At 60.6% G+C, this 57440-nt stretch carries 53 protein-coding genes and 4 tRNA genes (1 of these 57 running past the window's edge); 34 read left to right on the top strand and 23 right to left on the bottom strand.

Going from position 1 to position 57440, the window contains the following annotated elements; genetic code table 11:
* Window positions 1-76: 76 nt before the first annotated feature.
* Genes FH08_RS54370 through FH08_RS0115560 form a run of 3 tightly spaced genes read right to left on the bottom strand, consistent with a single transcriptional unit; the run spans window position 77 to window position 682 of the window.
* Window positions 77-223, bottom strand: a complete 147-nt coding sequence (locus FH08_RS54370) for a hypothetical protein (RefSeq protein ID WP_419178006.1) — start codon at window positions 221-223, stop codon at window positions 77-79.
* A gap of 50 nt (window positions 224-273) precedes the next feature.
* Window positions 274-450, bottom strand: coding sequence for a hypothetical protein (locus FH08_RS54365; protein ID WP_419178005.1), 177 nt, complete (start codon window positions 448-450; stop codon window positions 274-276).
* 4 nt (window positions 451-454) lie between these two features.
* Window positions 455-682, bottom strand: a complete 228-nt coding sequence (locus tag FH08_RS0115560; RefSeq protein WP_031359201.1) for a transcriptional regulator — start codon at window positions 680-682, stop codon at window positions 455-457.
* Window positions 683-731: 49 nt separating this feature from the next.
* Here FH08_RS0115560 and FH08_RS0115555 point away from each other — a divergent pair, with 49 nt between their 5' ends.
* The 5 genes from FH08_RS0115555 to FH08_RS0115535 all read left to right on the top strand — a co-directional run bounded on the left by FH08_RS0115555 (window position 732) and on the right by FH08_RS0115535 (window position 4512).
* Entirely contained in the window at window positions 732-929 is a 198-nt protein-coding gene (locus tag FH08_RS0115555; RefSeq protein WP_031359200.1) for a hypothetical protein, read from the top strand.
* A 188-nt stretch (window positions 930-1117) separates the two neighbouring features.
* Window positions 1118-2290: a bifunctional 3,4-dihydroxy-2-butanone-4-phosphate synthase/GTP cyclohydrolase II gene (gene ribBA / locus FH08_RS0115550; RefSeq protein ID WP_031359199.1), complete on the top strand. Its 1173-nt coding sequence runs from the start codon at window positions 1118-1120 to the stop codon at window positions 2288-2290.
* Between the two features lie 61 nt (window positions 2291-2351).
* Window positions 2352-2855, top strand: a complete 504-nt coding sequence (gene ribH / locus FH08_RS0115545) for a 6,7-dimethyl-8-ribityllumazine synthase (protein WP_031359198.1) — start codon at window positions 2352-2354, stop codon at window positions 2853-2855.
* Window positions 2852-3289, top strand: a complete 438-nt coding sequence (gene nusB / locus FH08_RS0115540) for a transcription antitermination factor NusB (protein WP_031359197.1) — start codon at window positions 2852-2854, stop codon at window positions 3287-3289. The genes ribH and nusB overlap by 4 nt, the downstream gene beginning before the upstream one ends.
* A 20-nt stretch (window positions 3290-3309) precedes the next feature.
* Window positions 3310-4512, top strand: coding sequence for a pyridoxal phosphate-dependent aminotransferase (locus FH08_RS0115535; protein ID WP_031359196.1), 1203 nt, complete (start codon window positions 3310-3312; stop codon window positions 4510-4512).
* 154 nt (window positions 4513-4666) lie between these two features.
* Here FH08_RS0115535 and FH08_RS0115530 read toward each other — a convergent pair whose 3' ends face one another.
* Window positions 4667-5824 (bottom strand): transglycosylase SLT domain-containing protein, encoded by a 1158-nt coding sequence (locus tag FH08_RS0115530; RefSeq protein WP_031359195.1) that lies wholly within the window; start codon window positions 5822-5824, stop codon window positions 4667-4669.
* A 650-nt stretch (window positions 5825-6474) separates the two neighbouring features.
* On the opposite strand from FH08_RS0115530, the gene FH08_RS0115525 reads away from it, so the two are divergent.
* The 3 genes from FH08_RS0115525 to FH08_RS0115515 all read left to right on the top strand — a co-directional run bounded on the left by FH08_RS0115525 (window position 6475) and on the right by FH08_RS0115515 (window position 9864).
* Window positions 6475-8082 carry a UbiD family decarboxylase gene (locus FH08_RS0115525; RefSeq protein ID WP_031359194.1) on the top strand — a complete coding sequence of 536 codons (1608 nt, stop codon included), beginning with the start codon at window positions 6475-6477 and terminating at the stop codon, window positions 8080-8082.
* Complete coding sequence (locus FH08_RS0115520; protein ID WP_031359193.1) at window positions 8079-9101, top strand: asparaginase; 1023 nt, start codon at window positions 8079-8081, stop codon at window positions 9099-9101. Before FH08_RS0115525 ends, FH08_RS0115520 begins: the two co-directional genes overlap by 4 nt.
* Window positions 9102-9186: 85 nt before the next feature.
* On the top strand, window positions 9187-9864 hold the full coding sequence (locus FH08_RS0115515; protein WP_031359192.1) for a LysE family translocator: 678 nt from the start codon (window positions 9187-9189) through the stop codon (window positions 9862-9864).
* Window positions 9865-9874: 10 nt separating this feature from the next.
* On the opposite strand, the gene FH08_RS0115510 is transcribed toward FH08_RS0115515, so the two are convergent.
* The 3 genes from FH08_RS0115510 to FH08_RS52955 all read right to left on the bottom strand — a co-directional run bounded on the left by FH08_RS0115510 (window position 9875) and on the right by FH08_RS52955 (window position 11947).
* Window positions 9875-10840 (bottom strand): threo-3-hydroxy-L-aspartate ammonia-lyase, encoded by a 966-nt coding sequence (locus tag FH08_RS0115510; RefSeq protein ID WP_031359191.1) that lies wholly within the window; start codon window positions 10838-10840, stop codon window positions 9875-9877.
* A 227-nt stretch (window positions 10841-11067) separates the two neighbouring features.
* Window positions 11068-11388, bottom strand: coding sequence for a hypothetical protein (locus FH08_RS0115505; RefSeq protein WP_031359190.1), 321 nt, complete (start codon window positions 11386-11388; stop codon window positions 11068-11070).
* Between the two features lie 397 nt (window positions 11389-11785).
* Entirely contained in the window at window positions 11786-11947 is a 162-nt protein-coding gene (locus FH08_RS52955) for a hypothetical protein (RefSeq protein WP_165087753.1), read from the bottom strand.
* A 218-nt stretch (window positions 11948-12165) separates the two neighbouring features.
* Here FH08_RS52955 and FH08_RS0115500 point away from each other — a divergent pair, with 218 nt between their 5' ends.
* The 5 genes from FH08_RS0115500 to trmB all read left to right on the top strand — a co-directional run bounded on the left by FH08_RS0115500 (window position 12166) and on the right by trmB (window position 15417).
* Window positions 12166-13083, top strand: coding sequence for a Rossmann-like and DUF2520 domain-containing protein (locus FH08_RS0115500; protein WP_031359189.1), 918 nt, complete (start codon window positions 12166-12168; stop codon window positions 13081-13083).
* A 294-nt stretch (window positions 13084-13377) separates the two neighbouring features.
* Complete coding sequence (locus FH08_RS0115495) at window positions 13378-13701, top strand: EthD family reductase (protein WP_031359188.1); 324 nt, start codon at window positions 13378-13380, stop codon at window positions 13699-13701.
* Window positions 13702-13813: 112 nt separating this feature from the next.
* Entirely contained in the window at window positions 13814-14386 is a 573-nt protein-coding gene (locus tag FH08_RS0115490) for a YggT family protein (RefSeq protein WP_031359187.1), read from the top strand.
* An 87-nt stretch (window positions 14387-14473) separates the two neighbouring features.
* A tRNA-Gly gene (locus tag FH08_RS0115485) sits at window positions 14474-14547 on the top strand.
* Between the two features lie 117 nt (window positions 14548-14664).
* The gene (trmB, locus tag FH08_RS0115480; RefSeq protein ID WP_031359186.1) at window positions 14665-15417 is read left to right on the top strand and encodes a tRNA (guanosine(46)-N7)-methyltransferase TrmB; all 753 of its coding nucleotides are present in this window, start codon (window positions 14665-14667) and stop codon (window positions 15415-15417) included.
* 157 nt (window positions 15418-15574) lie between these two features.
* On the opposite strand, the gene FH08_RS0115475 is transcribed toward trmB, so the two are convergent.
* From FH08_RS0115475 to FH08_RS0115465, 3 genes are all read right to left on the bottom strand, one after another.
* Window positions 15575-16408 carry an undecaprenyl-diphosphate phosphatase gene (locus FH08_RS0115475; protein WP_031359185.1) on the bottom strand — a complete coding sequence of 278 codons (834 nt, stop codon included), beginning with the start codon at window positions 16406-16408 and terminating at the stop codon, window positions 15575-15577.
* A 77-nt stretch (window positions 16409-16485) separates the two neighbouring features.
* Window positions 16486-17076 (bottom strand): DUF1439 domain-containing protein, encoded by a 591-nt coding sequence (locus FH08_RS0115470; RefSeq protein ID WP_031359184.1) that lies wholly within the window; start codon window positions 17074-17076, stop codon window positions 16486-16488.
* A gap of 37 nt (window positions 17077-17113) precedes the next feature.
* Complete coding sequence (locus tag FH08_RS0115465; protein WP_031359183.1) at window positions 17114-17407, bottom strand: YkgJ family cysteine cluster protein; 294 nt, start codon at window positions 17405-17407, stop codon at window positions 17114-17116.
* Between the two features lie 148 nt (window positions 17408-17555).
* Here FH08_RS0115465 and hemN point away from each other — a divergent pair, with 148 nt between their 5' ends.
* The 3 genes from hemN (at window position 17556) to FH08_RS0115450 (ending at window position 23446) form a co-directional block, all read left to right on the top strand.
* Window positions 17556-18929 (top strand): oxygen-independent coproporphyrinogen III oxidase, encoded by a 1374-nt coding sequence (hemN, locus tag FH08_RS0115460; protein WP_031359182.1) that lies wholly within the window; start codon window positions 17556-17558, stop codon window positions 18927-18929.
* A gap of 111 nt (window positions 18930-19040) precedes the next feature.
* Window positions 19041-20216: an efflux RND transporter periplasmic adaptor subunit gene (locus FH08_RS0115455; RefSeq protein ID WP_031359181.1), complete on the top strand. Its 1176-nt coding sequence runs from the start codon at window positions 19041-19043 to the stop codon at window positions 20214-20216.
* Between the two features lie 14 nt (window positions 20217-20230).
* A complete protein-coding gene (locus FH08_RS0115450) occupies window positions 20231-23446 on the top strand; it encodes an efflux RND transporter permease subunit (protein WP_051888294.1) in 3216 nt (1071 codons plus the stop codon).
* A gap of 73 nt (window positions 23447-23519) precedes the next feature.
* Here FH08_RS0115450 and FH08_RS0115445 read toward each other — a convergent pair whose 3' ends face one another.
* Window positions 23520-23987, bottom strand: coding sequence for a DUF2442 domain-containing protein (locus tag FH08_RS0115445; RefSeq protein WP_051888293.1), 468 nt, complete (start codon window positions 23985-23987; stop codon window positions 23520-23522).
* Entirely contained in the window at window positions 23971-24222 is a 252-nt protein-coding gene (locus FH08_RS50450) for a DUF4160 domain-containing protein (protein ID WP_075583342.1), read from the bottom strand. The genes FH08_RS0115445 and FH08_RS50450 overlap by 17 nt, the downstream gene beginning before the upstream one ends.
* Window positions 24223-24606: 384 nt before the next feature.
* Between FH08_RS50450 and FH08_RS0115430 the strand changes: the two genes are divergently transcribed.
* The 9 genes from FH08_RS0115430 (at window position 24607) to FH08_RS0115380 (ending at window position 36744) form a co-directional block, all read left to right on the top strand.
* Window positions 24607-25983 carry an amidase gene (locus FH08_RS0115430; RefSeq protein ID WP_031359177.1) on the top strand — a complete coding sequence of 459 codons (1377 nt, stop codon included), beginning with the start codon at window positions 24607-24609 and terminating at the stop codon, window positions 25981-25983.
* Window positions 25984-26114: 131 nt separating this feature from the next.
* The gene (locus tag FH08_RS0115420; protein WP_031359176.1) at window positions 26115-26627 is read left to right on the top strand and encodes a disulfide bond formation protein B; all 513 of its coding nucleotides are present in this window, start codon (window positions 26115-26117) and stop codon (window positions 26625-26627) included.
* 434 nt (window positions 26628-27061) lie between these two features.
* Entirely contained in the window at window positions 27062-28573 is a 1512-nt protein-coding gene (gene xdhA, locus FH08_RS0115415; protein WP_031359175.1) for a xanthine dehydrogenase small subunit, read from the top strand.
* Window positions 28574-28601: 28 nt separating this feature from the next.
* A complete protein-coding gene (xdhB, locus tag FH08_RS0115410; protein ID WP_031359174.1) occupies window positions 28602-31034 on the top strand; it encodes a xanthine dehydrogenase molybdopterin binding subunit in 2433 nt (810 codons plus the stop codon).
* A gap of 19 nt (window positions 31035-31053) precedes the next feature.
* Window positions 31054-32079: a xanthine dehydrogenase accessory protein XdhC gene (gene xdhC / locus FH08_RS0115405; protein ID WP_031359173.1), complete on the top strand. Its 1026-nt coding sequence runs from the start codon at window positions 31054-31056 to the stop codon at window positions 32077-32079.
* A gap of 28 nt (window positions 32080-32107) precedes the next feature.
* The gene (locus FH08_RS0115400; RefSeq protein WP_031359172.1) at window positions 32108-33136 is read left to right on the top strand and encodes an adenosine deaminase; all 1029 of its coding nucleotides are present in this window, start codon (window positions 32108-32110) and stop codon (window positions 33134-33136) included.
* A gap of 11 nt (window positions 33137-33147) precedes the next feature.
* Entirely contained in the window at window positions 33148-34509 is a 1362-nt protein-coding gene (locus FH08_RS0115395; protein ID WP_031359171.1) for an NCS2 family permease, read from the top strand.
* A 35-nt stretch (window positions 34510-34544) separates the two neighbouring features.
* Entirely contained in the window at window positions 34545-35876 is a 1332-nt protein-coding gene (gene guaD, locus FH08_RS0115390; protein WP_031359170.1) for a guanine deaminase, read from the top strand.
* A gap of 397 nt (window positions 35877-36273) precedes the next feature.
* On the top strand, window positions 36274-36744 hold the full coding sequence (locus FH08_RS0115380; RefSeq protein WP_031359169.1) for a hypothetical protein: 471 nt from the start codon (window positions 36274-36276) through the stop codon (window positions 36742-36744).
* A 69-nt stretch (window positions 36745-36813) separates the two neighbouring features.
* Here the strand turns inward: FH08_RS0115380 and aepY are convergent, their stop codons facing one another.
* From aepY to FH08_RS0115345, 7 genes are all read right to left on the bottom strand, one after another.
* A complete protein-coding gene (gene aepY, locus FH08_RS0115375; RefSeq protein WP_031359168.1) occupies window positions 36814-37989 on the bottom strand; it encodes a phosphonopyruvate decarboxylase in 1176 nt (391 codons plus the stop codon).
* Window positions 37986-39686 (bottom strand): phosphoenolpyruvate mutase, encoded by a 1701-nt coding sequence (gene aepX, locus FH08_RS0115370; RefSeq protein ID WP_031359167.1) that lies wholly within the window; start codon window positions 39684-39686, stop codon window positions 37986-37988. Before aepX ends, aepY begins: the two co-directional genes overlap by 4 nt.
* Window positions 39683-40450 (bottom strand): NTP transferase domain-containing protein, encoded by a 768-nt coding sequence (locus FH08_RS0115365; RefSeq protein ID WP_031359166.1) that lies wholly within the window; start codon window positions 40448-40450, stop codon window positions 39683-39685. Before FH08_RS0115365 ends, aepX begins: the two co-directional genes overlap by 4 nt.
* A 21-nt stretch (window positions 40451-40471) precedes the next feature.
* A complete protein-coding gene (locus tag FH08_RS0115360; RefSeq protein WP_031359165.1) occupies window positions 40472-41479 on the bottom strand; it encodes a flippase-like domain-containing protein in 1008 nt (335 codons plus the stop codon).
* On the bottom strand, window positions 41476-42294 hold the full coding sequence (locus FH08_RS0115355; protein ID WP_081889485.1) for a 2OG-Fe(II) oxygenase: 819 nt from the start codon (window positions 42292-42294) through the stop codon (window positions 41476-41478). The genes FH08_RS0115360 and FH08_RS0115355 overlap by 4 nt, the downstream gene beginning before the upstream one ends.
* Window positions 42291-42995: a CDP-alcohol phosphatidyltransferase family protein gene (locus tag FH08_RS0115350; protein WP_031359163.1), complete on the bottom strand. Its 705-nt coding sequence runs from the start codon at window positions 42993-42995 to the stop codon at window positions 42291-42293. The genes FH08_RS0115355 and FH08_RS0115350 overlap by 4 nt, the downstream gene beginning before the upstream one ends.
* Window positions 42996-43190: 195 nt before the next feature.
* On the bottom strand, window positions 43191-43937 hold the full coding sequence (locus FH08_RS0115345) for a DUF4136 domain-containing protein (RefSeq protein WP_152602839.1): 747 nt from the start codon (window positions 43935-43937) through the stop codon (window positions 43191-43193).
* Window positions 43938-44191: 254 nt separating this feature from the next.
* Between FH08_RS0115345 and pepN the strand changes: the two genes are divergently transcribed.
* From pepN to FH08_RS0115320, 5 genes are all read left to right on the top strand, one after another.
* Window positions 44192-46900: an aminopeptidase N gene (gene pepN, locus FH08_RS0115340; RefSeq protein WP_031359161.1), complete on the top strand. Its 2709-nt coding sequence runs from the start codon at window positions 44192-44194 to the stop codon at window positions 46898-46900.
* Window positions 46901-47111: 211 nt separating this feature from the next.
* On the top strand, window positions 47112-48137 hold the full coding sequence (locus FH08_RS0115335) for a class 1 fructose-bisphosphatase (protein ID WP_031359160.1): 1026 nt from the start codon (window positions 47112-47114) through the stop codon (window positions 48135-48137).
* Window positions 48138-48191: 54 nt separating this feature from the next.
* Window positions 48192-48267 (top strand) — tRNA-Thr (locus FH08_RS0115330).
* 666 nt (window positions 48268-48933) lie between these two features.
* Window positions 48934-49083 (top strand): hypothetical protein, encoded by a 150-nt coding sequence (locus tag FH08_RS52565; RefSeq protein ID WP_160172473.1) that lies wholly within the window; start codon window positions 48934-48936, stop codon window positions 49081-49083.
* Between the two features lie 306 nt (window positions 49084-49389).
* Window positions 49390-49962, top strand: coding sequence for a chorismate mutase (locus FH08_RS0115320; protein WP_152602838.1), 573 nt, complete (start codon window positions 49390-49392; stop codon window positions 49960-49962).
* A 10-nt stretch (window positions 49963-49972) separates the two neighbouring features.
* On the opposite strand, the gene FH08_RS0115315 is transcribed toward FH08_RS0115320, so the two are convergent.
* On the bottom strand, window positions 49973-51133 hold the full coding sequence (locus FH08_RS0115315) for an exonuclease domain-containing protein (protein ID WP_051888291.1): 1161 nt from the start codon (window positions 51131-51133) through the stop codon (window positions 49973-49975).
* Window positions 51134-51516: 383 nt separating this feature from the next.
* Here FH08_RS0115315 and FH08_RS53400 point away from each other — a divergent pair, with 383 nt between their 5' ends.
* Entirely contained in the window at window positions 51517-51771 is a 255-nt protein-coding gene (locus FH08_RS53400; protein WP_051888297.1) for a hypothetical protein, read from the top strand.
* Window positions 51772-52318: 547 nt separating this feature from the next.
* Window positions 52319-53461, top strand: coding sequence for a porin (locus tag FH08_RS0115305; RefSeq protein ID WP_031359155.1), 1143 nt, complete (start codon window positions 52319-52321; stop codon window positions 53459-53461).
* 109 nt (window positions 53462-53570) lie between these two features.
* Here FH08_RS0115305 and greB read toward each other — a convergent pair whose 3' ends face one another.
* Window positions 53571-54131: a transcription elongation factor GreB gene (greB, locus tag FH08_RS0115300; protein WP_031359154.1), complete on the bottom strand. Its 561-nt coding sequence runs from the start codon at window positions 54129-54131 to the stop codon at window positions 53571-53573.
* A gap of 139 nt (window positions 54132-54270) precedes the next feature.
* On the opposite strand from greB, the gene FH08_RS0115295 reads away from it, so the two are divergent.
* Together FH08_RS0115295 and FH08_RS0115290 are read left to right on the top strand one after the other, a co-directional pair.
* Window positions 54271-54347, top strand: a tRNA-Arg gene (locus FH08_RS0115295).
* 87 nt (window positions 54348-54434) lie between these two features.
* Window positions 54435-54511: transfer RNA gene (locus FH08_RS0115290), tRNA-Arg, on the top strand.
* A gap of 125 nt (window positions 54512-54636) precedes the next feature.
* On the opposite strand, the gene FH08_RS0115285 is transcribed toward FH08_RS0115290, so the two are convergent.
* Together FH08_RS0115285 and FH08_RS0115280 are read right to left on the bottom strand one after the other, a co-directional pair.
* The gene (locus tag FH08_RS0115285) at window positions 54637-55128 is read right to left on the bottom strand and encodes a phage protein NinX family protein (protein WP_031359153.1); all 492 of its coding nucleotides are present in this window, start codon (window positions 55126-55128) and stop codon (window positions 54637-54639) included.
* Between the two features lie 110 nt (window positions 55129-55238).
* On the bottom strand, window positions 55239-57440 hold the 3' portion of the coding sequence (locus FH08_RS0115280; RefSeq protein ID WP_200878744.1) for a RelA/SpoT family protein. Its footprint extends 228 nt past the window's final position; 2202 of the gene's 2430 nt are visible here — the last part of the coding sequence; its start codon lies off the right edge, out of view — the gene reads right to left on this strand; it ends in the stop codon at window positions 55239-55241.

Here is a 57440-nt window from a genome sequence, read left to right as displayed (position 1 = left end):
TTCTATGGACGGGGTCGCCTGTAGGACGCTCGTAACTCGTTGGGCCGTGGCGAGTTTGGGTTGAATCGTCGCCGATTTACTCGGCGATCCGCTGCCGGAACCACTCCGCCAGCGCAGCTTCTTCCAGCACGCCAGTAGCAACCATTTCCATGGTCCTGACCGCGTCAGCGGGCTCAAACTTCAACCGATAGCCGTTGTCTTCGAGAAAGAGACGCGCAAGCACCCGGCGGTGCGCTTATCGCCGTGCGCGAAACCATGATTTCGAGCTTGTTCCTAGGCATACGCGGCAGCAAGCGCCGCCGCGTCCGCACTTGCATACACCTCGAGGTTTTGGGGCCGTGCCAGCGCTGATTCCACCGCACCCTTGTCGCGAAGGCCATCGAGCCCGCCATGCTCGGCAAGCTGGCGGTCATGCACGGCATAGGCCAGATCCGGGGAACCCACCGCCATGCCGTCATTTGGCCAACGCGCGCAGGATATTGCGATCATCGTGCATGATCTCTTCTGCAAGTTTCATTTGGCGTTCAAAATCCGGGTTGTACGGCGTAATCCGAAAGCCACCTTCAGGTGACTCGGTCAGATACACCGTATCTCCCTTCAGTACCTTGAGCCGGGTCATCGCTTCCTTGGTAAGAATGAACCCGGCCGAAGCCCCGACTGTTGCGACCCTGAATGTGAGCATGACACCATCCGTTTCTATAGAAACCAATTGCGAAAAGGACACAGAGTAAATGGCTCACCCCAATTTCAGCACCCTGCTCGATTTTTCGCTCGGCAACATTGACGGCAACCATGCGATGCAAGCGCTGGGCATCGATCACGACGAAGATCTGTTCCTCCTTATGGCCCAGGCTCACCTGCCCATGCCGCGGTTGCCCGCGTCAAACTTGAGCCGTATGGTTGACGACTTGACCGCGCTGCGCAAGTAACGGATCGGTTAGAGCGCAACGCATTTCTCCCAGGTTCGCTTCTTCCCGACTAGGGCGCGACTGGCGGCCTTCAAGTCCCGCCAATACCCGGCCATACGGCCAACGCCAGCCCAAAACCGGCAAATCCACCGCGTTGACATCGTCCGTGGCGTAAAATACGCCCTTTCTCGCACCGGACGACCACCGCAATGACGCTCGCCTCCACCCCAGAGATCATCGCCGAGCTGAAGGCTGGCCGGATGGTGATCCTCGTCGACGAAGAAGACCGCGAAAACGAGGGCGATCTCGTCATCGCCGCCGATTTCGTGACGCCGGAAGCGATCAATTTCATGGCGCGCTACGGCCGTGGACTGATCTGCCTGACACTCACGCAGGACCGCTGCCGCCAGTTGAACCTGCCGCTGATGACGCAGCGAAACGGCACCCAGTACGGAACGGCGTTCACGGTGAGTATCGAGGCGGCTGAAGGCGTGACCACCGGCATCTCCGCTGCGGACCGCGCACGCACCATTCAGGCAGCGGTCGCGCACGACGCGAAGGCCGAGCACATCGTCCAGCCAGGTCACGTGTTTCCGATCATGGCGCAGCCGGGCGGCGTGCTGGTCCGCGCCGGACATACGGAAGCGGGCTGCGACCTGACTGCATTGGCCGGCCTGACGCCGGCATCGGTGATCTGCGAAGTGATTCGCGACGACGGCGAAATGGCCCGGTTGCCTGACCTGATCGAATTCGCCGAACTGCACGGCATTCAGATTGGTACGATCGCCGACCTGATTCACTACCGTTCGCGCACGGAATCAATTGTCGAGCGGGTCGCCGAACGCACCATGCAGACGGCGCATGGCGCCTTTCGCGCGGTGTTGTATCGCGATCAGCCGAGCGGTTCGCCGCATATCGCGCTGGTGCGCGGCCAGCTGTCGCCGGATCGGGAAACGCCGGTGCGCGTGCATGAACCGCTGTCGGTGCTGGATCTGCTCGAAGTGGACTCGTCCACGCACTCCTGGACCCTCGACGCCGCGATGAAGGAAATTGCCGCCCGCGACCTGGGCGCCATCGTGCTGCTCAATTGCGGCGACACGAAAGAACATCTTGTCGATGTATTCCAGGCGTTCGAGCGCGAGGACAAGGCGGCCGAACTCAAACGCCGCCCGATCGATTTCAAGACCTACGGCATTGGCGCGCAGATCTTGCGCGAACTGGGCGTGGGCAAGATGCAGGTGCTGTCGAATCCTCGCAAGCTCGGCAGCATGTCGGGTTACGGTCTCGAAGTGACCGGGTTCATCCCGATGCCGGGGTGCCCCGCCACGACCGCGGCAGATCCGGCCGACCCTGCTTCCATCGCCCATTTACGCTCGGTTTAAGACGGTCGGTCAGACACGCGCCAAACCAACCACACTGCATCACACTGAAAACGGATAAATAATGGAAATCGGACAATACCAACCGAACCTCGACGGCGACGGACTGCGCATCGGCATCGTGCAATCGCGTTTCAACGAACCGGTCTGCAACGGCCTCGTGGACGCCTGCACGGAAGAACTCGAACGGCTCGGCGTGATTGGCGAAGACGTGCTGCTCGTCACCGTGCCGGGCGCACTGGAAATTCCGCTGGCGCTGCAAAAGCTGGCTGAATCGGGTCAGTTCGATGCCTTGATCGCGCTCGGCGCGGTAATCCGTGGCGAAACGTACCACTTCGAGCTGGTATCGAATGAAAGCGGCGCGGGCATTTCCCGTATCGCGCTCGATTTCGGCACGCCGGTAGCGAATGCGATCTTGACGACAGAAAACGACGAACAGGCCGTTGCCCGCATGACGGAAAAAGGTCGCGACGCAGCACGCGTGGCGGTGGAAATGGCGAATCTGTCGGTCGCGCTGGAACAACTCGGCGGCGACGATGAAGACGAAGACGACGAGGACCGTGCATGAAAAGCGCTCGACGACGCTCGCGCGAACTCGCGACACAAGGGCTTTACCAATGGTTGCTGTCGGGCGCGCCCGGCGGCGAGATCGACGCGCAGTTGCGCGGCGCGCAAGGCTTCGATAAAGCCGACCAGGAACATCTGGACGCCATCCTGCACGGCGTGATCAAGGAAGCGGACACCATTTCCGCCGAATTGCAGCCGTGCCTCGACCGTCCGCTCGAACAGCTTTCGCCGGTCGAACGGGCGGTGCTGATGGTCGCGGCGTTCGAGTTCAAGCATCACCTGGACATTCCGTATCGCGTGGTGATCAACGAAGCGGTCGAGCTGACAAAGACGTTCGGCGGCTCCGATGGTTATAAATATGTGAACGGCGTGCTGGATAAACTCGCCGTTCAATTGCGGCCAACGGAAGCGCAAGGCCGTGGGCAACGCAACTGAGCGAACGGTCTTCCCCATTCATGAACTTCGCAAAAGAACCGTTGAACGCAGCTATTCGATACGCCGCCCGAGTTGACGCCATCGAGCCGTTCTATGTCATGGAACTGGCGAAAGAAGCGCAGGCGCTCGAACGCGCGGGCCGCAACATCATTCACATGGGTATCGGCGAACCGGATTTCACGGCGCCGGAACCGGTAATCGCGGCCGCCACGGAAGCCCTGCGTCGCGGCGTCACGCAATACACGAATGCGCTCGGACTGGCGTCGTTGCGCGAGGCTATTGCCGGCCACTATCGCGACACGTTCGGGCTCAGTATCGACCCGGCGCGCATTGTGGTGACAGCGGGTGCGTCGGCCGCGTTGCTGCTGGCATGCACCGCGCTGGTCGATCGCGACGACGAAGTGCTGATGCCCGACCCGTGCTACCCGTGTAATCGCCATTTCGTGGCCGCCACCGAAGGCCGTCCGGTCCTGATCCCGAGCGGTCCGGCCGAGCGATTCCAGTTGACAGCCGCTCAGGTCGAAGCGCATTGGACACCCGCTACGCGTGGCGTCCTGCTCGCGTCACCGTCCAATCCGACCGGCACGTCCATTGAACCGGACGAGCTGGCGAAAATTGTCGACGTGGTGCGCGCGCACGGCGGTTTTACGATCGTCGATGAAATTTATCAGGGCTTGAGCTACGACGCGAAGCCCATGTCAGCGCTTTCGCTAGGCGATGACGTGGTCACGGTGAACAGTTTTTCGAAGTACTTCAACATGACCGGCTGGCGACTCGGCTGGCTCGTGGTGCCGCCAGCAATGGTCGGCACCATGGAGAAGCTCTCGCAGAACCTGTTCATTTGCGCGTCGGCGCTCGCGCAACATGCGGCGCTGGCGTGTTTCGAGCCGGCCACGCTCGCGATTTACGAGTCGCGACGCCTTGAATTCGGGCGCAGACGGGATTTCATCGTGCCGGCGTTGCGTTCGCTTGGTTTCGAAGTGCCTGTTGTGCCGGACGGCGCGTTCTACGTTTATGCCGATACGCGCCACGTCGCGCATCCGGCTGCCGGCGACAGCAACGCGTTGACGCGTTCCATGCTGCATGACGCCGGCGTCGTCTTGGTACCCGGTACCGATTTTGGCTTCCATGCGCCGCAGGACTATATTCGCGTGTCTTATGCGACTGCGTACTCACAGCTTGAAGAGGCTGTGCAACGCCTGGGATCGTTGTTTCGGGTTTAAACCGCGGATTCGAGGCGGTCCTGATCTATCAGCGGATCTCGCAGCAAAGCAGAAGCAAAAAAGCCGTTCCAACTTACGTTGGAACGGCTTTTTTGTCTGACCCAGCCTGCGATTGACAGCCCGGGCGCCCTGCTTCTGTTACTAACACATGCCTTTAAGCGCCGAACTCCGTCGAAGCTACGTGCTTCGCTTGCGCGTCCGTGTCGTCGGTATCGTTGCGGTCGCTGGCTTGCGGCGCAGACGACTTGGCCGGAGCCGTGATCACCGGAGCACCGGCAAGTGTCACGTGCACCCGTTTTTCACTCGTTCCAGTGTTTGAGGGCGAAGCCGATGCCACCACTTGCTTGGGCGCAGACGGCGCCGGCGCTTGCGGCGTAATGATCGGCACATTGCGGCCGCGCGCTACATCACGCAAGCGTCCACGTTCAGCAAGCACCTTTGCACCGTAACCGCCGTCGTCCTGTGCCGTCGAACCCACGTAAAAACGCAATCCACCCGCCACCGAACCGCCACGCGCGATGCAATCCTTCAACACCAGCGCACCGACCTTGATATTCGCGAGGGGCTCGAGCGCCGCGTGCGAGCCGCCGAAGTACTGGAATTTGTCCGAGTGAACCTTCGACATCACCTGCATCAACCCTTGAGCACCCACACCGCTTTCAGCATACGGATTGAAACCCGATTCGATCGCCATGACGGACAGCAGCAGCAGAGGATCGAGGCCGACCTCACGGCCGGTATCGAAAGCCGCTTTTACAAGCTCACTGACCGGGTCCTGCGCCACGTGATAACGCCGCGCAATGAAGTTCGCCACCAGGTTCTGCTCACGATCTGACACGAGTACACGGTCGTCGCGGGCATCGGCTACCACCCGCTGCGAGGAAATCGCGCTGGCGAGCGTCGAAACGGTCGGCAACGTGCGGGGATCGAGCCCGTTCGGCGACACGGCGAGACTCAGGCCGCCGGTGAGCTTGCGCGCGCTGTCGTCGTCGCTGGCTGATGCGCCGAGCGAGACCGGCTCGCCGTTGCGCAACTCCTCTTCACGCTGATGACCGATCGCGAAAGGGGGGAAAGGTTGTCCGGAGAGCAACCGGGCCGGACCGGCTTGTACCGCGGCCGAGACGAGGGGCATGAGTTTGGCGGCGATGGAGCCGCGCCAGGCTGGCAGCAGCCAGAGTGCCAGCGCGGTCACCACAGCGGCGCAACCGACCAGGCTGAAAACCGTCAGGCTCATATGTTTGGCGCGACGCAGCACAGCGCGTAGAAAAAGCGCGAGGCCTGCGTCGGGACGCCACGACAACCAAGCATTCATTGGATGGATCTCCCAAATTGCATGATTTCCGCAGATGAAAACCCTAAAAACTGGTCCACCACGCAGAAATCGACACCGCCAGCTCTGAGTTACTCACGAGCGGTATCGGGAAAACGGCACAAACCGTTGGGGAGACCTGACCGGAACATTACGTTTTCCGGGTGCGCGCGGCACGAAGGACATGCCAGGGCGCGCACACAGGTCACCACGCGAAAAACCGGCGAAGAAGGGCGCCGGCGAGAAAACCAAAGCCTTGATTCACCGGACTATCCGGCGCAGGTGACGAGTCGCGTCGTTTCAAAAGACCTGAGGCAGTGGTAAAAAGTTTCAATTGGTGTTGTCAATGCCAAAGGATTCTAGCAGGCTCAAATGATCCGTCAATGCTGGTAAATGTAAAAGCTATTACTTTCAGTAATTATAAACACTGTTCAGGACGGCAAGAACGGCCTGCCAAGCCACTTTCCAGCGGAAACGCCGGAATTGTGCCGTTATGTGCTCTGACGTACCGACGTCGACACAGGTAAAATCGACAATCGCCCGCGCGCGGAAATTCCTCGCAAGGGGCTTGAGCTGCCATATCAGCCTCTGTCCAGCCGCTGTCGTCTGCTGGCGCAGTCCGCGCTTTCCGCAGGCCCCCTTCTCTTTAGCCGATGAAATACAAAGACCTGCGCGACTTCACCGCCCGCCTCGAAACGCTCGGCGAATTGCGCCGTATCAGACAGCCGGTATCGCCCGTCCTTGAAATGACTGAACTCTCGGATCGCGTGCTGCGTTCGGGAGGACCCGCCCTGCTGTTTCAGGCGCCGACGGGACATACCATGCCCGTGCTGGCCAACCTGTTCGGTACGCCACGGCGCGTGGCGCTCGGCATGGGTATCGAGACGGAAGCTCAAGCGGCAGCCGACCCCAGTCTTCTCAGCGATAAAGCCGCGCTTGAGTCGTTGCGCGACGTTGGCCGATTGTTATCGGCGCTCAAGGAACCCGAGCCGCCCAAGGGATTGAAGGACGCGGGCAAGTTGCTGTCGCTCGCGAAAGCCGTATGGGACATGGCGCCGAAAACCGTCAGCTCGCCGCCCTGCCAGGAAATCGTGTGGGAAGGACAAGATGTCGATCTGGCGCGCCTGCCCATTCAGACATGCTGGCCCGGCGACGCCGGTCCGCTGATCACATGGGGACTCACGGTCACGCGCGGCCCGAACAAGACGCGGCAGAACCTGGGTATCTATCGGCAGCAACTGATTGGGCGCAACAAATTGATCATGCGCTGGCTCGCGCACCGGGGCGGCGCGCTGGATTTCCGCGAGTTCGCGCTCGCCAATCCGGGCAAACCGTATCCGGTAGCGGTGGTGCTCGGCGCCGATCCGGCCACCATTCTCGGCGCCGTGACGCCCGTGCCGGACTCGCTTTCCGAGTATCAATTTGCCGGGTTGTTGCGCGGCGCGAGAACCGAGTTGGCGAAATGTCTTACGCCGGGCGTCGATACATTGCAGGTTCCGGCGCGTGCGGAGATCGTCCTCGAAGGCTTCATCTATCCACAGGACGGTCCTGTTGCGCCGCTGCCCGCCGGCGCGCCGCCGCGGCCAATAAATTCTCCGTCGTCGAAGTACGAACACGCGCTCGAAGGCCCGTACGGCGACCACACCGGCTATTACAACGAACAAGAGTGGTTCCCGGTCTTCACAGTCGAGAAGATCACCATGCGCCGCGACGCGCTCTATCACTCTACCTATACAGGCAAACCGCCCGACGAACCGGCCGTGCTCGGCGTCGCGCTCAACGAAGTATTCGTGCCGCTGCTGCAAAAACAGTTCACCGAGATCACCGACTTCTATCTGCCGCCCGAAGGCTGCAGTTATCGAATGGCGATCGTGCAGATCAAGAAGAGTTATCCGGGCCACGCGAAGCGCGTGATGTTCGGCGTCTGGAGCTTCTTGCGGCAGTTCATGTATACAAAGTTCATCGTGGTGGTGGACGACGACGTGAACATCCGCGACTGGAAGGAGGTGATCTGGGCGATCACCACGCGTATCGATCCGTCGCGCGATACGGTGCTGGTCGATAACACCCCGATCGACTATCTCGATTTCGCGTCGCCGAAGGCGGGGCTGGGATCGAAGATGGGGCTCGATGCCACCAACAAATGGCCCGGCGAAACGGACCGCGAATGGGGCCGGCCGATCACGATGGACGACGCGGTGAAACGGCGCGTCGACGCGCTGTGGGACGAAATCGGCTTTTCTGGAGGAAAGCGCTCATGAACGTTGCGGCGACGGTTTATCGAGGGAATCTGGTTGAAAACACGCACGCCGCGCACGTGGCGGTCGTCGATGCCGAAGGCCGGGTGATCTACGCGTTCGGGGACCCGTCACGCATGACGCTTGCACGCTCGGCGGCGAAACCGGCGCAAGCGCTCGCAGTGCTGGAAACCGGGGCGCTGGACCGCTTCGGTTTCGATGACGCCGATCTCGCGCTGATGTGCGCATCGCACAACAGCGAGCCGCGTCACATCGAGCGCACGCGCGCCATGCTGGCGAAGGCGCACGTCACCGAGGCCGATCTTCGATGCGGCGGCCACGCGCCTTTGTCGGATGCAGTCTGGAAAGAGTGGATCAGGCGTGACTTCAAGCCAACCGGCGTATGCAGCAATTGCTCCGGCAAACATGCGGGCATGCTGGCGGGGGTGCAGGCGCTGGGCGAGGCGGTGATTGACTATCACCTGCCTGAGCATCCATTGCAGGTTCGGGTGAAACGAACCGTTGCCGAACTCTGCGATCTGCCGGAAGACGGCGTGCAATGGGCTATCGATGGTTGCAATTTGCCTACGCCGGCATTCCCACTGGATCGGCTCGCCCGGCTGTTCATGAAGATGGCAGACGCTGATGCTGATACCGAAAGCACCTCGCGCTCGAAAGCCCTGGCCCGCATCTATCGCGCTATGACGACGTACCCGGAACTCGTCGCGGGCGAAGGCCGATTCTGTACCGCGCTGATGCAAGCCTTCGACGGCGATCTGGTAGGTAAAGTAGGCGCCGATGCGAGCTATGCGATCGGCGTGCGCGCTACCGGCACGCGCGGATCCCTAGGCATCGCGGTCAAGGTGGAGGACGGCAACACGACAGTGCTTTACGCAATCGTTACGCATCTGCTCGGGCAACTCGACATCGGTCAAGAAACGCAGCGCGCGAAACTCGCCGCCTATGGGAACCCGACAATGCGCAACACGATGGGTATCGAGACGGGACGGCTGGTGGTGTCGGTGCCGCTCGAACGCGTTTAGCACCCCGCACGCCGCAGCAGGATGAAAACGCGAAGCCGGACAACCGGCTTCGCTCAATATAAAAAGATCAGAAAGGAAAGTCGGGATGCACGTGTTGCCATTGCTGTCTGATGGATTTTTTCTGTCGTTGTCGCTGTGTCTGGATATTGGTATCGCAAACGTCGCGATTATCTCGCTGACGCTTTCCCACGGCTTCAAGCCGGGCATGATGATCGGCCTCGGCACCTGTTTCGGCGATCTCGTCTACGCAGCGCTCGCGCTCGCGGGCATGGCTGCGCTACTCCAGTTCGATACCGTGCGCTGGGTCGTATGGATAGGCGGCGCGATCGTACTGCTGTTCCTGACCTTCAAAATGGCGCGTGAGGCTCTGTTTCCAGCGTACGCACCTCCGGTAGAAGGGGAACCGGATCTTGTGCCCACCCCACGGCCCTCTCACCTGCGCAGCTTCATGCGCGGCACCCTGCTCGCCGTGTCTTCACCAAGCGCCATCCTCTGGTTCGCGGCCGTGGGCGGCGCGCTGATCGCGAAAGCCGGAGCAACGGGCCCGGTAAGCGCATCGGTGTTTCTCATCGGCTTCTTTTGCGGCGGCCTCGCCTGGACGCTTTTCATCTGCACGCTCGCCAGCCACGGCCGCAAACGCGCAGGGGCCGCGTTGCTGCGCGCTTGCCACGTTTTATCGGCAGTGTTGTTCGCGTACTTCGCCTACAGCGTGATCGTCAACGGCTATCACGACCTGATCCTGAAGGGTGCGCAGACGTTATGACGTCACCGGATCATGCGAGGAATTGAGCGTACCGCGCGAGGTCGACATTGCCGCCGCTGACCAGCACGCCCACCCGCTTGCCCTTCACCGGCACGATGTTCTGCAGCACGGCGGCCGCAGCCAGACAACCCGTTGGCTCGACCACCATCTTCATGCGCTGCGCGAAGAACTTCATGGTCTGCACGAGCTGATCGTCGCTCACGGTGACGACCCGATCCACGAGGCGCTTCAGGATCGGAAAGTTGTATTCACCCACATGCGTGGAAGCGGCGCCGTCGGCAATCGTGCGCGGCACCTCTATATGAACGATCTCGCCGCGTTCGAGCGACTGCTGCGCGTCGTTGCCCGCCTCCGGCTCCACGCCGATCACCGTGCATGACGGACTCAGCTCGGCCGCCGCCAGCGCGCACCCGGCGATCAAACCTCCGCCGCCCAGACACACGAACAGATAATCCAGCGGCCCGGTTTCTTCGATAAGCTCTTTCGCCGACGTCCCCTGCCCCGCGATCACATGCGGATGGTCGTAGGGTGGAATCAGCGTCATGCCGCGCTCTTGCGCGAGCCTCGCGCCTATCTCCTCGCGATTCTCCGTGTACCGGTCGTACGTAATCACTTCGCCGCCGTAACCCCGCGTGGCTTCCATCTTCGCGGCCGGCGCGTCCTCCGGCATGATGATGGTTGCCTTGATGCCGGCAATGCGCGCCGACAGCGCGATTGCCTGCGCGTGATTGCCCGATGAATACGTCAGGACGCCGGCCTGGCGCTGGGACTCGGAGAAATGCGAGATCGCGTTGAACGCACCCCGGAACTTGAAAGCGCCCATGCGCTGGAAGTTCTCGCACTTGAAGAACAGGTTCGCGCCAGTGAGCGAGTCGGCGGTGCGGGAAGTCATCACGGGCGTGCGATGCGCAGCGCCGGCAATACGTTCTGCTGCGTCGGCGACGTCAGCGTAGGTGGGTGCGGGAAGGATTGACATCGGGACTCAAAGGCGGCGGTTGAGGAGCCTCTATTGTCCCAGCATCGTGGAGCGTTTGGAAAGCTGACCACATGGCCAACGTGGCCGCCTTGATCCGAGTGGCTGTTGAAGAATCCCGCCGCAAAAAGAAAACAGCGCAACCTGACTAGACGCCAGCGTTGCGCTGTTTTGCAGCCAATCCGATAGTCAAATACTCGGCTAAACCGACCCAGTAATGCCTGGAAATCTCAATGGCGCCAGCCGCCATAACCACCGTGGTAGCCGCGATATCCGCCATGGTATCCGTACCCGTAGCCACGGTAATGACCACGGTAGTACGGACCTCCACCGTAATAGCCGCCAACTATAACGGGCGGCGGTGCGTAGACCACGGGCGGCGGCGCATAGACGACCGGGCCCGGCGCGTAATACACCGGTGGCGGCGGGGCCGCGTAGACGGGATAAGCCGGCACCCCAATGCCAATACCCACCGAAACGTGCGCCTGCGCGGCGCTCACAAGGCCTACGCCGAGTGCGGCAGCAGCCAGAACCTGCACTATCTTTTTCACTTTTCTTCTCCTCGCCGCGGTCCTGTACACACGACCGGTTACCGCAACGACATGCATTCAATGTAGCTAAAAACCCTGAATCCCACCTTAAGCATTTGTTGCAAATTGCAATATCTACAGTCCTAAAAGTGGGTTTTGTCTGTCGAATTTCAAGCAGGCGGATAGCCGCGCCAGCCTTGGCGCACAGGCTTAACGAGATGGATTAAGGGTTTGCTGAGAAAGCCGCCGTTTGGCTGCCAGTGTCCGGACGCGATGCCGAATGTCACCAAAGTAATGATTCATTACAATTTGCTTTTAGCGCCCAAAAAAATGGAAAGCCCCGCCGACCGGAAAGCGTCGAACGGGGCATCTTCAAAGCGTGCTGCTTTTTCAGGCAAACGGGATTCGAATCACCCGCTCAGCCCACCTTCACGTACGCGAACTCGCGAGTGACGCTGGGTGGCACGTATGCCCCGCTGATCCTGACCCGGGGCGTCAGCCGCTTGCGCTGATCCCACCACTGGCGCCGATGTGTCTGGCTGAGAAAACGCAGGTGTTTCCGATACGCAAAAATACTCATGGCGACCCCCAAACGTTGCAAAACAAGCACTGGCACACATCGGCCAAAAGACCAACCCTGACTGTTCAGGCCCGGAACGCAAGTTTGCTCGAGCCTCGCAAAACTAATTAGCGGCGGAGTTCCACGCCGTTTTTTATGGCGCAACACGGTTGCGCGATACTTCATTCTGCGCCGCGATCGCGAAACGTGCATCGCAGCATTTCTACGGAGCAACAACCATGCCTTTTTCAACGATGCCCCGTTTGGGCTTCGTCGGCGCGGGGCGTCTCGCACGCTGTCTCGCGGCCGTCTGGTCGCGCGCGGGCTATCCGGTTACCGCAATATCGAGCCGCTCGGCGACATCGGCACACGAATTCGCCGGTGATTTGCCGGAATGTCTGGTCGCCGATAACGCCAGCGCAGTCACACAACATGCCGATATCGTATTTTTAACCGTTCCGGACGACGCCATCGGTGCGACGGCGAACGCTTTGCGGCTGGATCATGCCCACGTGGGTGCAAAGGCGGTCGTGCATTGCAGCGGCGCCACCCCTGTCGATGTCCTTGCTTCGGTCGCGGCGCAGGGTGCGGACATCGGCGGATTCCATCCGTTGTTCCTGTTTGGCGGTTTGCCGAGCGACCAGACGCGCATTGCAGGTTGTTCGGTCACGATCGAAGCGAGCGGGCCCTTGCACGACACGCTGACCGCGTTGGTCCAGGCTCTGGGCTGCCATCCGCTATCCATCCCGCCAGGCGGCCGTCTGCTCTACCACGCCGCCGCGCACTACGCGGCCAGCTTTGCGCTGTGCTCGCTGTCGGAGACAGTGACGCTCTGGAAAGAGTTGGGGTTCACCGAGGACGACGCATTGCGCGCAGTCCTGCCGATGCTCGCCGGCACCATTGAAACCGCGCGCGAAAAGGGGTTGCCGGGTGCGCTTTCCGGTCCGGTGTCGCGCGGCGACGCGAGTATTGTGATCAAGCAGTTGGCGCTGCTGCAAGACCTCGGCGGCGATCACGCCGCGCTTTATGCACTGCTCTCGCGGCGCGCGGTCGCGCTGGCGAAACGGCGCGCGTCGCCTCCACCCGCACAAGCGCTGGACGCGATGTCGCATGCCATCGAACTCGTGTTGAACGGGACCGGGCCGAGCGACGATTGATTTGTCCTGATCCGACACGCAAAGCCGGCCGTTTGGGGGTACCCGTGCGCCGGCGTACGCCAAGCGGCACAAGGCGTCATCAAGCCATGCTATCGTGATGCCCGGCACGTCAATGTGGCAAAGCCGCCGAGGGGTTTGGCCACCGCCGGGCGCCGGCAGGGAGTGACGAACAAGCGCTCCAACGCGCAGTTTGGAGTCAGGTTCAAAACCCGGTCCGGAGCGTTGACCTCACGCGAAGTTCCGGCTCCGGCCGCCGCCCTCGACGCCAACCCATTCCAGCTACGAGAACGAACAATGATCAAGGTGAGCTTTTTATATCCGTACCGCGAGAATGCGCCCTTCGATATCGACTACTACTGCACGAGCCATATGCCCTGGGTGACCGGCTTGCTTGGCGGTGCATTGAAGGGCTGGTCGGCGGATGCAGGACTCGCGGGCGGCGCGCCAGGTTCCTCGCCCACGTATATCGCAGCGGGCCACCTGCTGTTCGATTCCGTCGATGCCTTCACCGCCGCGGTCTCGCCACATGCGAAAGCCTTTTCCGCGGACATCGTTAACTACTACCCCGACGGTGTTCCGCCGGTCGTGCAGATCAGCGACGTTCGCGCCGGCAGCTGACTGAAAGTAATTGAATGATGAAGCCGGGCGGTTTTCCGTCGCGGCTTTGCTTGCCCTCGTATCACTCCGCGCGGCCTTGAGCGCCGCGCTTTTGCCTTGAAAAGGATTTGAGATGTTCGGCGAGATCGCCCGTTTTCTACTCAACACAATCTTCACGCTGTTCGGCGCTGCGCTGCTGCTGCGCGCCTGGATGCAGGTCGTCCGCATGCCGCCGTACAACCCCGTGTCCAACGCCGTGATGCAAGCTACCAACTGGCTCGTCTTGCCGTTGCGCAAGATCCTGCCGACGGCAAAGACCATCGACTGGGCGAGCATTGTCGCGGCGATTCTTGCGGCGGTGGTATTCGTGATCCTGTTGGTCCTGGTCGCGGGCGTCGATCCCGCCGGACTCGTGCCCATGCTTCCTACGTTGCTGTTGGTCGCGGTGATCACCGTCATCAAATGGGCGCTGAATCTCATCATCTGGATGACGATCCTGATGGCTTTGCTGTCGTGGCTGAACCCACAATCCCCGGCCATGCCGCTGCTGTACCAGCTTACGGCGCCGTTTCTCGAGCCGCTGCGGCGCGTGTTGCCGCGCATGGGCGGTATCGATTTATCGCCTATCCTGCTGTTCGTGATCGTTCAGGTACTGCTGATGGTCGTGACGCGGCTGGCCGTGACCATGACCATGTTCGGGGTGTGACCCAAGGGTGTGATTCGAGGGTTCAATCTCCGTCGATCCGGGTAAAGTTGCGGTCGACGGCGTATTCCGCGTAAAATTGCGCTCTCTGCGGGCGTCGTATAATGGCAATACCCTAGCTTCCCAAGCTAGAGCCGTGGGTTCGATTCCCATCGCCCGCTCCAGTTTTCTTGCGCAAAAAGCCGCCTTCGAAAGGCGGCTTTTTGATTTACGGCAGCGCCCGGTTTGCCTCGTGTTTGCCGCAAGCTCAGCTTAACCCCACAAATCCGCGTCCTTTTTCGATGATCCACGATCCCACCCCCGACCAAGACGAGACCAACGAAAGCGACGATCGCGACGAAGCCACGGAACCGGCCGGCACGCTTCGTCATCGGCGGATTCGCAGCTTCGTCACGCGCGCGGGACGGGTATCGACGGGACAGCGCCGCGCGCTCGATGAATTCGGACCGCGCTTTGTCGTGCCGTACGCGCCGCAGCCGCTCGACTGGAACGCCGCGTTCGGCCGCCAAGCGCCGCGCGTGCTGGAGATCGGCTTCGGCATGGGTGCGACAACGGCGGAAATTGCATCAGCACGCCCCGCCGACGACTTTCTCGGCGTCGAGGTCCATGAACCGGGCGTGGGCGCGTTGCTGAAACTGATCGGCGAACAGGAGCTGACGAACATTCGCGTCGTCCAGCACGACGCGGTGGAAGTGCTCGAACAAATGATCGCGGCGGACAGCCTTGACGGCGTCCATATCTATTTCCCCGATCCGTGGCACAAGGCGCGTCACCATAAACGCAGGCTGATCCAGCCGAAGTTCGTTGCGCTGCTTGTTTCGCGGCTCAAGCCGGGCGGCTATATCCATCTCGCCACTGACTGGCAGAACTATGCCGAGCAGATGCTCGAAGTGCTGTCGGCGGAATCCACGCTGGAAAACACAGCCGGCTCGGACTACGCTCCGCGTCCCGATTACCGGCCTGTGACCAAGTTTGAACGCCGCGGATTAAAGCTCGGCCACGGCGTGTGGGATCTCGTGTTCAGGCGCCGCTGAACGACAGCCCAAATCCATCAGCCCAGACAAAAACAGGCCGTTCCAACTCACGTTGGAACGGCCTGTTTCGTATGCGCTTGCGGACTTCAAGCCTTAACTCGAGCCTCGGTAAACGACTCTAAAAACCGCGAATCATCACTCCGCCCAACTCGAATCATCAATCCGCCCAACTCAACCCGCCGCTATACCCAACAATCAAAATCAGCAGCCCGAACCCTATCCGATACCACGCGAACGCCGTGAAATCATGCGTGGCCACATAGCGCAACAGCCATCGAATACAGATAAATGCGCTGACAAACGCAGCCACGAGCCCAACGATAAACAAGCCGATCGAACCGACGGACAGCGTGCGCCACTCCTTCGCCAGCTCGTAAAGCGTGGCGCCGAAAATAATCGGAATGGCGAGGAAGAAGGAAAACTCGGTCGCAATCTTGCGTTCCAGCCCGAACAACATCCCGCCGATAATCGTCGAGCCCGAGCGCGACGTGCCGGGAATCAGCGCGAAGCATTGGGCGAGCCCGACTTTGAAGGCATCGGCGTAAGAGAGATCGTCCACTGACGTCACCCTCGGCGCGACATTGCGCTCGCGATGCCGCGCTTCCGCCCACAGGATGACGACGCCGCCCACGATCAGCGCCACGGACACCGGCACCGGCGCGAACAAAACGGCTTTAATGTGCTTTTCGAACAGCAAGCCGAGCACAACTGCCGGAATGGTCGCGATGATCACGTTCAGCGCGAACCGGCGCGCCTTGGGCTGGGTCGGCAACCCCGCCACGACCGAGCCGATCTTGCGCCGGTATTCCCAGACAATCGCGAGGATCGCGCCGAACTGGATCACGACGTCGAAGGTCTTGGCCTGTGCGTTAGTGAAATTCAGCAGGCTGCCGGCAACAATCAGATGCCCCGTGCTCGATACCGGCAAAAACTCGGTCAAGCCCTCCACTACGCCCAAAATCAGCGCTTTGCAAAACAGAATCCAGTCCATCGCTCCGCCCTTTTGGCATAGTTTGGCCGTCGCCAGCCAATCGTTCGGGCACGCGCGTACTGGATTGCGCCGGAAAACTACTTCTCGACGATCTGAACGCGTATGCCGTTTGTAAGGACGGTGATTGTACCGGGTTCGTAATTAACACCGGCAAACTGTAATTGTTCTGGCTTGAATGTGTAAATGGGGTAACGGTCCAGGAACTGCGTCGCCATGACCGCGCCGACCGCGTTGATTTGCTGGCTGTATTGCGCAGCGTCGCCTGCGACCTGCGAGCCGTCGACAGTCGGCGACATCAGGATGACCGAATGGCTGGCGGCGTCGTAAGCAAGCTGACTGGAAAGCGTAAACACGCCGGTGACCGGATTCGGCATGAACGGCGTGGCAAGCCGCGCGTCTAGCCGAACGGTTATCCGGTTCCGATCGGGCGCGAGGCCTACCAACGGATTGCTCAACGTGACATCGAAGATCTGCGAGGCCGTGCGTTGCAGCGGAAACTTGCGCTGCACCGCGTCCTGGACCTGCGCCTGGCTGAACGTGTAGTGATCGGGGATGAACGGAAATATCGCGGCGGCGCATCCCTGGGTTCCCAGCGCCACCGCCGCGCCCGCGCCGCCAAGGGCTGCGAGCAGGAACCGGCGCCGCTTCGGCGCAACGGCTTGAGTCATGCGAAATTCTCCAGTGACTTGATGAGCATTCGACCGGCTAGGCGCGCTCAGGTTGCGTATCGGCTTCGAGTTGCGTGAGCCAGGCCAGCGCGTAAGCACGCGTATCGCCACACATGGACTCTGATGGCTGCAAGCCCGAGCAACAAGCCGGCCTGCGCGGATCGCCGAAAATCGCACAGCGCAGATCAGCGCCGAGTTGAATGCAGCGCACACCCGCCGGCTTGCCGTTGGGCATGCCGGGAATCGCGCTGGAAATCGACGGCGCGATACAGCAAGCACCGCAGCTTTCGCGGCACGCGTGAACGGAGCTAAGACGTTGGGCAGTGGACATCGGTTCGGGCAGTTTGATGACTTCGGGTGGCTTCAGTACGGGCGGCAACCCGGCATTGTGCCACTGCGAGCGGCTGCGGCGTTATCACGCAAGAAACAGGGAAACGGGTCCGCTAGACTCGGCGCACCTTGGTCCAAGTCTGTCCGCAATGTCCCTCTTCCGCCCCGATCTGCTCACCAAATACGACGCGGCCGGTCCGCGCTACACGTCGTATCCCACCGCCGTTCAATTCACCGACACCTTCGACACCGCCCATTACCATCGAGCCGCGGCGGACCCGGGAGCGGCATCGGCGGATCTTTCGCTCTACTTCCATATTCCGTTCTGCGACACCGTCTGCTTCTATTGCGGCTGCAACAAGATTGCTACAAAAAATCGTGCGCACGCGCGTCCGTATCTTGATCGGCTAAAACGTGAACTTGTGTTGCAGGCAGCATGTTTCGATACCACCCGCGCCGTCTCGCAATTGCATTGGGGCGGTGGCACGCCGACGTTTTTGTCGCACGACGAAATGGCCGAACTGATGACCGCAACCGCTGAGTCGTTCCGCTTGCTGCCCGACGCCCAAGCCGAGTATTCGATCGAGGTTGATCCCCGCGAGGCATCAGCGGAAACAATCGGCGTGCTGCGCGACCTGGGTTTCAATCGGCTGAGTTTCGGCGTGCAGGACTTTGATCTGCGCGTGCAGCAAGCGATCAATCGCGTTCAGCCACTCAAGACGACGCAGACGGTCATGTCGGCGGCACGGGCCGAGGGTTTCAAGTCGATAAGCGTCGACCTGATCTATGGATTGCCATATCAAACTGTAGAGAGCTTTAGCCGGACGCTCGACACGATCATCACGCTCGCTCCCGACCGGCTTTCGGTGTTCGGCTATGCCCATATGCCGGCTGTTTTCAAGATGCAGCGGCAAATGGATGAAGCCACGCTGCCCTCGCCAGCCGTGCGTCTGGCGATTCTCGAACGGGTTATCGAGAAGCTGACAGAGGCAGGTTACGTCTACATCGGGATGGATCATTTCGCCCTGCCACACGATGAACTCGCGGTTGCGCAGCGAGCCGGAACGCTTCATCGAAATTTTCAGGGTTACAGCACCCAGGCGGATTGCGATTTGATTGGCCTGGGCGTTTCTTCCATTGGCAAAGTCGGCGATGTCTACGCGCAGAACGCCAAGGACATGGCCGGTTATGCCGCGGCGATCGATCGCGGTGAGCTCGCTATTGCACGAGGCATTCAGCTAAACGCCGATGATCGGCTGCGGCGCGACATCATCACTGAAATCATGTGTCAATTTTCCCTGCGCTTTGATGCGTTGGAAGCGGCTTATGGGATTCGGTTTGAAGCCGCTTTCGCCAGTGAATTGGAGCGTTTGAAATCGCTTGAAGCCGATGGACTCGTCAAGGTGAACCACGATGGGATCGAGGTGCTCCCCGACGGCCGCCTGCTCGTGCGTAATGTGGCCATGATCTTCGATCGGTATCTCGCCGGGAACGCCAAGCAACGGTTTTCACGGACGATTTGATCCCGGGCGTCAACGTTGGTACCGGACTTGCGCATGGCCTCCTGCAACTTTGCCGCCTGCCAGCCATAAATGCGCTATCGTGCGGCGTGCTTCACGCTCCACTGATAAGCAATGCATTCATCGAAAAAACGGAACCTCTTTCTCGCGACAATCGTCATCATCATCGTGCTGGCGCTCAGCATCACTCACACGCTCAGAAAACGCGCGAGCGCCACCGCACCGGTAACATCGGCTTCGTCCTCCGCGGACGAGTCCGTCATCGAATTCACTCCCGGTGACCTGAGCGAGCTCACACGTCGCACGCTATCCGAAATGCTGCCGCTCACCGGTTCACTTCGCGCAGTCACGCAAGCCGCCGTCAAAGCGAAAGTGGCGGGCTCGGCGCTCGACGTACGCGCCCGCGAAGGCGATACCGTCAAGGCAGGACAAGTACTCGCCTCCATCGACGCCCGCGACTACACCGCACGCGCCGAGCAATCACGCGGACAAATGGCCGCCATGGCCGGCCAGCTGGATATCGCGAAACAAACGCTCGAGAACAATCGCGTGCTGGTCGAAAAAGGCTTCATCTCGAAGAACGCCTTCGATACCGCCCAAAGCCAGTACGCCATCGCCGCCGCCAATCTCGCTGCCGCGCGCGCCGCACTGGCGTCATCGAATTTGTCGGTGGCGGACACCATCGTGCGCGCGCCGTTCAACGGCCAGATTGCATCGCGCAGCGTCGAACCAGGCGAACGGGTGGCCGTCGACAGCAAATTGTTCGATGTCGTCGACCTGACCCAGCTTGAACTCGAAGCGCCCGTGCCTGTAGGGGAAATCGGCCGCGTTCGGATCGGCCAGCCCGTGTCGATTCGTTTCGATGGCGTCGATGCACCCGTCGCCGCCACCGTCACACGCATCAATCCCGCCGCGCAGCCGGGCTCGCGCTCGATCATGATCTATATCCAGGTGGCCAATCCGACCGGCACGTTGCGCGTCGGCATGTTCGGCACGGGCAGCGTGACGGTGGGCAGCACCCCGAACGCGCTGGTGGTGCCGGCATCGGCGGTGCGCACGGACGGCGCGAGCCACAGCGTCTACGCACTCTCTGGCGGCAAGCTCGTCGAAGTCCCCGTCACCACGGCCGCGACCGGTGACGCCGATGGCACGAGCTGGACCCAACTCGTCAATCCGCCGCTCAAGGAAGGCCAGCAGGTCGTGAAAAATAACCTCGGCGCGCTGCGCATCGGCAGCACGGTGCGCATGGTTGGACAAGCCACGGCGGCTTCCATGCCCGCCGCTCAATAGCGGAGCCGCAAGCCATGTGGTTCACGCGCATCAGCATCAATAACCCCGTGTTCGCCGCCATGATGATGGCGGCGTTTCTCGTGATCGGCCTGTTCTCGTACGAGCGCCTGAAGGTCGACCAGTTTCCGGATATCACGTTTCCCGTGGTCGTCGTCCAGACAGCGTATCCGGGGGCATCGCCGGAATCAGTGGAATCCGACGTCACCCGCAAGATCGAGGAAGCGGTCAACACGATCAGCGGCATCGATGAAATTTCATCGCACTCCTACGACGCGTTATCGGTCGTGATCGTCCAGTTCGATCTCTCGGTCAACGTCATGCAGGCCGCGCAGGACGTCCGCGACAAGGTGGCGCTGATCAGGCCCGATCTACGCGACGGCGTAAAAGAACCGCGCGTTTTGCGCTATGACCCGGCCGACATGCCGATCGTCACGGTTGCCGTATCCAACGCGCCGGGCGCAGCGCTCAGCACGCGCGACCTCACGACCGCCGCCGATCAGATCGTGCGCAAGCGCCTGGAAACAGTGCGCGGCGTGGGCTCGGTGAGCATTGTGGGCGGCGTGAAGCGGCAGGTACGGATCGATGTGAGTCCGGATCGGCTGCAAGCTTTGTCCGTTGGCGTGGATCAGGTGATTCGCGCCGTGCAGAACGAGAATCAGGAGATTCCGGCGGGGCCGCTGACGTCGGCAGGGATTGAACAGACGGTGCAGGTGAAGGGCCGCTTCCAGACACCCGATGACTTCAAACGCATCATTGTCGCGCGTCGTGGTGCGTCGAATGCAGGCCATGCCGTCACGCTGGATCAGGTGGCGCAAGTGGTCGACGGGCAGGAAGAGCCCGACAGCATGGCACTGCTGAATGGGAATCGCGCGCTGTTTTTATCAGTGGTCAAAGCGCAGGGCGAGAACACAGTCGACGTGGCGCATGGCATCCGGGCAGAGGTCGCGGCGCTGCAAAAAGCCCTGCCGCCGGGCGTCAAGCTCGATATCACCGACGACTCGTCACTCGATATTGAAAACAGCGTGAACGAAGTCAAGGGCACGTTGCTCGAGGGCGCGCTGCTGACTATCGCAATCGTGTTCCTGTTCCTCGGCTCGTGGCGCAGCACCGTGATCACCGGCCTCACGCTGCCGATCGCATTGATCGGCACGTTTGCGTTCATGTTCGCGGCCGGTTTCACGATCAACGTCATCACGCTGATGGCGTTGTCTCTGTGCGTGGGCTTGCTGATCGACGACGCGATCGTGGTGCGCGAGAACATTGTCCGTCATGTGCAGCTTGGCGCGGATCACCGCACGGCCGCGCTCGATGGCACGAAGGAAATTGCCCTCGCCGTGCTCGCCACGACGTTTTCGATCGTGGCCGTGTTCCTGCCGGTGGGGTTCATGAGCGGCATCATCGGCCGCTTCTTTCACCAGTTCGGCGTGACGGTTGCAGCCGCCGTGCTGATCTCGATGTTCGTCTCGTTCACGCTCGACCCCATGCTCTCGTCGATCTGGCCCGATCCCGCGCTGCACGTGCGCGGCACACGCCATCTCGCGCGCTTGCTGGCCTTCTTCGAACGCGGCGTGGAACGGCTCGCGCAGTTTTATAGGCGGCTGCTCGGCTGGTCGCTCAGGCATCGCATCACCACGCTGTCGATCGCAGTCGCCACCTTTTTCGGCAGCCTGTTCCTCGTGCCGCTGGTCGGCACCGAGTTCGTACCGGCCGCCGATTTTTCCACTACGCAGATTGGCCTGAATACACCCGTGGGGACGTCGCTGGAAGCGACCGCCGACAAAGTCCGGCAGGTCGAAGCAGCGCTCGCGTCATACCCCGAAGTGCGTTATAGCTACGCCACGATCAACTCCGGCAACGCGCAAGGCAAGAACAACGCGCTGATCACCGTGCGTTTGAAAGAGCGGCGCGAACGCACACGCGGCGTACAGGAATTGAACCAGGTGTTCCGCACACGCCTGCAGCGCATTGCCGGGATCGTGGTGACCGAGATCGGCATGCCAGACGGCGCCGGGTCCACCAAGGCCGTGCAGTTCAGCCTGCAAGGCGATAACCTGGACGAACTCCGGCGTTTGTCCGCCGAAGCCCAACAGCGCTTGCGGAAGATTCCCGGCCTCGTGGATCTGGATGCGAGCCTGAAGGACGATAAACCCATTGTGGCCATCGACGTCCGTCGCGAACTCGCCTCAGACCTGGGCGTGGGTGTCGCCGAAGTCGGTCAGGCGCTGCGCCCGTTGCTCTCCGGCGACGCCATCAGCACATGGCGTGCGCCCGACGATCAGGATTACGACGTGAGCGTGCGCCTGCCCTCGGCACAACGCCGCAACGTTGATGACCTCTCAAAGCTCATGATTGCCACCAGCCGCACCGACGCCAACGGCGCGCCGATACTCGTGCCCTTGCGACAGGTCGCCGCGATCACCGAGACGACCGGGCCGGATGTGATCGGCCGGCGGGATTTGTCGCGTGAAGTCGAGATTTCGGCAAACGTCATGGGACGATCGCCGGGTGAAGTCGCCGCCGATGTGAAGAAAACCCTCGACGAAATGCGCCTTCCCGCAGGCTACCGCTACCGTTTCGGCGGCTCGACCAAAAGCATGAACGAGTCGTTCATCTACGCGGTCCAGGCGCTGGTGCTCGCCGTGATCTTCATCTACATGATCCTGGCGTCGCAATTCGGCAGTTTCCTGCAACCGCTCGCGATCATGACGTCCCTGCCGCTCACGCTGGTGGGCGTGCTGCTAGCGTTGCTGCTGTTCGGCAGCACGCTCAACATGTTCTCGATCATCGGTTTCATCATGCTGATGGGCCTTGTCACGAAGAACGCGATCCTGCTCGTCGACTTCGCAAATCAGGCGCGGCGCGGCACCCTGCTCGACGCGACGGGAAAAGGCCACCCGATGACCCGCACCGACGCGTTGCTGGAAGCGGCACACGTCAGGCTGCGACCGATCCTGATGACCACGCTCGCCATGATCTTCGGCATGCTGCCGCTTGCGCTGGGACTGGGCGAAGGCGGCGAACAACGCGGTCCGCTGGGCCAGACCGTGATTGGCGGCGTAATCACCTCGTCTTTGTTGACGCTGGTCGTCGTGCCGGTCGCCTATACGGTCCTTGATGATTTCGGCGCATGGGTGACGAGAAAATGGCGGCGCGGTGCAAAGGGGGAGACGCACCCTGCGCCTCCCGAACGTTCTCGCGATATTCCCGCCGAGGTGGACCGCGTGCCTTGACGCGATTGCGGCGCCGCGGAAACTCGCTTTACGTTCGAGGTCGCGTTAGCGAAGTCGCCGTATTCACCGCCGGCTATTTCTTCGCGAGCGCGGCACTTTCCCCACGCTGCTCGCTTTTCACCGTGACCTTGCGGGGCCGCCCGCCACGCGCGCCGTTCGCGCGGGCCGCAGCCGCTTTGGATTCACTGCGGCTCGCCCCTCCTTGCTTGCCCAGCCGCCTGGCCATGAACGATCGCGACCCCAGCACGCCGGCAAGTAATGGCGCCACGAGAATGTCGGCGTCGACGGCGGGAAAATACAGCCCTGTGCCGGACGCCGTGATTTCGATCGCGATCAGGTCGGTGTCCGAAGCATTTTCCAAACCCTGAATGATCCGCGCGGGAATCGCAAACAACGCGCCATTCGAGAGTTCGATAGCCACCCTGCCGTCCACCGGGTTGAATGACGCGGACGTAGCGACCGGATTTTCAGCAATGTGCTTGCTCATGCGCGCTTCGGCTTCGCGCAGTTGGTGTTCGGTGATATCAACAAAAGCAGTCATGAAGTGTTTTCCATTCAGTGCACAGCGAGCCGACTACGTTTTGCATCCGGCGAGCGAAAGTATTTACATCAACGTGCGAGAAACCGTGATTCTTTTGCAAGCTCGGCGGTCCAGCCGGACAGTGCAGGTTAAAAATGGCGTGTTGCTTGCCATCAAGCAAATGCACGTGTGCAGGCTGATGGTCATTTAAATAAATCACGACGCGGGCAGCGCCGATGCGGAAAATCGTTGGCATGTAGTCACTCTATCCGTAAGTTGTGCGCAAGTAAACCCAAACGCTTGGGTTTTTGAAGGATGATTGTTTTCCACCACAAAAGGCCGTCTCTGCAGGGACCCGCCAAGCTTAGGGAGGAAGCAGCCACGGCGCTATCAGCCGAATGGGAGAGGAGCCCGGTTTATCAAGGGCCACGCGTGCAGCGTCGAGTATTTATTACTTAGCTGGCTTAGAATGACAGCCACTTTTGGGCAAGTTACATCAGGCGTTTCATCGGCCTTTGGTACGGCAATGCCACAACGCCGCGGTGCGAAGATCACTCACCGCGTCGCATTCGCGCTCTGTGCAGCACGCCCGTTCTTGCCCACTTTGTAGCCCGTCAAGCCACCGGTTTCTCTCGACATCATGCCCATCACTTCGCCTCAGTTCGCGCCTCTCGCACTACTCGCCGCCGCGCTTCGCGACGGTAAAACCACCAGCCGCGAGTTGGTGGAGCAGGCGCTCGATCGCATTGCAGATCCTTCGGGGCAGGGAGCGGTTTCCTTCCTGCATGTCGATGCAGAGCGCGCCCGTGCCGCCGCTGACGCCCACGACGCATTGCGCCGTGCGGGCACCGTTCTTTCGCCGCTGGCGGGCATTCCTGTGTCGATCAAGGATCTCTTCGATATCGAAGGCCAGGTGACACGAGCCGGCTCGCGCATACTGGCCGGCGCGCTGCCGGCCAAGGCTGACGCTGTCGCGGTTGCCCGGCTGCGGCGGGCGGGCGGCGTGATCGTCGGGCGCACCAACATGAGTGAATTCGCGTTCTCCGGGCTAGGACTGAACCCGCACTACGGAACGCCGCACTCGCCGTATCGAAGCAATGTTGCGGGCGATGAGCGGATTGCCGGGGGCTCGTCATCAGGCGCTGCGGCATCAGTGGCCGACGGCATGGCGGCCATCGCGCTCGGCACCGACACCGGCGGCTCCATCCGCATCCCGGCCGCGCTCTGCGGACTCACCGGCTTCAAGCCGACCGCTGCCCGCGTGCCCACGCAAGGCGGCCTGCCGCTGTCCAGCACGCTCGACTCGTTCGGGCCAATCGGGTTGTCGGTGGCGTGCTGCGCGCTTGTCGACCGCATCCTGGCCGGCCGCGACGCCGGCGTGCCCGCGACCCGGCCATTGGACGGCGTGCGTCTGGGCGTGCTGACGAACTACGTCATGGACGGCGTCGACGAAACGGTCGCCAGTGCCTACGCCGCGGCAATCGGGCATCTGTCGGCAGCGGGTGCGCTGGTGGAAGACGTGCGTTTCGCGCCGCTCGAGCGGCTTGCCGAGGTCAATCGCTTCAGCTTCGCGTCAATCGAGGCTTACGCATGGCATCGGCCGCTATTGCAGGCACACGCCGATGAATACGATCCCCGCGTGCGCGTGCGGATCCTGAAAGGCCAGCCCGCCAGCGCGGCTGACTACATCGACTTGTTGCAGGCGCGCGCCGCGATGATCGAGCAGGCGCGCGCGCTGTGGCAGCGGTTCGACGCCATCGTGTGTCCGACCGTGCCGGTCGTGCCGCCGCGTGTGGCCGACCTCGAACACGACGACGAAGCGTTCGGCCGAACCAATGCGCTGATCCTGCGCAACCCCTCCGTTTTCAATTTCCTCGATAGTTGCGCGTTGTCGCTGCCGTGCCATCCACGGGGAGAGGCGCCGGTCGGCCTCATGCTGGCCGGGGCTCCGTTCGGCGACGACGCGCTGCTCTCCATCGGCCGTGCCGTTGAAGCTGTACTCGAAACCACGCGCTGAGCCGCTCATGCCGCGCCTGAAACCGTCCGGCGACCGCGATCGCGATAGAATTCCGTCGCCGGATGTGCCCTTCCAGGTGTTTTTTCTCGAACAATTCGGAAAATATGAATAACTCCTTGAATCATTTCACCATGCACCAAGACGATCGCGTGATTCGCCGCGAACGACGATTGCTGGTCTTGCTCGCTGTGATTTCCCTGGGGCTCGTTGGCGGAGCGCTTTATCTTCAGTTCGTCAAAGGTGAAGATCCCTGCCCGCTTTGCATCATTCAACGCTACTTTTTCGTGCTGATCGCGGTCTTTGCGTTGCTCGGCGCCTCGTTCCGGGGATGGCGCGGGATCGCGTTGCTTGAATTGCTGGTTGCGCTGTCCGCTCTCGGGGGCGTGGTAGCAGCCGGACGACACGTTTATGTGCAGGCGCATCCAGGATTTAGCTGCGGGTTCGATGCGCTCCAGCCCGTGGTGGATTCACTTCCGCCCGCGCAATGGCTGCCTCAGGTCTTCAAGGTCGCGGGACTTTGCGAGACGCCCTATCCGCCCATTCTCGGACTTTCGCTTCCGCAATGGGGTCTTATCGCGTTTGGGGTGATGTTCCTGTCCGTCGCCGGCAGTTTGTGGGGCAAGCGCAGGTTGCGCGCTGGTTAAGTGCGGATGGCGAGCGGTTCGGACCTTCGCCGGACTGCTCCCCTTCCCGCGAAAGCTGAAATCGCCCTGCGTGGCGGCCCGTAAGCCTTGCCAAAGGCTGTTCCTCAGTCATATTTTTTGCAGCGCCACCGCGCGCGAACGGCGATTGCCGTTGTCCGCTCCGTCGGGCCTTGACGCCAGGCGCCAAACGCGCCTCCTCGCAGTCACTCCCGTCCCCTCACGCTCCGATATAGGGTTTTGGCGCTTTCTCCGCCTACCCTCATTCGGCTGTTCGCATAGTCTTGATACGTTCGCCGGAATCTTTTTGAGATATTGCGGTGATATCGTTATTTATGGATGGCGATCCACGTGCGCTCTTTCGACCTGGTTTCTTTTGACTCCAGACGCCGATTTCGCGTAACGCGCGCCCGATTCGCAGTGTCCTGGACTTGTATATGACAACGCAAACCATCCGGTTCTTCCAGCGCAACGCCCTGCGCGAAGTGCACGACGTACCTGCCTCCCGTACGGTGCTCCAGCATTTGCGCGAACATGACCAATGCACCGGCACCAAAGAAGGATGCGCGGAAGGCGATTGCGGTGCCTGTACGGTAGTGATCGGTGAACTCGATGCAGAAGGCCAACCCGTCCTCAAGGCCGTCAACGCCTGCATCCAGTTCATGCCAACGCTCGATGGTCGAGCGCTCTTCACGGTTGAAGACCTGCGCGCCAAAGACGGCACGCTGCATCCGGTCCAGCAAGCCATGGTCGATTGCCACGGCTCGCAATGCGGCTTCTGCACGCCCGGTTTCGTGATGTCGATGTGGGCGCTTTATCAGAATCAGCCCGCCGATGCCGGCCTGCCCACCCGCGACGAAATCAACGCTGCCCTCTCCGGCAATCTCTGTCGGTGCACGGGCTATCGGCCAATCGTGGACGCATCGCAGAAAATGTTCGAGTATCCTCGCGCGCCGCTTGACCGTGACCAGCTCAAACGCCAGCTCGAAAGCATCCAGCGCAAGACAACACTCGAATACTCGGCGCCCGACGCACGCGGCGCCGCATTCGGCCACCCAACGTTCTACGCGCCCGTCTCGCTCGCTGAATTCGCTCGCTTGCGTGCCGACCATCCAGACGCGCGCATCCTGGCGGGCAGCACTGACGTCGGCCTGTGGGTCACCAAGCAGTTCCGCAATCTCGGCGACATCTTGTATATCGGCAATGTGACCGAACTCAAGTCGATCACCCGCGACGGGCAATGGCTGAGCATAGGCGCTGCGGCCTCGCTGGAAGATTCATACGCCGCGCTGGCGGCCATTTATCCGGAACTCGCGGAATTGTGGACGCGCTTTGCTTCGCGGCCTATCCGCAACGCCGGCACGCTCGGCGGCAACGTGGCGAACGGCTCGCCTATCGGCGATTCCATGCCGGCACTGATCGCCCTCGATGCGGAAATCGTGCTGCAGAAAGCCACTAAAGTCCGCACGATGGCACTCGATGCCTTCTATCTCGGTTATCAAAAATCCGCGTTGGAAACGGGCGAATTCGTTGCGGGGATTCGCGTGCCGCTGCCATCGGCGAAACTTCGGTTCAGGACTTATAAGGTATCCAAGCGCTACGACCAGGACATCTCGGCTGTGTGCGCCGCGTTCGCCGTGACGCTCGACGGCACCCGCGTGACAACCGCGCGTTTCGCATTTGGCGGCATGGCTGCCACGCCTAAACGGGCATCGAATGCGGAAGCCGTGTTGGTGAATGAAGAGTGGAACGAGGCCAACGTGAAAGCCGCCATGCGCGCGCTGGACGTCGACTTCCAGCCGCTCACCGACATGCGCGCGTCGAGCGACTACCGCAGCAAGGTCGCGCGCAACGTGCTGTGGCGTTTTTTCCTCGAGACCCGCGAGGATTCACCACTCGCACTGCGTGACGTCAACGCGTTCGCGTTCGACGTGCAATGCGCGACATGACGCTGCACCTTGCCCCAGGGACCACGCGATGAACAAGCGTACCGATCCACACCACATCGACCATGCCGCCGACGGAGCCCTCGCGCTGCACGCCGCGGCGAAAAAGCCGGAGCCTGCAGCGATTGGCGTCAGCTTGCCGCACGAATCGGCGACCCTGCATGTTAGCGGCGAAGCGACTTACGTTGATGACATAGGCGAGCTGCGCGGCACACTGCACGCGGCGCTTGGCCTGTCGCGGCATGCGCATGCACGCATCGTCTCGATCAATCTCGACCTGGTGCTGGCCGCACCCGGTGTGATCGCGGTGTTCACCGCCGACGACATCCCCGGCGAGAACAATTGCGGCCCCGTTCTCCACGACGACCCGATCCTCGCGAAAGATGAAGTGCTGTATCTGGGGCAACCGGTGTTCGTGGTCATCGCCGAAACGCACGATCTCGCGCGCCGTGCGGCAGCGCTCGCCAAAAGCGAAGAAGTGATCCGATACGAACCGCGCGAAGCCATCCTCACGCCGCGCGATGCGAAAGCGAAACAGCAGTTCGTCCTGCCGCCGCTGCATTTGAAGCGCGGCGATCCGGACGGAAAAATGGCAGCGGCGGCGCATCGGCTGCAAGGGGAATTCGAGGTTGGCGGGCAGGAACAGTTCTATCTCGAAGGGCAGGTTGCATACGCGATTCCAAAGGAGCTCGACGGCCTGCTCGTCTACAGTTCCACGCAGCATCCGAGCGAAATGCAGCATCTGGTCGCGCATATGCTCGACTGGCCGACGCACAACGTCATCTGCGAATGCCGCCGGATGGGCGGTGGTTTCGGCGGCAAGGAATCGCAGTCGGGGATCTTCGCATGCATTGCGTCGCTGGCTGCGCACCTCTTGCATCGGCCGGTGAAATTGCGCGCGGATCGTGACGATGACTTCATGATCACCGGCAAACGCCACGACGCGATCTACACCTACGAAGCCGGTTTCGATGACGACGGCCGCTTGCAAGGCGCACGCGTTGAAATCGCGTTGCGCGCGGGTTATTCGGCGGATCTGTCGGGTGCGGTCGCGACGCGCGCCGTCTGTCACTTCGACAACGCGTACTACCTGCAGGACGTCGATATCACCGCGCTCTGCTGCCGTACCAACACGCAGTCGAACACGGCGTTTCGCGGTTTCGGCGGTCCGCAAGGCGCGCTGGTGATGGAAATCATGATGGATGAAATCGCGCACCGGCTGAAGCGCGATCCCGTCGATATCCGTCGCGTGAACTACTACGGCATCACCGAGCGCAACGTGACGCCCTACGGCCAGACCGTGGAAGACAACATCATCGCGCCGCTGACCGACGAGTTGGTGGCATCGAGCGAGTATCTTCAACGGCGCAGCGCAATCTCCGCGTTCAACCAAACGAGTCCCGTGCTCAAGCGCGGCATCGCGTTCACGCCGGTCAAGTTCGGCATCTCGTTCAACGTGCCGTTCCTCAACCAGGCGGGCGCGCTCGTGCATGTCTATAAAGACGGTTCCGCGCTTGTGAATCATGGCGGCACCGAGATGGGCCAGGGCCTGAACACCAAGGTCGCGCAGGTCGTGGCGAACGCGTTGGGCGTGGCGTTGTCGCGCGTTCGCGTGACCGCCACCGATACCTCGAAGATCGCAAATACATCGGCCACTGCTGCGTCCACCGGCAGCGACCTCAACGGCAAGGCGGCGGAAGCCGCCGCGCTTACCATTCGCGGACGGCTCGCGGAACTCGCCGCGAAGCAGCTTGGCGGACGCGCGGAAGACGTGCGTTTTCACGATGGCGTGGTCGAGTCGAACGGCGGCCAGATGCCTTTTGATCAACTGGTCGGGGCGGCCTATCTGTCGCGCGTGCAATTGTGGTCGGATGGTTTTTACGCCACGCCCAAGGTCAACTGGGATTCGAAAACGCTGACTGGCCAGCCGTTCTACTACTTCGCGTATGGCGCGGCGATCTCGGAAGTGGTCGTGGATACGCTCACCGGCGAGTGGCGTCTGTTGCGCGCGGACATCCTCCACGACGCGGGACAGTCGATCAATCCCGCGCTCGATATTGGCCAGGTGGAAGGCGGCTTTGTCCAGGGCATGGGCTGGCTGACAACCGAAGAACTTTGGTGGAATCGTGACGGTCGTCTGATGACCCACGCGCCGTCCACGTACAAGATTCCATCGGTGAGCGACATCCCTGCTGCGATGAACGTCGCGCTCTACGACAACCAGAACGTCGAGCCGACCGTGTTCCGATCGAAAGCCGTGGGCGAACCGCCGTTGCTGCTTGGCTTCTCGGTGTTGCTGGCGATCCGCGCCGCGGTGGCGTCTGTCGCGCCCGACTCGGTCGACGCGCCTGTATTGCGCGCCCCCGCCACGCCCGAGTCGATCCTGAATGCACTGGACGCGCAGGCCGCGAAAATGCAAGCCGCGACGACTCCGGACGTCGCCCAGCCTGCGCCGGTCAACTAATCAACCAGGAACCCATTCGATGCAAGCCTGGCTACACGATCTGCAACACCTCCTCGCACACGGCGACGCCGTCGTGCTGGTGACGGTCGCGCGCGTGGAAGGCTCGGCGCCGCGCGAAGCGGGCACGAAGATGATCGTCACGCGTGACGATGCGCGCCACACTATCGGCGGCGGCCATCTGGAATGGAAGGCAATTGAAACAGCGCGGCAAGTGCTGAAAGACGGCGCCCGCAGTCCGCACATGCGCCGGCTCGAGCGTTTCGCGCTCGGCCCAAGCCTCGGCCAATGCTGCGGCGGTGCGGTCGTGGTGGCGTTCGAACGGCTGGATATAGGCGATCTTGGCTGGGTCACGTCGTTGAACAAACGCATGACGCAGGGATTGTCGACGGTGCGCAGCGTCGGCTTTGGCCCGATTCCGGACGGGGTGATGATCTCCGACCCGGAACCGGGCGTGACCGGCCCCGATTGCCTGCTCTGGGACGGCGCGGGTTTCGACGAAAGCGGCTCGCTGCTGACTGAAACCATCGCAGTGCGCGACTTTCCAGTGGTGCTGTTCGGTGCGGGCCACGTGGGCGCTGCGCTGGTCAGGGTGCTGGCGAATTTGCCGTGCCGCGTGGTGTGGGTGGACGAACGCGATGAGACCTTCCCGCCCATGGACGGCCTCCCGCCAAACGTCACTCTGGACGCCAGCGGAATCCCCGAAGCTGCCGTGGACGAAGCACCGGCCAATAGTTACTTTTTGGTGATGACGCACAACCACGCGCTCGATCTCGAACTCGCCGAGCGGATTCTCCGGCGCGGCGATTTTGCGTTTTTCGGCATGATCGGCTCGCACACGAAGAAGATGCTGTTCGAGCGCCGACTGGCGTCGCGAGGGCTGGATGCTACGTTGATCAGCCGCATGACATGCCCGATCGGTGTACCCGGCATTGTCGATAAAGCGCCGGAAATGATCGCAGTATCGGTAGCAGCTCAGTTGCTGCAGAAGGTCGAGGAACGCGCCGCGCACGGCTACAATTCCGCGCAGCATCCGCAAACCGCGTGATCCAGACCTTTTAAAGCACAAAACAAGTATGAATCCCACTCTCGCTGACAAGATCGCCCACGCGCCCAAGGCCGAACTCCACATTCATATTGAAGGTTCGCTCGAACCCGAGCTGATCTTCGAACTCGCGAAACGCAATGGCGTGACGCTCGCGTACGACTCCATCGACGCATTGCGCGCCGCCTACGCGTTCACCGACCTGCAATCGTTTCTCGATATCTACTATGCGGGTGCGAGCGTGCTGCTGCACGAGCGCGATTTCCACGACATGACGATGGCGTATGTCGAACGCGCCCTCGCCGATCATGTCACGCACACCGAAATTTTCTTCGATCCGCAGACGCATACCGAACGCGGTGTATCGATCGCTACGGCAGTTGCGGGTATCGAAAGCGCGCTGGCCGAGGGTGAGCGGCGCGGTTTGACGAGCAAGCTGATCCTGTGTTTCCTGCGCCATTTGCCGGAAGAAGACGCGCTCAAGACCTTCGATGAAGCGTTGCCCTTGTTCGATCAATATGCGCATCGGTTGATCGGTGTCGGGCTGGATTCATCGGAACGCGGCCATCCGCCTTCGAAGTTCGCACGCGTGTTCGCGAAGGCGCGCGAGAAGGGATTGAAGCTCGTGGCGCACGCAGGTGAGGAAGGGCCGCCCGCGTACGTGTACGAAGCGCTCGACGTGCTGAAAGTGGACCGTGTGGATCATGGTGTGCGCAGCATGGAAGACCCGGCGCTGGTCGCTCGTCTCGCCGATGCCCGTATCGCACTGACCGTCTGCCCGCTGTCGAACCTGAAGCTGCGCGTATTCGACGACATGGCGAAACACACGCTCAAGGCGCTGCTGGATCAGGGCGTGGCCGTGATGATCAACTCCGACGATCCCGCGTATTTCGGCGGTTACGTAAACGCCAATTACTTCGCGATTCTCGATGCATTGAAACTCAATGACGCCGAGTGTTACACGCTGCTGAAGAACAGCCTTGAAGCGTCGTTCGTGACTCAAGCCGAACGACTCGCGATGGTAGCCAAACTCGATGCCTATTGGCATACGGCGGCTTGAGCGAGAACGTCATGGCTACGATTACCAACGACACAACCACGCTCGAGCGTTTCTTCGGCATCCGTGCGGCGGGTTCGCGCACGAAGACCGAGATTGTTGCGGGCATCACGACCTTTCTCACGGCGATGTACATCATCGTCGTCAATCCGGGAATCTTGTCGCAGGCCGGCGTGCCCTTTCCCGCAGCGCTGACGGCCACCGTGATTGTCAGTTTCCTCGGCAGTTGCGCGATGGGCCTCTATGCGCGCAACCCGGTCCTCGTCGCGCCCGGCATGGGCATGAACGCGCTGTTCGCGTTCGTGATGGTTCACGCCGGCAAGATGCCCTGGCAGACCGCGCTCGGCTGCGTGTTCTGGTCCGGCGTGATCTTCGCGGTGCTCGCGGCGTTCAACGCACGCAAGCTGGTCGTCGATGCGATTCCCGCGAACCTGCGTCATGCCGTGTCATGCGGTATCGGACTGTTTATCAGCCTGATCGGACTGGTCAACGCGAAGTTTGTTATCAGCGATCCCGTGACGATCGTGCATTCGGCATCGCTGAATCCGGTGGTGATCACGTTCCTGATCGGCCTCGCGGTCACCACGATTCTGGTTGCACGAAAGGTGACCGGCGCGTTGATGATCGGCATCATTTTCACGACCGTGATTGCGATTCCCATCGGCCGATTCTGGGGCGACGGCACCGCTTACTGGCCCGCGGCCGTTGCTACGAAAACGCTGGTGAACTGGAACGGTTTGTTCTCGGCGCCGGACTTCTCAGCGGTCGGCCAACTGGACCTGCTCGGCTCGCTGAAGGTGATTTACTGGCCATTCATTTTCGTAATGCTGTTCACGTCTTTCTTCGACGCGCTCTCCACGTTCATGGCGATCTCGGAAGCCGGCAAGCTCTACGATGAAGACGGCAACCCGCGCAACATCCGTCAATCGATGATGGTCGATTCGTTCGCCGCGCTGGTCTCCGCCCCGCTCGGCACGAGCCCGGCGAACGCGTACATAGAATCGGCGGCGGGGATATCGGCGGGCGGCCGCACCGGGCTGGTCGCGGTGGTCGCCGGCTTGTGTTTCCTGCCCTTCCTGTTCCTCTCGCCGCTGCTCTCGCTGGTGCCTGCCATCGCGACCGCGCCCGCGCTTGTGCTGGTCGGCGTATTCATGATGGAGTCGATCACGAAGATCGAATGGAGCCGTTTCGACGAAGCCATTCCCGCGTTCCTCGCGATGATCCTGATCCCGCTGACGTATTCGATCACCGATGGCATTGCGTACGGTTTCCTCGCATTTGTCGTGATCAAGTCGTTCACCGGCCGCAGAAAAGAAATCAAGCCGGCGATGTGGATTGTCGCCGCGCTGTCGTTGCTGTTGTTGACACAGCTATAAGGGCGTTGACCCGCTTTACTGGAGACGTTTCACCCATGACTCAGACCGCTTACCGCGCACAGCTACTCACTTTCCGCGACGACCCTGCTCTTTCCGATGACAACGCCGTGTATGAAACCGACGGCCTGTTACTGGTGGAAGAGGGCCGCGTGGTGGCGGCGGGCGCGTATGCGGCGTTACGCAACGCCATCGCACCCGATGCAATCGTAAAGGACCTGCGGGACAAATTGATCGTGCCGGGTTTCATCGACTCGCACATTCACTATCCGCAGACCGACATGATCGCGTCGCCCGCGCCGGGTCTGTTGCCATGGTTGAACACGTACACGTTTCCGACCGAGCGCAAGTTCGAGGACCCAGCGTACGCACGCGAGACGGCAAGCTTTTTCATCGATGAACTGCTTGCTTGCGGCACGACTACCGCACTCGTGTACTGCACGGTCCACAAGCAATCCGCCGATGCCTTCTTCAGCGAAAGCGAATCGCGCAACCTGCGCATGATCGCGGGCAAGGTGCTGATGGACCGCAATTGCCCGGAGTATCTTCGTGATACCGCGCAATCGGGCTATGACGACAGCGCGGAGCTTATCGCGCGCTGGCATGGTCGCGGACGACAGGAATACGCGCTGACGCCACGTTTCGCGCCGACCTCGACGGAGGAGCAACTCGAAGCCTGTGCGGTGCTCGCGCGCAAGCACCAGGACGTGTATATCCAGAGCCACGTTGCCGAAAACACCGATGAGATCAAGTGGGTCGAAAGCCTGTTTCCGGGGCATCGGAGCTATCTGGATATCTACGATCACTATGACTTGCTGCGTCAGCGCGCGGTCTACGGCCATTGCATCTATCTCGACGATACCGACCGCCAGCGCATGGCTGAAACCGGTGCGGTGGCGTCGCATTGCCCGACATCGAATTTGTTCCTCGGCAGCGGCTTGTTCGATATCGAAAAGGCCGGGGCCGCGAAGATGCCGGTGGCGCTCGCAACCGATGTAGGCGGCGGCACGACGTTTTCGATGCTGCAAACCATGGGCGAAGCACACAAGATCGCGCGCCTGACGGGCCATCACCTGACCGCGGCGCGGATGTTCTGGCTGGCGACCACGGGCGCGGCTGAAGTGCTCGATATGTCGGACCGCGTGGGAACGCTGAAGCCCGGCAGCGAGGCGGATTTCGTCGTGCTCGACCCGTCCGGTACGCCTCTGCTGGACCGCCGGACGACGCGGGCGGAATCGCTGGAAGAACTGCTGTTCGCATTCGCCATGCTCGGCGACGACCGCGCCGTGTTCGAGACGTATGCTGCAGGGAAATGCGTGCATCGGAGAGAGACGCGACGCGGGACGGTGCCGGAGTTAGCAGCAGCTTGAAGGAGTAGCGATTGGGTCTCGCGCTTAAAGCGACGATGACCCGCCCGGTACTGCCTGGACATAACGAGCGCGCCGAGTTTTTGCTCGGCGCGCTCGTTGTCTTTAGCGCGGCCCACTTCCGCATCTGGACTTTCGATTAACTGACATCCTTCGCGGGGCGGTTCGTCGCTTCGAAAAACCAATTCGCATAGCTGACAGTAATTCCACTGAGGACTACCGTCAGCTGTGCGAATTTCACCACAAATTCAACGCGAACGCCCGTCGCACCGCCCCGCTACACGGGCTCTAAGCACTTGTTTAAGCACACTTTCCCGCTTACCGCTAAAGTCTAGGCTTTTGGTAACGCCGCGTGCGTACTCCTGTCGCGTCCTTCACGGGCGCGAGGGATGAAACAAACATGAAGCCACTCATAAAAGCCGTCCGCATCGGCTTATTCGTCCTTATTGCAGCATCGTCCGCGCAGGCTTCGGCTTACGCGCTGGACGCCCAACTTGATTGCAAATCGAGCGCGCATGCGTTTATCGCGCCGCTTCAGGAAAACCACGCGATAGAAACCACGCCCATGCGCGTGGAGCCCAATTCAATCAACGCGTTTAGACCAACGCGCGACAGTCATCTGACCGCATTTGATTTCGGTGTATTCGCGGTAGTCGGTTTTCAGAAGAATGACGTGATTTTCAAGCAAGGAAATGGCGAACCGATCGCCGATTCGGCTTATGGAGCCGTCGTGATCGGCGGGGAAAACGCGGTCAAGGAAAAGGTTCGCGCAGCCGGCAGCGACGCCGTTATTCATCGCGTCGCGCCTTTTATTACCGCGATCTTCTGCAAGCCCGATTCGCCGCAATTAGCCACGATCAACCACGATTGATGCGTGGGCAGAAAACCAAAGGCCGCGCTAACAATAGTTGGCGCGGCCTTTGGGTGAATAGCGGGCTGTCTAACTTCCGATATGAGCCTGCAACCGGCTACGCACATCTTCTGGCGTAATCGACGGGCGCGGCAGGTCGCTCGGCGTGCCGGTGTTGATCGACAGACGGGCGAAGCGCACACCATCGACATCCTTCGCGTCGAACAGCCGGTCGACGATTGAGACGTCATCGCCGTCCAGCGCGAGCGCGTATCCGCACGCAGACGCGATCCGCGCGAACTCTACGCCCTCCGACACCGTCGCCTGACCACCGGTCGACTCATGCGCACCGTTGTCCAGCAACAAGTGCGTGAGATTGGACGGACCGTAAGCGCCGAGCGTCGCGAACACGCTCATGCGCATCAGCGCGGCGCCATCGCCATCGAGCGCAATGACCTGAAGGTCAGGCCGCGACAACGCCAGGCCGAGCGCCATAGGCGTCACGCATCCCATCGATCCAACCAGGTAGAGCTGGTTCTCACGGTCATCGATAGCGTAGAGTTCCCGCCCGCAAAATCCCGTCGATGCCAGCACGACCGTCGACTCTTTCGGCGTATGCGCGATCACGCGTTCCAAAGCGTCGCGACGTGACGCGCGTTCGCCCGTGCCTTCAAACGACTGAACCTCGGCGCGCTCGTTCAACGCGCGCTGACGCACCCCGCTCAAGCCTTTCTTGTTCAACTTGTACGGCGCGACGCTGCCCTTCTGCATCACCAATGCGTACGGGCGCCCCGTGCTGTCCATATGCGCGGTTGCACGATCGAGCGCGGGTCCGATTGCATCGGCTTCCGTGGGGAACAGTTCCCACGGAATTTCCATCGTGTCGAGCATGGCCGGCGTGACGGGTCCCATCAGCGCGTGCTGCGGTTCATCGGCAACACCCGGTTGACCGCGCCACGTGACGATCAACAATTGCGGCAGCCTGAACGTCCACGTGAGCGAGGTCAGCGGGCTCACCGCATTGCCGAGCCCGGAGTTCTGCATCATCGAAATGCCGCGACGCGCCTTATGCACGCCCGATGCGCCCAGCGCCACGCCCGCGATCAATGCAACCGCGTCGCCCTCATTCGCCGCCGACACATAGTTCAGCGACTCATCCTGCAGCACGTAGTTGATGAACGGCGTCAAGTACGAGCACGGCACGCCCGCGTACCAGTCGAAACCGCGCTCGCGCGCAGCTTCGACAAATTGTGCAGCTTCGATCACGCGCCGGCCTCCGACGAGCCTGAGCCGTTCGATCCGTACGGCGCCTGGCCGTGCGCGAAATCGCCGGCTTGGCGCAACTCGTCGAGGTCGTTCACGCCGCGCCAGTGACCGTGCACGTACTGCACTTCGATCTTTTCGTCCGCGGCAATCAGCGCGTTGAGCAACGCGGCCATGTCGAGCTTGTTGAAGTCAGCGCGTTGCTGCAGTTTTTCGAGCATCGCGACCAGACGTTCACGGCCTGCGCCGCGCACATTGAGCAGGCCCATCCAGCGGCCTTGCGGCGTCTTGGAATTCGTCGGACCGGCCGAGCTCGTCACGCTTTCGAGCCAGACCTTCTGCCCGAACAACGCGCGATCGTCCGCCGTGGAGCAGTACGCAAAGTCCGTCGATGCCCCGCCGGCTGCCGGCGTCTGTGACGAATCCACGACCACGCAGAAATCGCTGTCCGATTCCACCAGATCGCGAAGAATGTAGCTGCGGAACAAGAGGTCGCCGTAGGAGATCACGGTGTCGGCGGTGAACGATTTCGCCGCGCATGCCAGCGACGCCAGTTCACCCGTCTGCTCGTGCTTCTCGTTCACGACGAGGCGGATACCCGATGTATCGATGGCATCGGCCCGATAACCACCGACCACCGTAATATCGTTGATCCCTTCTTTCTTGAACGCTTCCACTAGGCGACGCAGCAGCGGCTTGCCTGCGATGGGCAGCATGACCTTGGGTTTATCGGCGGTAACGGCTTCCAGCCCGGCGCCCCGGCTTGCCGCCAGCACGACAGCATTACGCGATGCACTCGCCGACGACAGATACACGCTTTCAGCCGCCGAATATTCTTCGGCGTCTTGCAGACGGAAGATTTCGTTCACCGTCGCCACGCGGTCTTCCACATTCACGAGCGTCTCGCTGCTGTAGATTTCCTTCGCGATCGCCTGCATGGTCGACGCCGCGCCGCGCAGCAAATGGTTCGCCCAGATCACCGTGCTGATACCGGCCTGGCGGAACACATCGGTCGGCGTGCTGTAGTACTTGGTCGGCACGATCACGAGCGGGCCGCGGCCAGCCCATTCGCGTGCGAACGTGAGAATTTCGTCCGGCTTGGACAGCTTGCTGTGAATCAGGATGGCATCGGCACCCGCCTGGCGATAAGCCTCCGCGCGCTTCAACGCTTCTTCCATGCCCCAGCCCGCGATCAACGCTTCCACGCGCGCGACGATGGAGAAATTCGGATCGCTTTGCGAGTCCTTGCCGGCCTTGATCTTGCCGCAGAATTCGTCCATCTCGGCCAGCGGCTGGCGCTCGCCGTTGAGAAAACTATTGGTCTTCGGAAACTGCTTGTCTTCGATACAGACGCCGGCAATGCCGCGCTGCTCCAGCTTTTTTACCAGCCGGCGCACGTTGTTGAAGTTGCCATAACCGGTGTCGCCATCAAGCAGGATAGGCAGGTCGCTCGCGTCCGCCATGAACTCCAGCGTGTCGACCACTTGCGTCCAACTCGCTTCGTTGTTGTCGCGTACGCCGAACTGCGCGGAGATCGTGAGACCCGATCCCCAAATCGCCTTGAAACCGGCTTCCTTCACAATGCGCGCGGACAAGCCGTTGTGCGCTTCCATCAGGAATTCGAGCTGATTGCTCTGCAGCATCTCGCGCAGGCGAAGGCTGCGTGCATAAGCAGCGGGTAGTTGATACGGTGCATTCATCGTAGAGCTCCTGCAAGCTGACGCAGTTGCGGCAAGACTTCGTCGGCCGCGCGTTTAACGTCGTTCTGAAAATCGATTTCTATCCAAGGCGCGCCGGTTACGTCGGCCACGTCGAATACCTGGCTGCGTTCCAGCAGCAAATCGCGTACGGCTTCCTCGTGCGGCAAGTTGGCACGGCCCGTCTCGATATACCCCGCGACGAGTTCGGCCAGACGCCGTGCAGCGGTTTCATCGAAGCGGAAAAATCCCACCGACTCGCCAATCACGTCGAACTGAAGGTCCGCCAGCACTTGCTTGCGCAATTCCACCGGCACGCCGTTCGCCACGCAAAGCTTCACGGGCTCATCGCCGGCTTCGAAATCACGGTCGATCAACAGGCGATTTACCGGTCCCGCGCCCGCCACCAGCGGCTCGAGAATGCGTTCGTCGTAGAGCACGTCGGCGTCCATCAGCAGCACGTCGCCGCCGCGCGTCAGCGCTTCGGCCGCCGTGTGCACGGACAGCACGCTGCCGAGCGAAAACTCGCGGTTCACAACCACTTCCGTGTGCGGTTTCCAGTCGATCGAAGCAAGTTCCGCTTCCACCTGCTCATGCTTGAAGCCGAGCACGAAGACGATTTCTTTAACGCCGGCCGTCTTCAGCAATTGAAGATGGCGTTCGAGCAGCGACGACTCGCCGAAACGCAGCAGGCACTTCGGCTTTTGCTGCCCTTCCGGCTGAACCAGGCGCAAACCCATCCCGGCGGCAAGAATAATTGCGCGCATGTTGATCCTATCGGTGATGCTTTATTCGATATCCGGCACGCGCGCGAGACGACGACGCTGCCAGCCCTTTTCAGCGAAATGCAGATAAACGATACCCGGCAAGCCGAGCAGTAACTCCCGTGCGCGCTTCGCTAACGAAAGCGCGAGCGCGGCTTCCGGCGGCAGACCGATCAGACGCGCGAGCAGCAAGTAGCCACCCTCCTGCACGCCCAGCGAACCCGGAATGAAGAACGCAGCGCCCCGAATGGCCTGACCGAGGCTCTCCAGCATCAGCGCTTCGCCCCAGCCGACCGGCGAACCCAGCAAACGTAACGCAAGCCACACCTCGCCAGTCCCCACGATCCAGCCCAGAAGGCTCAACGCGAAACTCGCCGCGACCGGTCCGGGCTTTTTGTAGAGTTCGAGCACGGCGGTGTCCACTGCTTCCGCGCGCGACACCAGCGACGACCAGTCGCGCTTCTTCGAAAAGCGCGCAGCAAATTGCGAAGCAAAACGCGTCGTGCGAGCGAACAAACCCTTGCGCTGCGCGAAGAAAAAGCCGACGACCATCAGCGAGCACGCCACGATCACGATCAGCACCGGCAGCAGCATGCCCACGCCCGACACATAGCTGCTCAGCAGCGCGAGGCCGAGCATGGCGAAGATCATTTGCCCGACGGATTGCATCGTCGTGCTGACGGTAATGACGGCAGCGGCGTCGCGCGCCCGCATGCCGCGCTGCGAGAGATAACGCACCATCAGCATGGGACCGCCAATCTGTCCGGCCGGCATCAGGCTGTTCACCGACTCACCGGTCCAGCGCGCGAGCAGCGCGTCGCGGAAGCTCACATCGCGTTCATTGCGGGCGAAGAGCGTTTCGATAGCCAGCGCATCGATCACGACAGGCAGCAAATGGAACGCCGCCACCGCGAGCAGACCCCAGCCTGCGGCCGCGAGCGCGGTCGCGACGGAACCGAAGCCCTGCCAGCTGAGCAGCGCGATGAACAACACCACGCCGAGCGACAGGAGGACCGTTCCGGCGCGGCTCATGCTGCGCCGTTCTTCCCGCCTTTGCGGCGGAAAACCTGTCCGAAGCCAAAGTACGCGATCGAATCCTTCATGTTCGAGATGAACCGCTGCCACGGACGCATGTTCGGATTCGTGACGTATTCGAAGGTCAGCGAGACCCGGAATTCGCCTGCGCGCGCAGGTGTGATGCGATGGCGCAGTTTGTCGCCATCGAAGAAAACCAGGCCGCCCGGCGGAATCTGCACCGAACCTGGCTGGTCGGGAATTTCCGGCGTGCGGGTGTGCAGCTCATAGTCGAGACGGCACGACGAATCGTCCATCACGCCGAGCAGCATGGTGTAGCGGCGGCCTTCGTAGTACGACGTATCGTAGTGCCAGCCGATATGGTCGCCCGCCTTCGTATAGAAATACAGCGCGTACGCGTGCGGGTCGTCGGCGGGAGATTCCTGGAGCGTGTCGCCGCTGATTTTCTCCAGCCAGCTGATCAGCGCCGGTGAGCGGTACAACTCCGCGATGAACGGCGCGAGTTCGTCGATCGCGTGACGGCTGACGCTGCCGCCTTGCTTGTGTCCTGGCAAATAATTGCGGTTGATCGCAGGTGTGACGGCATGGACAGCAACGACCAGCTTCTCGGTGAACTCGCGCGGCAGAAAATCATCCAGATACAGGAACGCGCCCTGGTTATCGAACGTTTTGTGCAGCTTCGCGGTTTGGCTCTCGGGAGACAGGCGCTGAAGATGCGCGGCCAAGGTTTCGTCGAGCGCGTGAAGGCTCTTGCGCTCAGCGGACTTGCCGCCAAGCTCGTGAGGGGATAAGGAATCGACAGATGAATTCATTGAACAGCCTGCAAATCTTGATCTTGACCATCGGGGTCTTTGTCGCTCGCCGTGGCCCGCGCGACACGCCGGAGCGCGCGTTGATAATCCACGACAACCCACACAGCAAATAGCGGAGCGCCAACAGAGGCGGCCACCAGGAATGGCGTCATGCCGTTGAGCAGCGTCACCACCGGCAGCAGATACAGGACATCTTCGGTCTCGAAACCCGCCATGGAAGCCTGCTTCGTGCCGCTCTTGCCCGCCATCGACTCAATCCGCATGCGCAAGAAGAAGATCAGCGCGACGGCGACGCCCGCAATCCCGCCCAGCCATTCGGCCGAGACGATCATGGCCGGATGGTGCACTTTCACATAAAACCCTAGACCCACGAACAGCAGCACGGTCACCACCGAATCGCACGCGAGATCGTAAAAATGACCGATTTTGCTCGATTGCCCGCTGATTCGTGCGAGTTCGCCGTCTGTATGGTCGACGAAATTGGACAGCGCAATCAGCAACGCGCCCAAGCTGCACGACCAGAAGCTGCCGACCGACAGGTAATAAGCGCCGGCAATGCCAATCAGCAAGCGCAGCGTGGTCAGGTGATTCGGTGTAATCGGGGTGCCGACGAGCGGTGTAACGAGGCGGCGGGCGAGCCGCGCATCCCAGGTTGCGGGCTCAGGAAGCGCATGTGGTTGGGCGTTGCGGGGTTTGTTCATCCTCGAAATATATCTCGTTTCGAATTTAATTGCATACAAGGGCGCTTCGCCATACGCCTCTAAGAATGCGGATTTTCAATCGAAATTCGAGCGTTTCGCGGACTGCAACGAAGGTGGGGACTGGATCGCTAACCGGTCTCCGTAACGGTAAATTTTTCTCATTCGAGACCCACTAGAAACGCGCCGGCTTGACGGCTACTGCACGGGTACCGGTGCTGGAACCAGCGCTGGAGCGGCGGCCTTCTCGTTCGTTCCTACTGCAACCGGCGCTTCATTGCTGACGCCGCCCGTTTTGTCGAGCGGGATTTTCACCGTGCGCACGGTTCCGTTGCCCAGCGGAAAATCCGCAAGCGCACTGCGGATCAGATAAGGCATGGCCCGGACCAGCGACGATTCGCCACCTGAATTGCTTGCAGTCACTTTGTACACTTCGCGCCCACTTTCGCGCTCGGTCATGCGGATCTGCAGCGCGTGGACGAAGATCGGGTAGCTTTGATCGACATAACCTGCCGGTCCCATATCCCAGCCGCCCCACCCTCCGTATCCTCCGAATCCGCCCCATCCGTACGGTCGGCCGTACCAACCGCCGTACATGGGCCATGGATCGTAATAGACGGGCTGGCGGACGGTGACCATATCGCCGCGAATCGAATAGGATAGTTCCACCAGATAACGCGCGCTGGCGTCGGATACCTGCTTGAACGAATGAGTGGCGAGCTCGTTCGCAGCGAGCACTTCGTAGGTTTTCTGTTCAATGCTGTTTTGCTGCGGCGCCGAGCGCACGAACGCATAGGTCCGCGTGGCGTCCGTCCCGGACCAGTCGGAGAACGCCGCCACCTGCGTCTGAACGTAGGTCGTACAACCTCCGAGCAACGCGAACCCCGTTATCAGCACCACGCGCGCCGCACTCTTCCATTCCCCGAACAACCGTCCCAACGTCATGGCCGACCTCATATATCTTGTTGATTTTTGTTGCGATGTCATGCGTAAAACAGCAACCGTGAAGTGTCGCACGCACCGCGCGAAAACCGCCTGACTTCACCTGTTTAAAGACCTTCACAAATAGACGAAGTTCGGGAAACAGGCCATTCGGCCGACCCCGAATCGAGCGCACGATCCCGCGAGCCTTTGTACAATGGTCCGACACAAGGCCGCCTGGAAAGAAAAGGCACCCGCTCAACTCAATCAGAACCGCCATGTCCAATTCGACCGCACCTGCCGTAATCCGCCGCGCCGACTACACGCCGCCCGCATTCCTGATTGATACCGTCGCGCTCGAATTCGATCTCGTCCCCGAACGCACGGTAGTGCGCAACACCATCCGACTGCGCCGTAATCCGGATGCCGCACCTGCGGCAACGCTGGAGTTGCTCGGCGAGCAGATGGAATTCGTTGGCGCCACGCTGGACGGGCGCCCGCATGCGGATGTCCGCGTTACTGAGAACGGTTTGTCGGTGAGCAATATTCCCGACGCGTTTGAATTGACTCTGGAGAGCACGTGCAATCCGGTTGAGAACACGACCTTGTCGGGCCTGTACGTATCCGGCGGCAATTTCTTTACGCAATGCGAGGCCGAGGGCTTCCGGCGCATCACGTATTTCCTCGACCGTCCCGATGTCATGGCCACTTACACCGTCACGTTGCGGGCGGACAAGGCGGCGTACCCGGTGTTGTTGTCGAACGGCAACCTGATCGAAGAAGGCGATCTCGAAGATGGCCGGCATTTCGCGCGTTGGGAAGACCCGTTCAAGAAACCGAGCTACCTGTTCGCGCTGGTGGCCGGCAAGCTCGTCAAGCTCGAGCAGCGGATGAAGACCGGTTCGGGCAAGGAAAAACTGCTGCAGGTCTGGGTCGAACCTCACGATCTCGACAAGACCCAGCACGCCATGGATTCGCTGGTTCATTCCATCGAATGGGACGAACGCCGCTTTGGGCTTGAGCTCGACCTGGACCGCTTCATGATTGTTGCCGTGAGCGACTTCAACATGGGCGCAATGGAAAACAAGGGCTTGAACATCTTCAATACGAAGTACGTGCTCGCGAATCCCGAAACGGCTACGGACGTGGATTTCAGCAACATTGAAGCCGTGGTCGGTCATGAGTACTTCCACAACTGGACGGGCAACCGCGTGACCTGCCGCGACTGGTTCCAGTTGAGCCTGAAGGAAGGCCTGACGGTATTCCGCGACCAGGAATTTTCCGCCGACATGGCCGCCGGACTCGAACCGGGCGCGGCCAGCGACGCGGCGCGCGCCACCAAACGGATTGACGACGTTCGCGTGCTGCGCCAGATGCAATTCGCCGAGGACGCCGGTCCGATGGCGCATCCGGTGCGCCCGGAAAGCTACGTGGAGATCAACAACTTCTACACGATGACCGTCTATGAAAAAGGCTCGGAAGTCGTGCGTATGTATCAGACGCTGCTTGGGCGCGACGGTTTCCGCCGCGGCATGGACCTGTATTTCCAGCGCCACGATGGACAGGCAGTCACCTGTGACGATTTCCGCCACGCCATGGCCGACGCCAACGGCCGCGACCTAGCGCAATTCGAGCGCTGGTACAGTCAGGCGGGCACGCCCCGGCTCACGGTACGCACGCGTTACGACGCTGCCGCGAAGCGTTACACGCTGACGCTCACGCAAGGCTACGGCGAAGGGTCCGAAGCCGCACGCGCAACCCAAAAGGGTCCGCTGTTGATTCCGTTCTCGGTCGGCCTGATCGGCAGGAACGGAGATGACTTGCCACTGAAGCTGGATGGTGAGAAAGAACCGCAAGGCACCACGCGCGTGCTGGAGTTCACGGAACAGGAACAAACCTTCACGTTCGCCGATGTCGCCGAAGAGCCGTTGCCCTCGTTGCTGCGCAATTTCTCGGCGCCGGTGGTGGTCGACTACGACTACACCAACGAACAGCTCGCGTTTTTGCTCGCTCATGACAGCGACCCGTTCAATCGATGGGAAGCCGGCCAGCGCCTCGCGACGCGCGAACTGCTTGCGCTGGCGGATCGGGCATCGAAAGGTGAGGAACTGACGCTCGACGACCAGGTGGTATCCGCATTCGCCCAGGTACTCAACGACAGCACCCTCACGCCGGCATTCCAGGAACTCGCGCTGATGTTGCCGTCCGAGGGATATCTTGCGGAACAGATGGCTGTGTCGGACCCCGCCGCCGTTCACGCAGCACGTGTGTTCGTCAGCCGCCGCCTCGCCACAGGCCTGCGCGACCGTTGGCTCGCGGTGTACGAAGCGAACCGCACGCCGGGCGAATATTGCGCGACGCCGGATGACGCCGGCAAGCGCGGGCTGAAGAATCTTGCTCTCGCCTACCTGAGCCAGCTCGACGACCCCACCCGCGCGATCGAACTGGCGAGTGCCCAGTACGACGCCGCGAACAACATGACGGACCGGTCGGCTGCGTTGTCGGCGTTGCTGACGGCGGGCGCATCAGGTTCCGTCGATACCCGCGTCGCCGATGCCGCGCTCAGCGACTTCTACCAACGCTTCGAGAAAGAGCCGCTCGTGATCGACAAATGGTTCGCGCTGCAGGCCACGCAACGCGGCGGCCCCAAGCGTAATGTGCTCGACATCGTGCGCAAGCTGATGCAACACCCAGCGTTCACGCTGAAAAATCCCAATCGCGCCCGCTCGCTGATTTTCAGCTTCTGCGGTGCGAATCCGGCGCAATTCCACGCTGCAGATGGTTCCGGGTACGCGTTCTGGGCCGAACAGGTCGCAGCGCTCGACGCAATGAACCCTCAGGTGGCTGCACGCCTTGCTCGCACGCTGGAGCAATGGCGCCGGTATACGCCGGCTTTGCGCGAGAAGGCGCATGCGGCGCTGGAATTGGTGGCGTCGAAGGTGAAATCGCGCGATGTACGCGAGATTGTGGAAAAAGCGCTGGGCTGAGGGGTTTAATCCTTTTTTTCTCTCTATCCCGGCTCACGGAAAACGGCGCTGCGGGCGCCGGTTTTTTTATGCAAGGTTGCCGTCTCGAAAACCAGAGTACGCGTCTCGCAGCAAGCCGTTAAATGTGCGCCACATTTCTGTGACATCGGGAGACACATTCCAAGCGGGTAGAATCTGAGGCATTCGTCTAACGCTCCTGGAGCCCAACGCAATGTCGACCCCATCATCTATCTCCCGTCGCACGACGCTGACCAAGTATCTGATCGAGCAGCAGCGGGAACATCAAAACCTTCCCGCGGACCTTCGGCTGTTGATCGAAGTGATCGCACGCGCATGCAAACAGATCGGCTTTCAAGTGAGCAAGGGCGCGTTGGGTGAAGCGCTGGGTACCGCGGGCAGCGAGAACGTCCAGGGCGAAGTGCAGAAGAAACTCGATATTCTCTCGAACGAAATCCTGCTCGAAGCCAACGAATGGGGCGGCAACCTGGCCGCGATGGCATCGGAAGAAATGGAAAAGATCTTCCCCATTCCGAACCGCTATCCGAAGGGCAACTATCTGCTCACGTTCGATCCGCTCGACGGCTCGTCGAATATCGACGTGAACGTGTCTATCGGCACTATCTTTTCAGTGCTGCGATGCCCGGACGGTGCAGAGCCGAGCGAACAGGCCTTCATGCAGCCGGGCTCGGCGCAAGTCGCGGCCGGCTATGCAGTTTATGGTCCGCAAACCGTTTTCGTGCTGACCACCGGCTACGGCGTGAACTGCTTTACGCTCGATCGCGAGCTGGGTTCGTGGGTACTCACGCACAGCAACATGCAGATCCCCGCCGACACCCGCGAGTACGCAGTCAACGCATCGAATAGCCGTCACTGGTACGAGCCGGTCCAAAAGTATGTGAACGAGCTGAACGAAGGCAAGGACGGTCCGCGCAAGGAGGACTTCAACATGCGCTGGATCGCGTCGATGGTCGCGGACGTGCACCGTATCCTGAACCGCGGCGGCGTGTTCATGTACCCCGCCGACAAACGCACGCCCGATCGCCCGGGCAAGCTGCGCCTGTTGTACGAAGCGAACCCGATGGCGTTCATCGTCGAACAGGCCGGTGGCGCTGCGACGGATGGGGAGCAGCGCATCCTCGACATCGTTCCGACCAACCTGCATCAGCGCGTGCCGGTGTTCCTCGGATCGAAAAACGAGGTCGAACGCGTGACGCGCTACCACTCGGAAATTAATTGACCGTAGGGTGTTGCCAAACTCGCCGGAAGGTCCTTATAATCTCGGTTCTCTGATGCCGGAATAGCTCAGACGGTAGAGCAGCGCATTCGTAATGCGAAGGTCGGGGGTTCGATTCCTCTTTCCGGCACCAAGCTTCATTTCAAGAAACCCGCGTCGCCTCCAGGCTTCGCGGGTTTTTTAATTTTTCGGTCTCATCTCAAAATTATCTTCAGGATCAATCGGTAAGTTCATGTACTTAAAGTGAAACTTTAAGTGAGCGCAATTCATAAACTTCCCGTCGTTTCCTCGATGCTTTCTTCTCGCGTGATTTGCGAACATTCGTTTAGATGAATGATTGTATGAATACGTGCGCTTTCAGACATAGCGAAACGTTAAATTTTTTTAATTATGGATAAAACGGTCAACCGCAGCCGAATCGTGCCGTTATCACTATTAAGGGAACTCGGTTTTAAGCAACGACCCGGGTTTTCGCGTACAGAATTGGCCGGGCAGAAAAGCCGGGGTACTTTGAAGTGGCTTGCGAAATAGGGGCAGCTGCCGCCGCGAGGTGTCGACAAGGATCAACAATAAGCAGGCGACGAGTTAATCAGTGGAAGTGGTGGCGAAATTAGTTAGAGAACGAATCCTGAGGCGCGGAAAAATATCGGCTGCTGAGCCGAAAATTATCACAGCCTTAAGTCACGCGAAGGATGTTCCGTTAAAGCAACAGAGAAACGTGGAAATGCGCCAGCCGCGCATTCGACGCTAGCGCGAAGCCAGAGTCGAGATTGATAATCGACCCATACAAGGAGAGAAAATGATGGACGCCAAGCCGACGAAAATCCCGACGCCCGACAAGGTGCAATGTCCGGATCAAGAACCGGTCGGGGTCGAATTCCTCGCAGAGTTGCCCGAATACGTGCGGGCATTCTTCGACGAGCAACGTAACCTGTGCGACCCGAAATAATTGCTGAAATGCGCAGTACGACCACAGTGTTTGCAGATGTTGTGCAAGCAGCGGTTTCCGGACGCTTGATCGTTGCAGCCCGACTTTGCAGCAGCGCCGGATTCGCACGCGGGTATTAATAGAACGACTGGAATAGCACGACTGGTTTCACCTTATAGCGCCACGAACGTGCCGATCATTCGTGATCACCCCATGCTCACCGCGCGCGCCCTACGCGTCATACCGCGTCATACGTTAAGCTGCGGCTTTATCGCTCTGGCTCCGGTATTCATGTTTCGCCATTCCCTTCTGTACCTTCTCCGCGCCATGACTTCCATGGCTGCCATTGTTATTGCCATCATTGCTTGTTCTTCGACGGCTTTCGCTGACGGCGACGACACGCCCTTCACCAATCTCATTGCGTTGTCGTCACAACGGCTGGCGCTCGCCGAGCCGGTCGCGCGCTGGAAATGGGCGAACCACGAGCCCATCACCGATCAACCCCGTGAAGCCGCGTTGCTGGCCGGTATCGATAGCCGAGCGAAATCCGCCGGTATTGATCCGGCGTTTGCGCAGCTTTTCTTTCGTGATCAGATCGAGGCGAGCAAGGACGTGCAGAACGCTCTCTTCGATAACTGGCGGAAGTTACGTGCGCCCGAAGGGACGCCGCCGGACCTCGCTCACGATACCCGGCCGAAGCTCGATCGCGTGACCAACGCGTTGCTCTCCGCGCTAGCCGGCGTGGAGCCGTTGCGCCGTGCCGACGACTGTCCGCTGCGGCTGGCCGACAGCATCGCCCGATGGAAACATCTCACCCGCTACGATTCAGCCCAGAACGCACCGCTCGCGCGCGCGTTGTCGCATGTGTGTGCGTCGGGTGGTGTTGGAGCGGTCGGCTAGACGCGGTCGGCTAGACGCGGTCGGCTAAGACCGGCTCGCCTGACAGGCACGCGGTAGTTGCAAGCGGCACGATTGTCAGTCCATGAGACAGACGCTCGCTGAGAATTCGGTACGTCGATAACTCGAAACATGCCGCAGGCGCTGCCGCGCGAAGTTGCGCGGCTTCGTCGAGCGACGCGGCCATGCCGAAATACTGCCAGGCATCGATAACATGCCAAACCCGCGCACTGGTCGTCGCATCCGTTTCAGCTATTGCGATGGCGCCGGGGTACGTCCACGGCGCGTGGCTCGGGTCATCACGACGGGCTTTGGACAGCCGGTTATGTGCCGGGCGCAACCGCGCGACCGAGCACCCTTCCGCCAGCATCGCGCCGATCTCCCCGCCCGTCGCGGTCCACTCCACGCGACGAACGAGTTCCGCGAGCCGCAAATCCTTCGCCGAACGTTTCACACCCGACAGATGTGCCCGCACGCGCTGGCGCAAGCGCACGCTTCGCCCAACATACAGCGGCACATCGTCCTCTCCATAAAACACGTAGATGCCGCAGCCGGCCGGAATCTGTTCAATGGTGTCCTCGTCGATATCCCCTGCAAGCCGGAAACGCCGTGCAACCTGTTCTATATGGCCATGCACGATATCGGCGGAAAACGCGCGATGCAGGTGCTGCCAGAATTGCCAGAGCAGATCGGCATCGGCAAGTGCGCGGTGGCGCGCCGCAGGCACGAGCGCATGCCGTTCGATCAGCGCATCGAGCCCATGCCGGCGCTCCGCCGGATAAATGGCGCGCGACAACTGGACCGTGCACAGCACGTCGGGCTGGAACTTGATACCCGCCCGCTTGAACTCGCTGCGCAGGAAGCCGTGATCGAACCGGGCGTTGTGGGCAATAAACAGCCGGCCGTCGAGACGCGCCAGCAAATCATGCGCGATAGCTTCGAACGTCGGCGCGTTGCGCACCATCGAGTCGCTGATACCGGTGAGCTGCTGGATAAAGAACGGAATCGGCTGCTGCGGATTAACGAGCGAACTCCACTGCGTCACGCCGGCCGGTCCGACCTCCACCACGCCGATTTCCGTGATGCGATTCACGCCGAAGGTGCCGCCCGTGGTTTCGAGGTCGACGAAAACCAGCGGTTCCGGACTAACAATATTAGTAACGATTGGGAGCACAGCGCTGACCGCTAAAAGAGGAATGGACGCGATCCGCGCAGGAAAAAGGCGTATCGATCGGCCATTTTAGCGCACGTCCGTTCAAGCGCTGGCGGTTCCAGGCCGTTTCCAGTCACGGGGCCGGCTCGACGCACAGGAGAAGCGTCGAAGGCGAGTCCGCATGCGCTCTCGAATCACGGCGGCTGAAAGATAACAAACGTCGTAATAATTCCGGATTAAATCGTCCATATGCGCCAAAAGGAAATATTTACTCAGCTTGTAACCGGTTTTATCGAATCGTAAGCGTATACGAGCCTTGTTACCGAAATGAGGGATCGGCATCATGAAACAGTACCGCAAGCACTTTAAAGGAGGTCATAGCTTTGACGACCGAACTCAAAAGCATGTTTTCGTGGATCAGGACGTTGGTAGGGCCCCAAGCGGTAATGGAGTCACATTCAGCTCTGGATTTCGACCCGGCATGGCATGGCGATCATTGGCAGAACCTCCTGTCCTCGCCAATGGATGCACGCCGTTATGTGATGGAAGACTGGACAATATCGAGTCCGCTGACATTCGATAGCAACCAGGAAGCGGACTCACCCGACGTCAAGAATGAATCGGCGGCGACGCAGGAAGAAGTCGCAGCTGCTAACTAAGTAGCATCGCCTGGAACAGGCTTCGGGCATCGAGCGCGTTCAGGCAAAAAAAAGCGCGACTGGGAAGTCGCGCCGACAAGGTTTGGAGATCTTTTCCGTCAACGAAAAAGTCTGCTTCGGAAAGCAGCGATTAAAGTATAACGGGACGCCTTCTGGAAATTATCAACAGATTCGGCAATCATCTATTGCGGTTCCGTCAACAATCGACATTTAGGATTATTGGCGTTGTATTTTAACGATCGCGCATGTAGCAATTGCGCAACGAACCTCTGTTGACACTTCTCATTCACCCCCGTCATTCCCCCGCAAAGCCTTGCCAGTAAAGGCTTAGATTGCCTTTCTTAATCATTGCCGATCGCAGAATACTTTATTGCGTAAATCGGAATGCCACCGCTGTAACGCCGTCTTTACACTTCGTCTGGTCCGGAAACGACTGTGTCTTCTGTTGACACACGAAACACCTGACTGCGCCTCTCGCAGCGCGTCGGAGTGAAGGTTTCCTTCAAGCCTGGGTTGTCAGACCCAAATTGCTCTCGGAGTTACAAAGATGAAAAAGACTCTCATGGTCGCCGCCCTGTCGGGCGTATTTGCAACTGCCGCTCATGCCCAAAGCAGCGTGACGCTGTACGGTTTGATCGATGCTGGCCTGACGTACACGAACAATCAAAACGGTTCACATAACTTCAAGATGACGAGCGGCGCGGTGAACGGCAGCCGTTGGGGCCTGCGCGGCTCTGAAGACCTCGGCGGTGGCTTGAAGGCAATCTTCACGTTGGAAAACGGCTTCAGCATTGCGAACGGTACGCTTGGCCAGCAAGGTCGTGAATTCGGCCGTCAAGCTTTCGTTGGTTTGTCGAGCAATCAGTTCGGTACCGTCACGCTGGGTCGTCAGTATGACTCCGTGGTCGACTACCTCGGCCCGTTGGCTCTGACCGGCACGCAATACGGTGGCACGCAGTTCGCGCACCCGTTCGACAACGACAACCTCGACAACTCGTTCCGTATCAACAACTCGGTCAAGTACCAGAGCGCGAACTACGCCGGCTTCAAGTTCGGCGCGTTGTATGGCTTCTCGAACCAGGCTGATGGTTTCGCGAACAACCGCTCGTACAGCGTTGGCGCGTCGTATAACTACGGTCCGTTGAACATTGCTGCAGCGTACTTGCAACTGAACAACAACCTGACGGCTGGCGCAATCAACAACGCCAACGGCGCTGTTGCTGGCGACAACACGTTCAACGCAGGTCTGCAACGCACGTTCGGCGCAGGCTTGAACTACGCGTTCGGCCCGGCGACGGTTGGTTTCGTGTTCACGCAAACCAAGCTTGAAGATGCAGCAAGCATCAACGGTGCTACGGTTGGCAACACGGGCAACATCGCGATTGGCAACTACGCCCGCTTCAACAACTATGAGTTGAACGCCCACTACGCCCTGACCCCGGCCCTGAGCCTGGCAGGCGCGTACACGTACACGGACGCTCGTCTCGATGGCGAAAAGCCGTCGTTCCATCAGTTCAGCTTGCAGACAGCTTATTCGCTGTCGAAGCGCACGGACGTGTACCTGCAAGGCGAGTACGTTCACGCGCTTGACCTGGGCGACAGCGGCATTGGCGCTCCGATCAACGGCGTAGGCATGTCGTCGACCCCGAACCAGGTCTCGGCAACGGTTGGCATTCGTCACCGCTTCTAAGTCTGGTTTTAAGTCTTGTTCAAAGTTGTACCGATGTGAAAAAGGCGCCGCTTGCGGCGCCTTTTTTTCGTCCTGAGGTTCCTGACGTTACTGCTTCAGATAAAGCGCCTCAGGCCTTCGCCGGATAACGCACATCGACGATATCGATTTGCTGCACGCCCGCGGGCGTGTGCAGCGTGACCGTATCGCCGACCTTCGCCTTGAGCAAGGCTCGGGCGATGGGCGAGATCCAGCTCACGTGCCCGACATCCAGATTCACTTCGTCTACGCCCACGACGGTGACCGTGTGCACGTCTCCATCGTCGCCGGCGTAATCCACCGTTGCGCCGAAAAACACCTGGTCGACGTTTTCCTGCCGGCTGCTGTCCACCACTTCCGCCTTATCGAGGCGCTTGGTCAGGAAGCGGATTCGGCGGTCGATCTCACGCAAGCGCCGCTTGCCGTAAATGTAATCGCCGTTCTCCGAACGGTCGCCATTGGACGCCGCCCAGGAAAGCAGCTTCACGACATCCGGCCGCTCGACGTCCAGCAGATGCAGCAGCTCGTCGCGCAGACGCTGATGCCCTGCGGGCGTGATGTAGTTCTTCGTGCCGGGAGGGACGCCGGCGGGTTGCTCGAGATCGAGATCTTCCTCGCTCTCGTCCGATTCCTTTACAAATGCTTTGTTCATGGTGCAAACCGCTCAAAATAACGTGAAGAGGAGCGAGATAGCTCCTGTGCACGGTAACACGAAGGAGATCGGCATTACAGAAATCGAGGCTAAACCCTTCCTTTTTTGGGAGAGCTTGGCTATACTCTTGGTCTCGCGTGCGGCTGTAGCTCAGATGGATAGAGTACTTGGCTACGAACCAAGGGGTCGTGGGTTCGAATCCTGCCAGCCGCACCACTTCTTTAAAGCGTTTTGTTGCGTTTTGTCGTTTCGTTTCAAGCAAGCGTTTCCAGTATTCGTTTTTTGTATTACCCTGCTTTGTGCGCGGCTGTAGCTCAGATGGATAGAGTACTTGGCTACGAACCAAGGGGTCGTGGGTTCGAATCCTGCCAGCCGCACCAGTTTTAGAAGGGCCTTCCTCGCGGAAGGCCCTTTTTGTTTGTGCGGGTGAAAGCCGCGCACGCGTCTTTGCTGAAAAGTACGCTGGGCGGCTCCGCCCAAGCTTCAGACGCGCAACAGGCGGGATTTACTGCCGCGCAGTCGACCCAATATCGCCGATACGTCCGTCCGGCAACGGTGCATCTTCAATCGTCGCCGTAGCGCTCTGCTCGCCCCACGGTTCAGCCCGCTCTCCCAGCAGCATTTGCGAACGATGCGGGAATTCATCGTCCACCGTGTCTCCGAACGCATGCAGTAAAAAAGCGCGCAGCAAGGCGATACGCAGCGACGGCCCGCGCCCCTCCACTTCCGCTCCGGCCTTGCCGAATATCGCCGTGCAGACGACTTCACCGCGCCCGTGGTCGTTCATCTCCAGCCGGCACGCGCGCTCGAGCACAACGGATGCGGCTTCCCACGACGTCGATGGCAGGAAGCGCCCATCCCATGCCCGTCCACGGTCATTGCCGCGGATGGAGAGCGTCTGACCGCCATCGGTGAAATGAATTTCGCGGATGAACTCATGCAGCCCGCGTGCGACCCAATAGTCGAGCTCGGCGCCTTCCAGTTCTGATGTTTTCATAAGTGCCCCTGTGTACGCAGAATGGGTACAGGCACGCAGGTCGCGTTCCAGCGGTGGCGGTTGAGTCTCAGGCTCCGCCGGCCGCTGCGCTAAAGGGCGAACGCCAGGCGTTAATAATCGCCGCGTTCTCGATCGATCCGCATGCCGCCTTCGGTATTGCGATGATGCGGCTCGTCACTCGGACGCTCACGCGCGATACGCATCACGTCCGGGTTCGTGCGCACGCGCCGCATGACGTTCGCCAGGTGCACCCGATCACTGACCTGAATCACGAAACGCAGGACGGTGGATTCCTGCGTCACGTCCTCGTCCATGGCGATGTGGACAATGTTGGCATCGGCGGACGTGATATCAGCCGCTACACGGGCGAACACGCCCTTCGACGTGCTGACGAGCACCTTGATGGATACATCGAACAGACGGCCCGGCTGCGGCGCCCAGGCTACGTCGATCCATCGGCCGGGATCACGTTTGTGAATCCGCTGGGCCACCCGGCATTCGGTGGTATGGATCGCCATACCCAGCCCAATGCCGATATAACCCATGATGTCGTCGCCAGGAATCGGGCGGCAGCAGGCGGACAACTGCACCGACATCCCTTCGGTGCCAGTGATCACGACCGGCGGCGCGGTATTCGTGGTGAAGCTTTCGCGCGGGGAATCGTCGTCATCGCGACCGTTCATCAGCACTTCAATACGCTTCGCCATCACGGCGGCCACGCGCCGGCCGAGGCCGATGTCCGCGAAAATTTCCTGACGGCTCTTGTTGCCGGTCCATTGCGCCAGCCTTTCCCAGACCTCGGGCGTCACTTCCGACAACGCCAGCCCATAACCCTTGAGGCTTTGATCGACAAGCCGTTCGCCCAATTGCACCGACTCGTTCAGCCGCATGGTCTTGAGATAGTGGCGAATGGCCGAACGCGCCTTGCCGGTACGCACGAAGCCGAGCCACGCGGGATTCGGCTTCGAGTAAGGCGCTGTGATCACTTCCACGATATCGCCGCTCTTCAACTCGGTGCGCAGCGGCAGCAACTCGTTGTTGATCTTCACCGCGACGCATTGATTGCCCAGGTCGCTGTGAATGGAATACGCGAAGTCCAAAGCCGTCGCGCCGCGCGGCAGCGGCATGATCTTCGACTTGGGCGTGAACACGTAAACGGCATCGGGGAACAGATCGATCTTGACGTGCTCGAGGAATTCGCTTGAATCGCCGGCTTCGCTTTGAATGTCGAGCAACGATTTCAGCCACTGGTGCGCGCGCTTTTGCACATCGTTTAGATCAGCGCCGCCATTCTTGTAAAGCCAATGCGCGGCCACGCCCGCTTCGGCGATTTCGTGCATCTTGCGCGTGCGGATCTGGAACTCGATCGGCGCACCAAACGGCCCCACCAGCGTGGTGTGCAACGACTGATAGCCGTTCACCTTCGGAATGGCAATGTAGTCCTTGAACTTGCCCGGCACCGGTTTGTAGAGGGCGTGCAGCGCGCCAATGCACGTATAACATTCGAGCGCGGTATCCACGACCACGCGAAAACCGTAGACGTCGAGCACTTGCGAGAACGACAACTGCTTGTCGCGCATCTTCTTGTAAATGCTGAAGATGGTTTTCTCGCGGCCGGTCACGTCAGCCTTGATTTTCGCGTCCGCAATCGTGCGCTGGACCGCTTCAAGGATCTTGCCCACCACTTCACGCCGGTTGCCGCGAGCGGCCTTCACGGCGCGTTCGAGCGTGGCATAGCGATGGGGATTGAAGTTCGCGAAGCTCAGGTCCTGGAGCTCGCGATACGTGTTATTCAATCCAAGCCGATGCGCGATAGGCGCGTAGATGTCGATGGTTTCGCGCGCCACGCGACGCCGCTTTTCCGGTGGCACCGCACCCAGCGTGCGCATGTTGTGCAGCCGGTCGGCCAGCTTGACGAGAATCACGCGTACGTCGCGCGCCATGGCGAGCAGCATCTTGCGGAAGTTTTCCGCCTGCGCTTCCTCGCGATTGCGGAACTCCATCTTGTCGAGTTTCGACAAGCCATCCACAAGTTCTGCGACCTTCGGCCCGAAACGTTCCGCAATCTCGGTCTTCGTCACGCCCTGATCTTCGATCACGTCGTGCAGCAACGCCGCCATGATCGACTGATCGTCGAGTTTCCAGCTGGCGCAGATTTCCGCGACTGCCACCGGATGCGTGATGTACGGCTCGCCACTCTGACGATACTGCCCGAGATGGGCTTCATCGCTGAAATGGAAAGCCAGCTTGACCTGCTTGATTTCTTCCGGCGAAAGGTACGCGGCCAGCTCAGTGGTCAGTTTCGCAATGGA

This window comes from Caballeronia sordidicola, from assembly GCF_000729995.1.
GTDB lineage: Bacteria > Pseudomonadota > Gammaproteobacteria > Burkholderiales > Burkholderiaceae > Caballeronia > Caballeronia sordidicola_A.
Note: the sequence above shows the minus strand (reverse complement) of the source record. Positions and strands in the feature narration are given on the sequence as shown.

Coding starts and splice junctions, on each gene's coding strand:
- FH08_RS0115450 (WP_051888294.1), top strand. CDS start 20,231: ATGTGGTTCACGCGCATCAGCATCAATAACCCCGTGTTCGCCGCCATG.
- FH08_RS0115380 (WP_031359169.1), top strand. CDS start 36,274: ATGAAGCCACTCATAAAAGCCGTCCGCATCGGCTTATTCGTCCTTATT.
- FH08_RS0115430 (WP_031359177.1), top strand. CDS start 24,607: ATGCCCATCACTTCGCCTCAGTTCGCGCCTCTCGCACTACTCGCCGCC.
- FH08_RS0115455 (WP_031359181.1), top strand. CDS start 19,041: ATGCATTCATCGAAAAAACGGAACCTCTTTCTCGCGACAATCGTCATC.
- FH08_RS0115530 (WP_031359195.1), bottom strand. CDS start 5,824: ATGAATGCTTGGTTGTCGTGGCGTCCCGACGCAGGCCTCGCGCTTTTT.
- aepX (WP_031359167.1), bottom strand. CDS start 39,686: ATGAATGCACCGTATCAACTACCCGCTGCTTATGCACGCAGCCTTCGC.
- FH08_RS0115445 (WP_051888293.1), bottom strand. CDS start 23,987: ATGACTGCTTTTGTTGATATCACCGAACACCAACTGCGCGAAGCCGAA.
- FH08_RS0115470 (WP_031359184.1), bottom strand. CDS start 17,076: ATGACTCAAGCCGTTGCGCCGAAGCGGCGCCGGTTCCTGCTCGCAGCC.
- FH08_RS0115305 (WP_031359155.1), top strand. CDS start 52,319: ATGAAAAAGACTCTCATGGTCGCCGCCCTGTCGGGCGTATTTGCAACT.
- FH08_RS0115495 (WP_031359188.1), top strand. CDS start 13,378: ATGATCAAGGTGAGCTTTTTATATCCGTACCGCGAGAATGCGCCCTTC.
- xdhA (WP_031359175.1), top strand. CDS start 27,062: ATGACAACGCAAACCATCCGGTTCTTCCAGCGCAACGCCCTGCGCGAA.
- FH08_RS54365 (WP_419178005.1), bottom strand. CDS start 450: ATGGCGGTGGGTTCCCCGGATCTGGCCTATGCCGTGCATGACCGCCAG.
- FH08_RS0115335 (WP_031359160.1), top strand. CDS start 47,112: ATGTCGACCCCATCATCTATCTCCCGTCGCACGACGCTGACCAAGTAT.
- hemN (WP_031359182.1), top strand. CDS start 17,556: ATGTCCCTCTTCCGCCCCGATCTGCTCACCAAATACGACGCGGCCGGT.
- FH08_RS52565 (WP_160172473.1), top strand. CDS start 48,934: ATGATGGACGCCAAGCCGACGAAAATCCCGACGCCCGACAAGGTGCAA.
- FH08_RS0115535 (WP_031359196.1), top strand. CDS start 3,310: ATGAACTTCGCAAAAGAACCGTTGAACGCAGCTATTCGATACGCCGCC.
- FH08_RS0115355 (WP_081889485.1), bottom strand. CDS start 42,294: ATGAATTCATCTGTCGATTCCTTATCCCCTCACGAGCTTGGCGGCAAG.
- FH08_RS0115520 (WP_031359193.1), top strand. CDS start 8,079: ATGAACGTTGCGGCGACGGTTTATCGAGGGAATCTGGTTGAAAACACG.
- FH08_RS0115560 (WP_031359201.1), bottom strand. CDS start 682: ATGCTCACATTCAGGGTCGCAACAGTCGGGGCTTCGGCCGGGTTCATT.
- FH08_RS0115285 (WP_031359153.1), bottom strand. CDS start 55,128: ATGAAAACATCAGAACTGGAAGGCGCCGAGCTCGACTATTGGGTCGCA.
- FH08_RS0115510 (WP_031359191.1), bottom strand. CDS start 10,840: ATGTCAATCCTTCCCGCACCCACCTACGCTGACGTCGCCGACGCAGCA.
- FH08_RS0115500 (WP_031359189.1), top strand. CDS start 12,166: ATGCCTTTTTCAACGATGCCCCGTTTGGGCTTCGTCGGCGCGGGGCGT.
- xdhB (WP_031359174.1), top strand. CDS start 28,602: ATGAACAAGCGTACCGATCCACACCACATCGACCATGCCGCCGACGGA.
- FH08_RS0115555 (WP_031359200.1), top strand. CDS start 732: ATGGCTCACCCCAATTTCAGCACCCTGCTCGATTTTTCGCTCGGCAAC.
- FH08_RS0115350 (WP_031359163.1), bottom strand. CDS start 42,995: ATGAACAAACCCCGCAACGCCCAACCACATGCGCTTCCTGAGCCCGCA.
- FH08_RS53400 (WP_051888297.1), top strand. CDS start 51,517: ATGTTTTCGTGGATCAGGACGTTGGTAGGGCCCCAAGCGGTAATGGAG.
- pepN (WP_031359161.1), top strand. CDS start 44,192: ATGTCCAATTCGACCGCACCTGCCGTAATCCGCCGCGCCGACTACACG.
- FH08_RS0115360 (WP_031359165.1), bottom strand. CDS start 41,479: ATGAGCCGCGCCGGAACGGTCCTCCTGTCGCTCGGCGTGGTGTTGTTC.
- FH08_RS0115365 (WP_031359166.1), bottom strand. CDS start 40,450: ATGCGCGCAATTATTCTTGCCGCCGGGATGGGTTTGCGCCTGGTTCAG.
- ribH (WP_031359198.1), top strand. CDS start 2,352: ATGGAAATCGGACAATACCAACCGAACCTCGACGGCGACGGACTGCGC.
- guaD (WP_031359170.1), top strand. CDS start 34,545: ATGACTCAGACCGCTTACCGCGCACAGCTACTCACTTTCCGCGACGAC.
- FH08_RS0115395 (WP_031359171.1), top strand. CDS start 33,148: ATGGCTACGATTACCAACGACACAACCACGCTCGAGCGTTTCTTCGGC.
- FH08_RS0115475 (WP_031359185.1), bottom strand. CDS start 16,408: ATGGACTGGATTCTGTTTTGCAAAGCGCTGATTTTGGGCGTAGTGGAG.
- xdhC (WP_031359173.1), top strand. CDS start 31,054: ATGCAAGCCTGGCTACACGATCTGCAACACCTCCTCGCACACGGCGAC.
- FH08_RS0115465 (WP_031359183.1), bottom strand. CDS start 17,407: ATGTCCACTGCCCAACGTCTTAGCTCCGTTCACGCGTGCCGCGAAAGC.
- FH08_RS0115345 (WP_152602839.1), bottom strand. CDS start 43,937: ATGACGTTGGGACGGTTGTTCGGGGAATGGAAGAGTGCGGCGCGCGTG.
- nusB (WP_031359197.1), top strand. CDS start 2,852: ATGAAAAGCGCTCGACGACGCTCGCGCGAACTCGCGACACAAGGGCTT.
- ribBA (WP_031359199.1), top strand. CDS start 1,118: ATGACGCTCGCCTCCACCCCAGAGATCATCGCCGAGCTGAAGGCTGGC.
- FH08_RS50450 (WP_075583342.1), bottom strand. CDS start 24,222: ATGCCAACGATTTTCCGCATCGGCGCTGCCCGCGTCGTGATTTATTTA.
- FH08_RS52955 (WP_165087753.1), bottom strand. CDS start 11,947: ATGAGTATTTTTGCGTATCGGAAACACCTGCGTTTTCTCAGCCAGACA.
- FH08_RS0115320 (WP_152602838.1), top strand. CDS start 49,390: ATGACTTCCATGGCTGCCATTGTTATTGCCATCATTGCTTGTTCTTCG.
- FH08_RS0115400 (WP_031359172.1), top strand. CDS start 32,108: ATGAATCCCACTCTCGCTGACAAGATCGCCCACGCGCCCAAGGCCGAA.
- greB (WP_031359154.1), bottom strand. CDS start 54,131: ATGAACAAAGCATTTGTAAAGGAATCGGACGAGAGCGAGGAAGATCTC.
- trmB (WP_031359186.1), top strand. CDS start 14,665: ATGATCCACGATCCCACCCCCGACCAAGACGAGACCAACGAAAGCGAC.
- FH08_RS0115515 (WP_031359192.1), top strand. CDS start 9,187: ATGCACGTGTTGCCATTGCTGTCTGATGGATTTTTTCTGTCGTTGTCG.
- FH08_RS0115490 (WP_031359187.1), top strand. CDS start 13,814: ATGTTCGGCGAGATCGCCCGTTTTCTACTCAACACAATCTTCACGCTG.
- FH08_RS0115525 (WP_031359194.1), top strand. CDS start 6,475: ATGAAATACAAAGACCTGCGCGACTTCACCGCCCGCCTCGAAACGCTC.
- FH08_RS0115420 (WP_031359176.1), top strand. CDS start 26,115: ATGCACCAAGACGATCGCGTGATTCGCCGCGAACGACGATTGCTGGTC.